General features: G+C 70.6%; 52 protein-coding genes and 1 tRNA gene (2 of these 53 running past the window's edge). 40 read left to right on the forward strand and 13 right to left on the reverse strand.

Translation table 11 applies throughout. From position 1 onward, the window contains the following. Positions 1–80: the 5' portion of a DNA polymerase III subunit gamma and tau gene (locus AAD496_RS02865; protein WP_349827124.1), read on the reverse strand. Its footprint begins 3019 nt before the window's first position; 80 of the gene's 3099 nt are visible here — the first part of the coding sequence; its start codon is at positions 78–80; its stop codon lies beyond the left edge, outside the window. 104 nt (positions 81–184) lie between these two features. On the opposite strand from AAD496_RS02865, the gene AAD496_RS02870 reads away from it, so the two are divergent. From AAD496_RS02870 to AAD496_RS02935, 14 genes are all read left to right on the forward strand, one after another. Beyond that, complete coding sequence (locus AAD496_RS02870) at positions 185–961, forward strand: DUF1707 SHOCT-like domain-containing protein (RefSeq protein WP_349827125.1); 777 nt, start codon at positions 185–187, stop codon at positions 959–961. A gap of 7 nt (positions 962–968) precedes the next feature. Next, positions 969–1772, forward strand: a complete 804-nt coding sequence (locus AAD496_RS02875) for a DedA family protein (protein WP_349827126.1) — start codon at positions 969–971, stop codon at positions 1770–1772. Between the two features lie 33 nt (positions 1773–1805). Continuing rightward, entirely contained in the window at positions 1806–2423 is a 618-nt protein-coding gene (locus AAD496_RS02880; RefSeq protein ID WP_349827127.1) for a hypothetical protein, read from the forward strand. Positions 2424–2681: 258 nt separating this feature from the next. Beyond that, a complete protein-coding gene (locus AAD496_RS02885) occupies positions 2682–3998 on the forward strand; it encodes an aspartate kinase (protein WP_349827128.1) in 1317 nt (438 codons plus the stop codon). Beyond that, positions 3995–5053, forward strand: coding sequence for an aspartate-semialdehyde dehydrogenase (locus AAD496_RS02890; RefSeq protein ID WP_349827129.1), 1059 nt, complete (start codon positions 3995–3997; stop codon positions 5051–5053). The genes AAD496_RS02885 and AAD496_RS02890 overlap by 4 nt, the downstream gene beginning before the upstream one ends. 162 nt (positions 5054–5215) lie before the next feature. Further along, complete coding sequence (locus AAD496_RS02895) at positions 5216–6310, forward strand: metal ABC transporter solute-binding protein, Zn/Mn family (RefSeq protein WP_349827130.1); 1095 nt, start codon at positions 5216–5218, stop codon at positions 6308–6310. 31 nt (positions 6311–6341) lie between these two features. Next, on the forward strand, positions 6342–7160 hold the full coding sequence (locus tag AAD496_RS02900; protein ID WP_349827131.1) for a metal ABC transporter ATP-binding protein: 819 nt from the start codon (positions 6342–6344) through the stop codon (positions 7158–7160). Continuing rightward, positions 7160–8062, forward strand: coding sequence for a metal ABC transporter permease (locus AAD496_RS02905; RefSeq protein WP_349827132.1), 903 nt, complete (start codon positions 7160–7162; stop codon positions 8060–8062). The genes AAD496_RS02900 and AAD496_RS02905 overlap by 1 nt, the downstream gene beginning before the upstream one ends. Continuing rightward, positions 8059–8964: a metallophosphoesterase gene (locus AAD496_RS02910; protein ID WP_349827133.1), complete on the forward strand. Its 906-nt coding sequence runs from the start codon at positions 8059–8061 to the stop codon at positions 8962–8964. Before AAD496_RS02905 ends, AAD496_RS02910 begins: the two co-directional genes overlap by 4 nt. A gap of 162 nt (positions 8965–9126) precedes the next feature. Continuing rightward, the gene (locus tag AAD496_RS02915; RefSeq protein WP_349827134.1) at positions 9127–11397 is read left to right on the forward strand and encodes a transglycosylase domain-containing protein; all 2271 of its coding nucleotides are present in this window, start codon (positions 9127–9129) and stop codon (positions 11395–11397) included. Positions 11398–11522: 125 nt separating this feature from the next. Further along, entirely contained in the window at positions 11523–11678 is a 156-nt protein-coding gene (gene sp36 / locus AAD496_RS02920) for a Sp36 family protein (protein WP_349827135.1), read from the forward strand. Between the two features lie 5 nt (positions 11679–11683). Further along, complete coding sequence (locus AAD496_RS02925) at positions 11684–12151, forward strand: RidA family protein (protein ID WP_349827136.1); 468 nt, start codon at positions 11684–11686, stop codon at positions 12149–12151. Positions 12152–12158: 7 nt separating this feature from the next. Beyond that, a complete protein-coding gene (locus AAD496_RS02930; protein WP_349827137.1) occupies positions 12159–13142 on the forward strand; it encodes an NUDIX hydrolase in 984 nt (327 codons plus the stop codon). Further along, a complete protein-coding gene (locus AAD496_RS02935; protein ID WP_349827138.1) occupies positions 13139–13912 on the forward strand; it encodes an MBL fold metallo-hydrolase in 774 nt (257 codons plus the stop codon). The genes AAD496_RS02930 and AAD496_RS02935 overlap by 4 nt, the downstream gene beginning before the upstream one ends. A gap of 7 nt (positions 13913–13919) precedes the next feature. Here the strand turns inward: AAD496_RS02935 and AAD496_RS02940 are convergent, their stop codons facing one another. Further along, positions 13920–14621, reverse strand: coding sequence for an NUDIX hydrolase (locus tag AAD496_RS02940; RefSeq protein WP_349827139.1), 702 nt, complete (start codon positions 14619–14621; stop codon positions 13920–13922). Continuing rightward, the gene (gene nth, locus AAD496_RS02945) at positions 14618–15433 is read right to left on the reverse strand and encodes an endonuclease III (protein ID WP_349827140.1); all 816 of its coding nucleotides are present in this window, start codon (positions 15431–15433) and stop codon (positions 14618–14620) included. Before nth ends, AAD496_RS02940 begins: the two co-directional genes overlap by 4 nt. Before the next feature lie 236 nt (positions 15434–15669). Here nth and AAD496_RS02950 point away from each other — a divergent pair, with 236 nt between their 5' ends. Beyond that, on the forward strand, positions 15670–16347 hold the full coding sequence (locus AAD496_RS02950) for a Crp/Fnr family transcriptional regulator (protein WP_349827141.1): 678 nt from the start codon (positions 15670–15672) through the stop codon (positions 16345–16347). Positions 16348–16562: 215 nt separating this feature from the next. Here AAD496_RS02950 and AAD496_RS02955 read toward each other — a convergent pair whose 3' ends face one another. Next, entirely contained in the window at positions 16563–16961 is a 399-nt protein-coding gene (locus AAD496_RS02955) for a phage holin family protein (protein ID WP_349827142.1), read from the reverse strand. A gap of 133 nt (positions 16962–17094) precedes the next feature. After that, complete coding sequence (gene acs, locus AAD496_RS02960; RefSeq protein ID WP_349827143.1) at positions 17095–19047, reverse strand: acetate--CoA ligase; 1953 nt, start codon at positions 19045–19047, stop codon at positions 17095–17097. Between the two features lie 363 nt (positions 19048–19410). Here acs and AAD496_RS02965 point away from each other — a divergent pair, with 363 nt between their 5' ends. The 10 genes from AAD496_RS02965 (at position 19411) to AAD496_RS03010 (ending at position 28515) form a co-directional block, all read left to right on the forward strand. After that, entirely contained in the window at positions 19411–21873 is a 2463-nt protein-coding gene (locus tag AAD496_RS02965) for a hypothetical protein (RefSeq protein ID WP_349827144.1), read from the forward strand. Next, positions 21866–22711 carry a Fic family protein gene (locus tag AAD496_RS02970; protein ID WP_349827145.1) on the forward strand — a complete coding sequence of 282 codons (846 nt, stop codon included), beginning with the start codon at positions 21866–21868 and terminating at the stop codon, positions 22709–22711. The genes AAD496_RS02965 and AAD496_RS02970 overlap by 8 nt, the downstream gene beginning before the upstream one ends. Positions 22712–22959: 248 nt before the next feature. Next, positions 22960–24045: a septum site-determining protein Ssd gene (gene ssd / locus AAD496_RS02975; RefSeq protein ID WP_349827146.1), complete on the forward strand. Its 1086-nt coding sequence runs from the start codon at positions 22960–22962 to the stop codon at positions 24043–24045. Beyond that, the gene (locus AAD496_RS02980) at positions 24042–25193 is read left to right on the forward strand and encodes a TadA family conjugal transfer-associated ATPase (RefSeq protein WP_349827147.1); all 1152 of its coding nucleotides are present in this window, start codon (positions 24042–24044) and stop codon (positions 25191–25193) included. The genes ssd and AAD496_RS02980 overlap by 4 nt, the downstream gene beginning before the upstream one ends. Continuing rightward, positions 25190–25939 (forward strand): type II secretion system F family protein, encoded by a 750-nt coding sequence (locus AAD496_RS02985; protein ID WP_349827148.1) that lies wholly within the window; start codon positions 25190–25192, stop codon positions 25937–25939. The genes AAD496_RS02980 and AAD496_RS02985 overlap by 4 nt, the downstream gene beginning before the upstream one ends. Further along, entirely contained in the window at positions 25936–26595 is a 660-nt protein-coding gene (locus AAD496_RS02990; RefSeq protein ID WP_349827149.1) for a type II secretion system F family protein, read from the forward strand. The genes AAD496_RS02985 and AAD496_RS02990 overlap by 4 nt, the downstream gene beginning before the upstream one ends. A gap of 141 nt (positions 26596–26736) precedes the next feature. Then, positions 26737–27012, forward strand: a complete 276-nt coding sequence (locus AAD496_RS02995; RefSeq protein ID WP_349827150.1) for a DUF4244 domain-containing protein — start codon at positions 26737–26739, stop codon at positions 27010–27012. Between the two features lie 163 nt (positions 27013–27175). Beyond that, positions 27176–27556 carry a TadE family type IV pilus minor pilin gene (locus AAD496_RS03000; protein ID WP_349827151.1) on the forward strand — a complete coding sequence of 127 codons (381 nt, stop codon included), beginning with the start codon at positions 27176–27178 and terminating at the stop codon, positions 27554–27556. A gap of 47 nt (positions 27557–27603) precedes the next feature. Next, positions 27604–28014 carry an Rv3654c family TadE-like protein gene (locus tag AAD496_RS03005; protein WP_349827250.1) on the forward strand — a complete coding sequence of 137 codons (411 nt, stop codon included), beginning with the start codon at positions 27604–27606 and terminating at the stop codon, positions 28012–28014. A 195-nt stretch (positions 28015–28209) separates the two neighbouring features. Next, a complete protein-coding gene (locus AAD496_RS03010) occupies positions 28210–28515 on the forward strand; it encodes a hypothetical protein (RefSeq protein ID WP_349827152.1) in 306 nt (101 codons plus the stop codon). Positions 28516–28674: 159 nt separating this feature from the next. Here AAD496_RS03010 and AAD496_RS03015 read toward each other — a convergent pair whose 3' ends face one another. Then, positions 28675–31119 carry a DEAD/DEAH box helicase gene (locus AAD496_RS03015; RefSeq protein WP_349827153.1) on the reverse strand — a complete coding sequence of 815 codons (2445 nt, stop codon included), beginning with the start codon at positions 31117–31119 and terminating at the stop codon, positions 28675–28677. Positions 31120–31167: 48 nt separating this feature from the next. On the opposite strand from AAD496_RS03015, the gene AAD496_RS03020 reads away from it, so the two are divergent. Together AAD496_RS03020 and topA are read left to right on the forward strand one after the other, a co-directional pair. Then, positions 31168–32874, forward strand: coding sequence for a DUF7059 domain-containing protein (locus tag AAD496_RS03020; RefSeq protein ID WP_349827154.1), 1707 nt, complete (start codon positions 31168–31170; stop codon positions 32872–32874). A gap of 285 nt (positions 32875–33159) precedes the next feature. Continuing rightward, positions 33160–35985 carry a type I DNA topoisomerase gene (gene topA, locus AAD496_RS03025; RefSeq protein ID WP_349827155.1) on the forward strand — a complete coding sequence of 942 codons (2826 nt, stop codon included), beginning with the start codon at positions 33160–33162 and terminating at the stop codon, positions 35983–35985. Positions 35986–36001: 16 nt separating this feature from the next. Here the strand turns inward: topA and AAD496_RS03030 are convergent, their stop codons facing one another. Continuing rightward, complete coding sequence (locus tag AAD496_RS03030) at positions 36002–36748, reverse strand: lipoyl protein ligase domain-containing protein (RefSeq protein WP_349827156.1); 747 nt, start codon at positions 36746–36748, stop codon at positions 36002–36004. A 71-nt stretch (positions 36749–36819) separates the two neighbouring features. On the opposite strand from AAD496_RS03030, the gene tmk reads away from it, so the two are divergent. The 3 genes from tmk (at position 36820) to AAD496_RS03045 (ending at position 40764) form a co-directional block, all read left to right on the forward strand. Beyond that, positions 36820–39408, forward strand: a complete 2589-nt coding sequence (gene tmk, locus AAD496_RS03035) for a dTMP kinase (RefSeq protein WP_349827157.1) — start codon at positions 36820–36822, stop codon at positions 39406–39408. After that, positions 39405–40577, forward strand: coding sequence for a DNA polymerase III subunit delta' (locus AAD496_RS03040; RefSeq protein WP_349827158.1), 1173 nt, complete (start codon positions 39405–39407; stop codon positions 40575–40577). The genes tmk and AAD496_RS03040 overlap by 4 nt, the downstream gene beginning before the upstream one ends. 114 nt (positions 40578–40691) lie before the next feature. Further along, positions 40692–40764: transfer RNA gene (locus tag AAD496_RS03045), tRNA-Thr, on the forward strand. Between the two features lie 160 nt (positions 40765–40924). Here the strand turns inward: AAD496_RS03045 and AAD496_RS03050 are convergent. Then, positions 40925–41818, reverse strand: coding sequence for a 3-hydroxyacyl-CoA dehydrogenase family protein (locus AAD496_RS03050; RefSeq protein WP_349827159.1), 894 nt, complete (start codon positions 41816–41818; stop codon positions 40925–40927). Between the two features lie 135 nt (positions 41819–41953). On the opposite strand from AAD496_RS03050, the gene AAD496_RS03055 reads away from it, so the two are divergent. Next, positions 41954–42814 carry a universal stress protein gene (locus AAD496_RS03055; protein WP_349827160.1) on the forward strand — a complete coding sequence of 287 codons (861 nt, stop codon included), beginning with the start codon at positions 41954–41956 and terminating at the stop codon, positions 42812–42814. A gap of 49 nt (positions 42815–42863) precedes the next feature. Then, on the forward strand, positions 42864–43562 hold the full coding sequence (locus AAD496_RS03060; protein WP_349827161.1) for an NUDIX hydrolase: 699 nt from the start codon (positions 42864–42866) through the stop codon (positions 43560–43562). 147 nt (positions 43563–43709) lie between these two features. Here AAD496_RS03060 and AAD496_RS03065 read toward each other — a convergent pair whose 3' ends face one another. Next, positions 43710–45170 (reverse strand): LVIVD repeat-containing protein, encoded by a 1461-nt coding sequence (locus AAD496_RS03065; protein ID WP_349827162.1) that lies wholly within the window; start codon positions 45168–45170, stop codon positions 43710–43712. Between the two features lie 137 nt (positions 45171–45307). Between AAD496_RS03065 and AAD496_RS03070 the strand changes: the two genes are divergently transcribed. Next, entirely contained in the window at positions 45308–46084 is a 777-nt protein-coding gene (locus AAD496_RS03070) for a DUF305 domain-containing protein (RefSeq protein ID WP_349827163.1), read from the forward strand. Positions 46085–46181: 97 nt separating this feature from the next. On the opposite strand, the gene AAD496_RS03075 is transcribed toward AAD496_RS03070, so the two are convergent. After that, the gene (locus AAD496_RS03075; RefSeq protein WP_349827164.1) at positions 46182–47024 is read right to left on the reverse strand and encodes an HAD-IIA family hydrolase; all 843 of its coding nucleotides are present in this window, start codon (positions 47022–47024) and stop codon (positions 46182–46184) included. Positions 47025–47366: 342 nt separating this feature from the next. Here AAD496_RS03075 and AAD496_RS03080 point away from each other — a divergent pair, with 342 nt between their 5' ends. The 4 genes from AAD496_RS03080 to AAD496_RS03095 all read left to right on the forward strand — a co-directional run bounded on the left by AAD496_RS03080 (position 47367) and on the right by AAD496_RS03095 (position 53270). Further along, a complete protein-coding gene (locus AAD496_RS03080; protein ID WP_349827165.1) occupies positions 47367–49214 on the forward strand; it encodes a hypothetical protein in 1848 nt (615 codons plus the stop codon). A gap of 218 nt (positions 49215–49432) precedes the next feature. Beyond that, positions 49433–51712 (forward strand): hypothetical protein, encoded by a 2280-nt coding sequence (locus AAD496_RS03085; RefSeq protein WP_349827166.1) that lies wholly within the window; start codon positions 49433–49435, stop codon positions 51710–51712. Between the two features lie 119 nt (positions 51713–51831). Then, positions 51832–53004, forward strand: coding sequence for a hypothetical protein (locus tag AAD496_RS03090; RefSeq protein WP_349827167.1), 1173 nt, complete (start codon positions 51832–51834; stop codon positions 53002–53004). Further along, positions 53001–53270 (forward strand): hypothetical protein, encoded by a 270-nt coding sequence (locus AAD496_RS03095; RefSeq protein ID WP_349827168.1) that lies wholly within the window; start codon positions 53001–53003, stop codon positions 53268–53270. Before AAD496_RS03090 ends, AAD496_RS03095 begins: the two co-directional genes overlap by 4 nt. A 113-nt stretch (positions 53271–53383) precedes the next feature. On the opposite strand, the gene AAD496_RS03100 is transcribed toward AAD496_RS03095, so the two are convergent. Genes AAD496_RS03100 through AAD496_RS03110 form a run of 3 tightly spaced genes read right to left on the reverse strand, consistent with a single transcriptional unit; the run spans position 53384 to position 56115 of the window. Beyond that, complete coding sequence (locus AAD496_RS03100) at positions 53384–54487, reverse strand: acyl-CoA dehydrogenase family protein (RefSeq protein WP_349827169.1); 1104 nt, start codon at positions 54485–54487, stop codon at positions 53384–53386. 58 nt (positions 54488–54545) lie between these two features. Then, a complete protein-coding gene (locus tag AAD496_RS03105; protein WP_349827170.1) occupies positions 54546–55745 on the reverse strand; it encodes an acyl-CoA dehydrogenase family protein in 1200 nt (399 codons plus the stop codon). Positions 55746–55749: 4 nt separating this feature from the next. After that, positions 55750–56115, reverse strand: coding sequence for an enoyl-CoA hydratase/isomerase family protein (locus AAD496_RS03110; RefSeq protein ID WP_349827171.1), 366 nt, complete (start codon positions 56113–56115; stop codon positions 55750–55752). A gap of 136 nt (positions 56116–56251) precedes the next feature. Here AAD496_RS03110 and AAD496_RS03115 point away from each other — a divergent pair, with 136 nt between their 5' ends. The 3 genes in view from AAD496_RS03115 to AAD496_RS03125 are tightly spaced (at most 44 nt apart) and all read left to right on the forward strand, a layout consistent with a single transcriptional unit that may run on beyond the window. After that, the gene (locus tag AAD496_RS03115; RefSeq protein ID WP_349827172.1) at positions 56252–56917 is read left to right on the forward strand and encodes a peptide deformylase; all 666 of its coding nucleotides are present in this window, start codon (positions 56252–56254) and stop codon (positions 56915–56917) included. A gap of 44 nt (positions 56918–56961) precedes the next feature. Beyond that, complete coding sequence (gene msrA / locus AAD496_RS03120) at positions 56962–57489, forward strand: peptide-methionine (S)-S-oxide reductase MsrA (protein WP_349827173.1); 528 nt, start codon at positions 56962–56964, stop codon at positions 57487–57489. Positions 57490–57515: 26 nt separating this feature from the next. After that, positions 57516–57671, forward strand: partial view of an MFS transporter gene (locus AAD496_RS03125; RefSeq protein ID WP_349827174.1) — the beginning only. It continues 1218 nt past the right edge of the window; the window shows 156 of its 1374 coding nt (coding positions 1–156); it begins with the start codon at positions 57516–57518; the stop codon falls past the right edge of the window.

Here is a 57671-nt window from a genome sequence, read left to right on the forward strand (position 1 = left end):
AGCGGGCCGGTCACGTGGTCCTGCCCGATGACCTCGTCGAAGGTCTCCGGGCGGTAGCGGCGGTACAGAGCTGTCGACACGGCCCCTACCCTACGTGGCGCCACGGACACCCTTCCCTCGGCGGGCACCGCACGGACACGTCCGGGGGAGGCGCACCTCACGCGCGTGCACCACAATGGGAGGTATGACCTCCGCGAGTGGCACCCCCGACGACCCCCGTGACGGGACCCCTGCGCCCGGCGACCCCGCGTCCACCGATCCCGCCCGGACACTGCGCATCGGCCACGCCGAACGCGACGAGGTGATCGAGACCCTGCGGGAGGCGGCCGCCGAGGGGCGCCTCGACACCGAGGAGCTCACGGAACGGATCGAGGGCGCGGTGTCCGCGAAGTTCTACGTCGACCTCGACCCGCTCGTCGCGGACCTGCCCGTGCCGCCGCCCTCCGACGCGGTCCGCCGCCGGGCCGAGCTGCGCCGGACCCACGACTCGGCGACCTCCGATCCCACCGGCCTCGTCGCCGGCGGTCTTCCGCGGCCGCCGGCGCACCTCGCCCGGCCCGAACCCCGGGCCGACGAACCCGGCTGGTCGGTCGACGACCCCCTGGTCCTCCGCGCCACCTGGGAGAACGAGCGGCGCCGGGGTCGCTGGTCCGTGCCGCCCTTCATCCGGCTGGAACCGGTGGCGGCGAGCACGGAGATCAACTTCCTCGAGGTGTCGACCGATCTGCAGGTCATCGAGGTCGAGATCCTCGCGGGCATGGGCTCCTCGACCGTCGTCGTCCCCGAGGACTGGGGCGTGAACGTCGACCGGTTGTCGTCGAGCTGGGGGACGGTGAAATCCCGGGTCTCCGCTCTGCCCGCCGAGGGGCGCCCGCTCGTCCGGGTGAGCGGCTCCGTCGGGATGGCGACCTTCACCGCCCGCCATGCCGGGTACTTCGAACGCAAGCGACTGGAGAAGTGAGGCACTGATGGCGGACACGAACGAGGAGAAGACCGATCCCCAGTCCGCGGACACGAACGAGGAGAAGACCGATCCCCAGTCCTGGGGAGAGGTCTGGGCGCAACTGAAACCCTGGGACGACAAGCCGACACGTTTCGACATCACCCTGCTCGTCCTCATGGTCGCGATCCCGGCCTTCTACCTCGTGATGTTGCCGCTGCGGCCCTTCCTCATCGCGAACATCCCGCTCGTCCTCACCTTCGTCACCGGCGGCCGGACCGTGATCGGCGGGGCCGGCGCCTTCGCCGCGGTCGGGGAGTTCCCCCTGTGGGCCGTGATCGTGCTCGGTACCCTCGGCTTCCTCAAGTTCTCGTGGATCTTCTGGCTCGTCGGCTATCGCTGGGGCGAGGGGGTGTTCCGCACCTTCGCCGCCCAACCGCCCATGAGTACCTGGGTCAGGCGCCTGCGGAACGTGCCCACCTGGATCATGTGGGTGTTCGTCCTCATCGGCCGCCTGCCCTTCAACCCCATCCCCTCGAACATCGTCGGCATGATCATGGGCTGGAAGCGCAACAGCTTCTGGCTCTATCTCCTCGCCGACGTCCTCGGAGCCCTCGGGGTGGCCGCAGGGATGGCGTGGATCGGTTATGCGATCGGCCAGCCGGCCGTCGACCTCATCTCGCAGATCGACTCCTACGCGATCTGGGTGACGCTCGCGATCATCTTCGGAATGGCGTTCTGGGGTGCCCGCCGCGCGCAGAAGGCACAGCAGGCCACGGAGGAACGGAAGGCGACGGGCGCGGAACGTCCCACCCCGGAGAACGAGGAGTAGCACCCGGCCGTGGAACAGGGTTGAATGCGGGCCATGACGACGGACACCGGCACACCCGGAACCTCCTGGGTCCGGCCCACGTGGATGGGCACGTGGGTCTACATCTTCACGTTCCTCATCGCGCTCGCCGCCGCCGGTGACCTCGCGGACATCGTCATCCACCAGCGGGTCCCCATGCAGATCGGGTTCACGCCCGACGCCAACGCCTCCCTCCAGGCCTCCGGGGTCGCACTGCCCACCCGCGGATGGACGACGGTCCTCGTCCCACTGGCGGACCTCTCCGGGTGGACCACCACCGTCTTCGTCGTCGCCGACCTCTCCCGCACCGTCGTCATCATCACCGTCGCCTCGCTGTGGGCCCGCTGCCTGCAGCACATGCGCGCCGGACGCGCCTACGCGCCCGTGGCCCTCCGGACACTCCGCACGACCGTGTGGACGACGACGATCGGCTACGCCTTCTTCTGTGTCACCGAGATGCTCGGCGAGAACCTGGCCGTCGTCGAACTCGGCCTGCGCGAATTCACCCTCCACGGCGAGGCGGTCCCCACGCTCATGAAGCTCCTCATCGTCTCCGCCGGTGGCCTCACCCTCCACCACGCGCTCACCCTCGGCTCCCGCGCCCTCGACCGCCGCGCCGCCGAGGCGCCCTGAATCGGACGCAGCGCGAACCCCTGCACCCCACCCGGGGCCTGGCGCCGCCCGCGCCCCGGCACCCCACCGCTGAACCCGAGGTCCCGGTCCTGCTGTCCATCGGACACCGTCCGGTGGGCGGGTCCTCAGTGATGTCTCAGAATGTCGACCCGGCCACCCCGGCGGATCGGGCCACCCCTAGAATGGCGACCGCCCGTCGTGCCCGGCTCCGCTCCGGCGGTCCCGGCGCACCCGTAGACCCGTGAGAAAGGCACCGCAGTGAGCCTTGTCGTCCAGAAGTTCGGTGGATCCTCCGTCGCAGACGCCGCCTCGATCAAGCGTGTGGCCAAGCGGATCGTGGAGTACCGGAAGGCGGGTCACGAGGTGGTCGTCGTGGTGTCCGCGATGGGTGACTCGACGGACGACCTCATCGACCTGGCGCAGGCGGTCAGCCCCGTGCCCCCGGCCCGTGAGCTCGACATGCTGCTCACCGCCGGGGAACGGATCAGCATGGCCGTCCTCGCGATGGCGATCGCCAACCTGGGCTTCGAGGCCCAGTCCTTCACGGGCTCGCAGGCCGGTGTCATCACCGACGAACAGTACGGCCGCGCCCGCATCATCGACGTGACCCCCGGACGGATCCGCTCGGCCCTCGACGACGGCAACATCGCGATCGTCGCCGGGTTCCAGGGGGTCAGCCAGGACACCAAGAACATCACGACACTCGGTCGGGGTGGGTCGGACACGACGGCCGTGGCGCTCGCCGCCTCGCTCGACGCGGACGTGTGCGAGATCTACACGGACGTCGACGGCGTGTTCACCGCCGATCCCCGGATCGTGCCGGCCGCCCGAAAGATCGACCGCATCAGTTTCGAGGAGATGCTGGAGATGGCGGCCTCCGGCGCGAAGGTGCTCATGCTCCGCTGCGTCGAGTACGCCCGCCGCTACAACGTGCCGGTGCACGTGCGCTCCTCGTTCTCCCCGCACCAGGGCACCTGGGTGTCCGACGCCCCGATCCCCGCAGAGTTCCGCACCGGCGCCCCCGACGCCCCGGCAGAAGAAACGGACGAATCCATGGAACAGGCAATCATCTCCGGTGTCGCCCACGACCGTTCGGAGGCCAAGCTCACGATCGTCGGCGTGCCCGACACCCCCGGCAAGGCCGCGGAGATCTTCCGCATCGTCGCCGCGCAGGAGATCGACATCGACATGATCGTGCAGAACATCTCCACCCGTGACCCGGGGCGGACCGACATCTCCTTCACGCTGCCGGCGGACTCCGGCGCGACCGCGATGAAGGCGCTGGAGGCAGGCAAGGAGAGCATCGGTTTCGACTCGATGCAGTACGACGACCAGATCGGCAAGCTCTCGGTCGTCGGTGCCGGCATGCGCAGCCACCCGGGTGTCACGGCCACCCTGTTCGAGGCGCTCTCGACCAACGGCATCAACATCGACATGATCTCGACCTCGGAGATCCGGATCTCGGTCGTCACCCGCGCCGACATGCTCGACACCGCGGTGAAGGCCGCCCACTCCGCCTACGGCCTCGATGTCGAGGACGTCGAGGCGATCGTGTACGGAGGGACCGGACGATGAGCACCGCACTCCACATCGGCATCGTCGGGGCCACCGGCCAGGTCGGCGCCGTCATGCGCCGCCTGCTGGAGGAGGATCCCGGGTTCGACATCGCCTCGATCCGGTTCTTCGCCTCCGCCCGCTCGGCCGGCACCACCCTGCCCTTCCGCGGGGAGGAGATCACCGTCGAGGACGCCGCGACCGCCGACCCCACCGGGCTCGACGTCGCCCTGTTCTCCGCCGGTGGGTCCACCTCGAAGGCACAGGCCCCGCGCTTCGCGGCCGCCGGGGTCCGCGTCGTCGACAACTCCTCGTCCTTCCGCCTGGACCCGGAGGTCCCCCTCGTCGTCTCCGAGGTGAACCCCGACGCCCTGGACTCCGTGCCCAAGGGGATTGTGGCGAACCCCAACTGCACGACGATGGCCGCCATGCCGGTCCTCAAGGCCCTCCACGACGAGGCGGGCCTTACACGTCTGCAGGTCTCGACCTACCAGGCGGTCTCCGGGTCCGGGCTGGCCGGCGTCGAGGAACTCGCCTCGCAGGCCGAGGCGGTTCTCGGAAGCGGCGACGCCCGGGGGCTGACCCACGACGGGAAGGCCGTGGCGTTCCCCGCTCCGCAGGCCTACACCGAACCGATCGCCTTCAACGTCCTCGCGATGGCGGGCTCGATCGTGGACGACGGCGAGAACGAGACGGACGAGGAGAAGAAGCTGCGCAACGAGTCGCGCAAGATCCTCGGGCTGCCGGACCTGCGGGTCGCCGGTACCTGCGTCCGCGTGCCGGTCTTCACCGGCCACTCCCTGTCCGTCCACGCCGAGTTCGCCGGCGACATCACCCCGGACCGCGCGCGCGAGGTGCTCGCCTCGGCTCCCGGCGTCGCCCTCGACGAGGTGCCCACCCCGCTCAAGGCCGCCGGTCAGGACCCGAGCTTCGTCGGCCGGATCCGGGCCGACCAGTCCGCCCCGGAGGGCAAGGGCCTGGTGCTGTTCATCTCGAACGACAACCTGCGCAAGGGTGCGGCTCTCAACACGGTGCAGATCGCGAGGTTGATCGCCGAGAGGAAAGCGGGTGCGTGACCGCGCTCCCATAAACGCATAGGCATTAGTACGTACACGATTCCGCGGCGTACTTTTCTTCAGGTCGGCCCGACCCCATGGCCACACGGACTCCGTGTGAACAGATGGGGAGTGCCGACCTGAAGAGCATTCACACCCCGAAACGGAATCGCAGGTCCCCTGATGCCCGGCACGCGTGCTGCACGTCCCACCCGTCTTCTCCCCGCCCTCGCCCTCGGCACCGCGGGAGCACTTGTCCTCGCGGGCTGCGGAGGCGGTACGGAGTCAGGAACGGGGGAGGGCGCCTCGGGAGCGGAGGACGGCTCGCTCACCGTCGTCACCTCGACGGACGTGTACGCGGACCTCGTGGAGAACGTGGTCGGTGACGTCGAAGGGGTCGAGGTCACCCCGATCATCAGCGGCAACACCCAGGACCCGCACTCCTACGAGGCGACCGCCCAGGACCAGCTCACGCTGTCCCGGGCCGACGTCGTCGTGATGAACGGCGGCGGCTACGACGCGTACATGGCGACGATGCTCGAAGCCGTCGACACCGATCCCGAGGTGCTCTCCGCCGTCGCCCTCTCCGGTCTCCCGGGTTCCGCGGAGGTCTCCGACGCCGCCCACGTGCACGATCACGCCGACCACGACCACGGGGACGAGGAGGCCCACGCAGACGAGGACTCCCACGGCGAGGAGGACTCCCACACAGAGGAAGACGACCAGGCGGGCCACGACCACGGCACGTTCAACGAGCACGTCTGGTATTCGATCCCGACGGCGGAGGTCGTCGTCGACGAGGTGGCGTACCACCTGGGCGAACTGCTGCCCGGGTCCGCCTCGGCGCTCTCGGAGAACGCCGAGGCGTACGGTGCCGAGCTGGAGTCGCTGCACACGGAACTCGACGCGCTGGCCGAGGTCCACGCCGGTGAACAGGTCGCCGCGACCGAGCCGGTCCCCGGGTGGATGTTCGAGGACATCGGTCTCGAGGTGGCCACCTCGACGGACTTCCTCTCGGCCGTCGAGCACGGGGACGACGTCTCCCCGATCGTCCTGCAGGAGGAGATCGACCGGATCTCGGCCGGCGACGTGGTCCTGCTCGCCTACAACACGCAGACCGCCGGACCCCAGGCCGACGAACTCCGGGCCGCCGCCGAGTCCGCGGACGTCCCCGTGGTCGACCTCGCCGAGACCCTGCCGGACGACACCGACTACCTCACGTGGATGGCCGACAACATCGCCGCGATCGAGGACGCTCTCGGCTCGCACGACCACTGAGTCCGGCCCACGCTCCTAGACTGAAGGTCTGATGACGACGCCTCCCATCCCTGCTCCCGTTCTCGAACTCCGCTCCGCCTCCCTGCGCTTCGGCGACCGTCTGTTGTGGCACGGCCTCGACATCGACGTGCGCCCCGGTGAGTTCATCGCGGTCCTCGGGCCCAACGGCACCGGCAAGACGAGCCTGCTCAAGGTCCTCCTGGGCCAGTACCAGCTGTCCGCCGGCTCCGTGCGCGTCGACGGCCACGCGGTGCACCGGGGCGATCCCGCGATCGGGTACGTCCCGCAGCAGCGGGGCGTACCGGCACACACCCCCATGCGCGCCCGCGACCTCGTGGGCACGGGGATCGACGGCCACCGGTGGGGTCCGGGTTGGTTCGACCCGGTGCAGAAGAGGAAGAAGGCCAAGGTCGACGAGCTGCTGGCCGCCGTCGGTGCGACCGAGTACGCGAACGCGCCGGTGGGCACCCTGTCCGGCGGCGAACTGCAGCGCCTGCGCCTGGCCCAGGCACTCGGCAGCGACCCCCACCTGCTCCTGTGCGATGAGCCCCTGTTGAGCCTCGACATCGACAAACAGCGGGTGGTCGCCGCACTCCTCGACGAGAAGCGCCGGGAACGCGACACCGCGATCCTCTTCGTCACCCACGAGATCAACCCCGTCCTGCCCTATGTCGACCGGGTGCTCTACATCGCCGGGGGCCACTTCCTCGTCGGCAACCCGGAGGAGGTCCTCACGACCCAGGCCCTCACCGATCTCTACGGGTCCCCGGTCGAGGTCGTCGAGGTCGGCGGCCGCCTGGTCGTCGTCGGCGGCGAGGAACTCCAGCCCGCGGGGGAGGTGCACCCCTGATGGACCTCGGGAGCTTCTTCACGTTCGAGAACTACGGCGCGCTCGTGTCGCTGCTGTCGAACTCGATCCTCGCCGCCGCACTCCTCGGGGTCGTCGGCGGTCTGGTGAGCGTCTTCGTCGTCACCCGGGACATCGCCTTCGCCGTCCACGGGATCTCCGAGCTCTCCTTCGCCGGGGCCGCCTTCGCGCTGCTCGTCGGTTGGGACGTCGTCAACGGATCGATCGCCGGGTCCCTGCTCGCCGCCCTCGTCATCGGCCTGGGCGGTTCCAAGGAGTCGGAGAAGAACGCCATCACCGGCGTCCTCATGCCCTTCGGTCTGGGCCTGGCGATCCTGTTCCTCGCCCTCTACGACGGGCGCTCGGCCAGCAAGTTCGGGCTGCTCTCCGGGCAGATCGTGGCGATCGACCCCGACCAGATCCGACTCCTCGTCATCTGCGGGATCCTGGTGATCGCCACGCTCCTGGTGCTCTGGCGTCCGCTCATGTTCGCGGGTCTCGACGCCGAGGTGGCCCGCGCCAAGGGTGTCCCCACCCACACCCTCATGATCGTCTTCATGTTGGCGCTCGGCCTGGCCGTCGCCCTGAGCGTCCAGGTGGTCGGCGTGCTCCTGGTCCTCGCGCTCCTCGTCACCCCGGCGGCAGCGGCCACCCAGGTGAGCGCCAATCCCGTGACCGTCCCGCTCCTGGCGGTGCTGTTCGCCGTCGTGAGCTCCGTCGGTGGCATCCTCATCGCCCTCGGGTCCCCCGTCGTGCCGATCAGCCCCTTCGTCACGACGATCAGTTTCCTCATCTACCTCGTGTGCCGCCTCATCGGCCGGCGCCGCCTGCGCCGCCACGAACAGTCCCGACGACGACGCGAGATCCCCGTCCACGTCCCCAGAAGTGGGACGATGTCGGCATGACCCGCTCTTCTCTCCTCCCCGCCCTCGGCGTGACCGCGCTCGCGGGCCTGGGCTGCCTCACCTGGGCCGCCGCGGTCGAACCCCACCTGTTCACTGTGCGGCGCCGGGAACACGCCGTGCTGCCTGCCGGGGCCACACCACTGCGGGTCCTCCACCTCTCGGACCTGCACCTCACCTCCTGGCAGCACCACAAGATGAACTGGGTGCACGCGCTGGCGGATCTCGAACCGGACCTCGTCGTCAACACCGGCGACAACCTGGGCGGCGACGTGCTCGGTCACGTCGTCGAGACCTACGGTCGGCTGCTCGATGTGCCCGGCGTCTTCGTGCTCGGGTCGAACGACCTGCACGCCCCGGTGTTCAAGAACCCGGCGCGATACCTGCGGGGTCCCTCCGAGGTGGAGGACGACCACGCGGGCACCGGTCCGGACCTCCCGACGGCGGAGATGGTCGAGGCCTTCGAACGCCGGGCCTGGCACTTCCTCGACAACCGCGACGCCCGGATCACCCTGGGCGGGACCACCCTCGACTTCAGCGGTCTGGGAGACCACCACATGGACGCCGCCCACGTGGCGGAGACCCACCCGTCCTTCCCGGACGATGCCACGGTGCGGATCGGTGTGACCCACTCGCCGTACACGGCCGTGCTCGACGCCTTCGCAGAGGCCGGGGCGGACCTCGTCTTCGCCGGGCACACCCACGGCGGTCAGCTGCGGATCCCCTTCTGGGGTGCCCCGGTGACCAACTGCGACCTGCCGCACGACCGGGCACGTGGGACCTTCGACCACCGCGGGACCGCGGTCGAGGTGTCCGCCGGTCTCGGCTTCTCTCCCTTCGCCCCGGTCCGGTTCGCCTGCCGCCCGGAGGTCACGCTCGTGACCCTCGTGCCCCGCGAGGAATGACGGGAGCGGTGACGGCGTAGGAACAGGGAACGTTACCGTTCCGATACCTGCACTCCGCAGTAAGAGGGGTTCGGCGCAGGCTGCTCCGTTACCATGGCGGGCATGGTGTCACCCTCTCCGTCACGTCCGTCCTCCGTCAGCGCGTTCTTCCAATTCATCGCCGTGAGCGTGGTGGCGGGGATCGTCGCGGCCGGTTTCGCCATTCCCGCCGTCGGTGCGGGGTCCGCGGCCGCCCAGACCGGCGTGGACATCTTCAACAGTCTGCCGGCGGAGCTCGAGGAGCGCCCGCTCGCCGAGAAGTCGACGATGCTCGCCGCCGACGACTCCGTCATCGCGGAGTTCTACTGGCAGAACCGGCGTGAGGTCCCGCTCGAGGACATCTCCGAGCACATGCGCAACGCGACGGTGGCCATCGAGGACGCCCGGTTCTACGAACACGGTGGTGTGGACATCCAGGGCATCGCGCGTGCCGCCGTGCACAATGCGCTCGCGGACACCACCCAGGGTGGGTCGACGCTGACCCAGCAGTACGTGAAGAACGTGCTCGCGGAGAACGCTCACGCCGTCGGTGACGAGGAGGGCGTCGAGGCGGCCAAGGAGGCCGAGGGGACCGAGGGTTACGCCCGGAAGCTGCGCGAGCTCAAGCTCGCGGTGGCGGTGGAGAACAAGTACTCCAAGGACGAGATCCTCAACCGCTACATGAACATCAACAACTACTCGGGTTCGCCGAACGTGTACGGCGTCGAGGCGGCCGCCTACCGGTACTGGGGCAAGAGCGCCTCGGAGCTCGGGATCGCCGAGTCCGCCACGCTCGCCGGGATCGTGAAGAACCCGTCCCTGTACAACCCGCAGGACAACGAGCAAGGCGTCATCAACCGCCGGAACGTCGTCCTCGACCTCATGCTCGAGCAGGAGTACATCACCGCCGAGGAACACGAGGAGGCGACGTCCAAGGGCCTGGAACTCGACCTCCAGTCGACCCCGAACGGGTGCCTGGCCTCGGGGAACATGGCCTACTTCTGCGACTACGTACAGCGCACCATCGAGAACGACCCGATCTTCGGTGAGACCGAGGACGAACGTTTCAACTTCCTGCAGCGTGGTGGCCTCACGATCAAGACGACGCTCGATCCGACGATCCAGAACATCGCCGACAAGGAGATCAAGGACCGGATCCCGGTCGGTGACGCCGGTGGGGCCGGCCACGCCCTCACGACGATCGAACCGGGCACCGGCAAGGTCATCGCGATGGCGCAGAACCGGAACTACACGGTGAGCACGGTCGAAGAGGGGCGGAAGTACTACGAGACCCAGATCAACTACAACGTCGACAAGGCCCACAACGGTGCCAACGGGTTCCAGGTCGGCTCGACGTGGAAGGCCTTCGTCCTCACCCAGTGGCTGAAGGAAGGCCACAACATCAATGAGACGGTGAATGCGTCCTATAGAGAGTTTTCGGCGGGCAGTTGGCGGTACGACGGGTGCACTGACCACGGCGACGATTGGAAGCCGAGGAACGCCGGTGACTCGAGTACGAGCAGCTACATGACCGCCGAGAACGCGACGAAGCAATCGGTGAACACGGCCTATGCGGCCATGGCGAACAAGCTCAACATGTGCGGGATCCTGGAGACCGCCATGGACATCGGCGTCGTCGGGGGCACTGGAATGCCACTCGACACGCCGGACGCTGACGGCATCACGGCTGCGCTGTCGCCGGCCGCGACACTCGGTACGACCGACGTCGCCCCGATCCACATGGCAAGTGCGTACGCGACCTTCGCCTCCGGGGGGACCTACTGCAAGCCCACGCCCATCGAGTCGATCACGACGAACGACGGCACCGACGTCGAGGTCCCGAGCGCCGACTGCCACGAGGCGCTCGACCCGGACGTGGCGAACGCCGTGGCGTACACGCTCGGTGCGGGATTCAACGGGGGTACGACGAACGGCCTGTACCCCGGCCGCCCCGCGGGTGCGAAGACGGGGACCACGGACTTTGACGTGGGCCACTCCTGGCTCGTCGGCTTCACCAAGAGCCTGTCCACCGCCGTCTGGACCGGCAGCGCCGACGGGAACAAGGACTGGCAGACGGTCACCGAGGGAACGGTCCGGGGGCGGGTCTACGGGGCGACCTTCTCCGGCAAGACGTGGTCGGCCTACATGAGCCAGGCGGTCGAGCACACGACCGGCAACCTGTCCTTCGACCGGCCCGGGCCTGAGTTCTGGGGCGGAGGCGGTGACAAGCCGCCACCACCCCCGCGGCCGACCTCGGATTCCTCGTCGAGCAGCAGCTCCGACTCGTCCTCCTCGTCCAACACGTCCAACGGTGGCGGCGGCAACGGTGGCGGCGGCAACGGTGGCGGCGGAGGCGGTAACGGTGGCGGAGGCAACGACCTCGGCGGCGGGAACGCCGGCTTCGGCGGCGACTGAGTCCGACGCCGCCCCGACCCCGGCACCCCACCGGCGACTGAATCCGACCTCAGGCCCTAGACTCGGGAGCCGGGCATCCGACACGGGTGCCCGGCTTTCGCACACCTCGACACGGGAGAACGTTCATGCAGAAGTGGGAGTACGCCACCGTCCCCCTCATCATCCACGCCACCAAGCAGATCCTCGACCAGTGGGGCGAGGACGGCTGGGAGCTCGTCACGGTCGTGCCGGGCCCCGAGGGCACCAACCCCGTCGCCTACATGAAGCGTCCGAAGGGCTGAGCGCCATGACCGCGGTGGAGCAGAAGCTCGAATCACTCGGCCTGCCTGTCCCGGCCGTGGTGCCGCCCAAGGGTGCCTACTCGCCGGCCGTGCGGTCGGGGGAGTACGTGTACACCTCCGGCCAGCTTCCTGTCGTCGACGGGGAGCTCCTCGCCACCGGCAAACTCGGCGGCGAGGTCTCCCTCGAGCAGGGCTACGAGGCGGCGAAGATCGCCGCGCTCAACGCGCTGGCCGCCGTCAAGGACGTCGTGGGCGACCTCGACCGCATCGCGCAGGTCGTCAAGGTCGTCGGCTACGTCGCCTCGACGCCGGACTTCACGAAGCAGCCGCTCGTGATCAACGGCGCCTCCGAGTTCCTGGGCGAGGTCCTGGGCGAGAAGGGGCAGCACGCGCGCAGCGCCGTCGGCATGTCCGTGCTCCCGCTCGACACACCGGTGGAGGTCGAGATGATCGTGCGGATCACCGAGGACTGAGACCCCGGTGAGCACGACCGCGCGCGGAGACGACCGGCACCGGGAGATCCCGGTGACCCAGGAGCTGGCGGAGACCCTGCGGATCTTCCGGCGCTCGGGCACCGCCCCGGTGCCGGACGTCCCCGAGCCCCAGGCGGCCGTCGTCCTCGTGAGGGACTCCTCCCGCGGACTCCAGGTGTTCGTCACCCGGACCGTGGACGCGCTGGGGCACGCGGAGCGCGGACGCTACGGGTTCCCCACGGGGACGGTCGATCCCTCCGAGATCCGTCGGCTGCCGATCGCCGGCTGGGACGCGGCCCGGTGCGCCCGCCAACTGCGTATCGACAGCCCCGGACGGGGTCTGTCCTGGTTCTCCGCCGCAGCCCGCACCGTCCTGCGCAAGCTCGGCGTGTTCCTCGCCCAGGACGCCGAGGGCCGGGTGGTCGGCGAGGACACGGTGGCCGAACGCGCGCGCGACGGTCTCGACGAGGGCCGCCGCCTGGCCGAGGTGGTCGCCTCCCGGGACCACGCGCTGCGCCCCGATCTGTTGCGCCCCTGGCTGCGGTGGGTGAACACACCCCTCCAACTGCGTCGGTTCGACACCGTCTACTTCCTCGCCGCCGTACCCCAGGGACAGTCCGTCCGGCTGGAGTCGACGAACGAGGTGTGGGGCGGCTGGATGCGGCCGGAGGACGTGCTCGAACTCGGCGGTGACAACGACTCCGATCTCATCAGCCCACCCACCCGGATCCTCCTGGAGTCCTTCGCCGGGGTCCCGACCGTCGGCAGCACGATGACCCGGATCCGTGACATCCTGCCGGTGACCCCGGAGATCGTCCGCAAGGGCGGGGACTGGTGGGTGTCCTTCGACCGGCCCACCGACCCCTCCGAGCGCGGACAGGCCCGCGCCTTCGACGTGCTCGAGAGCACGCCGGAGGAGGAGAACACCGCGCTCGTGGACGACGAGGAGGTCGCCGCGCGCCCGGACGACGAACAAGGGAGCACCCCGTGAACCGACCCACCTATCAGCACATCCGCGAGGACAACCCCGGCGGGATGACCCTCGACGGCACCCGGACCTACGTCCTCCACAGCCGGGACGGGCAGGGTGCCCTGCTCATCGACCCGGGCAACGAGATGCCCGAGCACCGGGCGGCGTTCCTCGCGGCCGTGGGTGAGGCCGAGCTGCGGGCGATCGTCCTCACCCATCAGCACGCCGACCACTCGGAGATGCTGGCGACCGCCGACGACTGGGCGCCCGGGGTGCCCGTGTACGCGGTGCTCGACGAGTTCGCCCGGCACGTCCCGACCGTCCAGGACGGGGACGTCATCACCTTCGGACCGGATCCGGCCGACGCGCTCACGGTCCTCCGGACACCGGGCCACACCTCGGACAGCATCAGCCTGCTGGGCGGGGACGTGCTGTTCTCCGGTGACACCGTGCTCGGGAAGGGCACGACCGTCGTCACCCACCCGGAAGGATCGCTCGCCGACTACCTGGCGAGCATCGACCGGTTGCGGGCGCTCGTGGACGATGGCACGGTGTCCGTGATCGAACCGGCCCACGGCCCGACCGTCGAGGACCCGGCGACCGTACTGGACCACTACGCGAGCCACCGCCGCGAGCGGGTCGAACAGGTGCGGGCGGCACTGGACCAGGGTGCGGCGACCGCGGAGGAGGTCCGCGACGTCGTCTACGCGGACGTCCCGGAGAACGTCCGGGCGGCGGCCCTCATGATCGTCAAGGCCCAGCTGGAATACCTCGGCCACCCGGTCGACTGACCAACCCTCACAGTTCTATGTGCACATAGGCGTCGCGGTTCCACTCGCGCGCCCAGCCCATGTGGTCGAGGGCGTACTCGAGGAGTCCGGCGGTGAAGCCCCAGACCCGGAGGACCCCGGTGTCGAAGGCCGGGGTGGAGTAGGCGCGATCGGGCGGGAAGAAGGTCCCCCGGTTGGCCGGGGCGACGAGGTCGGCGACCGGGATGCGGTGGACGGAGGCGGTCTCCCCGGGGTCGACGACCCGGACCGGGGACGGTGACCGCCACCAGGCGATCACGGGGGTGACCTCGAAGCGGCTCACCGGGATGAAGAGCGGTTCCATGGTGCCGAGCATCTCGACGCCGGTGGTGTCGAGGCCGGTCTCCTCGACCGCCTCGCGCAGCGCCGCGTCCACAGGACCGGTGTCCTCGGGATCGACCCGACCGCCCGGGAAGGCCACCTGCCCGGGGTGGTGGCGTAGTTTCGAGGACCGCTGGAGGAGCAGGACGTCCACGTCCGCGACCCCCAGTCCGTCCAGGCGGTCCAGTTCTTCCCGGCCCGCCGGGGTGCGCGGCGCCGTGCCGCGGCCGAACAGCATGAGGACCGAGGCGTCGCGGACTACCTGGCCGGGCGAGGCGTGCCGCAGGCGCAGCCACTGGTCGTCGCCGAGGGCCCCCGGCAGGGTCGCGACGGCGGCCCGGGCGGCGTCGGTCGTGTCCGTCCGGCTCATGCCCCTCTCCCTCCGGTCACCGGGGTGCCTCCCACCGGCAGGCTCGGGGTGTCCTTGCCGGCGAAGGCGTCGCCCACCTTCGGCGCCATCTCGAAGCGGAGCATCTTCCGTGCCTTGTCGGGGTCGAGTTCGCCGGACCCGAAGGAGGGGCAGAGCGAGGCGAGTGGGCAGGCGCCGCAGGCCGGGCGGCGGGAATGGCAGATCCGGCGCCCGTGGAAGATCATGCGGTGCGAGAGCATGGTGAGGTCCTTGCGGGGGAACAGGGCGACGACGTCCTCCTCCACCTTGAGGGGGTCCTCCTCGTGCGTGAACCCGAACCGGCGGGCCAGCCGGCCCAGGTGGGTGTCGACCGTGAGGCCGGGGACGTCGAAGGCGTTGCCGAGCACGACGTTCGCGGTCTTGCGCCCGGTGCCCGGCAGGGTGACCAGATCCTTCATGCGCGGCGGCACCTCGCCGTCGAACCGTTCGACGAGCTCCTGGGCGAGCCGGACGATGTTCCGGGCCTTCGCCCGGTAGAAGCCGGTCGAATGGACGAGCTCCTCGACGTGGGGCAGTTCCGCCTGGGCGAGGGCGAAGGAGTCGGGGTAGGCGGCGAACAGACCGGGTGTCACCTGGTTGACCCGGATGTCGGTCGTCTGTGCCGAGAGCACGGTGGCGACGAGCAGCTGGAACGGGGTCTCGAAGTCGAGTTCGCACTTCGCGTTCGGGTAGGTCTCCGCGAGCATCCGGTGGATCCTCCGCGCCCTCCGGGTCCGCCCCAAGGGGGTCTCCTTCGCGAACTTGCGCCTGCTCTTCTCCTCGACCGACAGCATCCTCCCAGTCTATGCGGGCGTGCTCCCGGCCCGTGCGGGCGTCCGCGCGGATCCCGGTCGCGGTGAACTGGGGCACAGGAGGTGGGAGGACTCACCACTCAGTCGAAGAACGGTTCCGATTAGGATGGATCGAGTTCGTGTTGTCTCCCGGGACCCACCCGTCTGAAGTGGTGTTTTTCTCGGGCCGGGGCAGTACATTGGAGAACGAGATCACAGTCACGAGGGAGGATCCACCGGTGGACATCGAAGTGGTACGGAACGCTAGTCTCTTCGCAGGGCTCGACGACGAGGCGACGAGCGCGCTCCTGCAGTACATGAAGCCGCGCAGCCTGCGCCGGGGCACCGTGCTGTTCCGCGAGGGTGACGAGGGCGACGAGCTCTACCTCGTCTCCAGCGGCAAGCTCAAGCTCGGCCGCGAGTCGTCCGACGGCCGGCAGAACCTGCTCTCCGTTGCCGGTCCCGGCGAGATCATCGGTGAACTCGCACTCTTCGATCCGGGCCCACGTTCGACCACGGTCACCGCGGTGTCCCAGACCGAGCTGCTGAGCCTCAAGCACCAGGACTTCATGGTCTGGCTGGCGGAGCGCCCGCAGGCCGCGATGAACCTCCTGCGGGCACTCGCCCAGCGTCTGCGCCGCACCAACGACACCGTCGGTGACCTCGTCTTCCAGGACGTGCCCGGCCGTGTCGCCAAGGCCCTCCTCGACCTGTCGACCCGCTTCGGCAAGCCGGCCCCGGACGGCGTGCTCGTGGCCCACGACCTCACGCAGGAGGAGCTGGCCCAGCTCGTCGGCGCCTCGCGGGAGACCGTCAACAAGGCACTGGCCGACTTCGCCGGTCGCGGCTGGCTGCGTCTCGAGGCCCGTGCGGTCGTCATCCTCGACATGAACCGCCTCAAGGCCCGCGCCCACTGAGCTCGACGCCGCCCCAACCCCGGCACCCCACCGCTTCTGAAGGCCGACGCCGCCCCAACCCCGGCACCCCACCGCTTCGGAAGGCCGAAGCCGCTCCAACCCCGGCACCCCACCGGGCGCACGGCGCACTGATCCTTTCTCTTTCCTTCACCACACGACGAAGGCCCGTCCTCCATCCGGAGGGCGGGCCTTCGTCGTGTGCGGTGACCGGGAGGTCACATCTTCGGGTTCTGCACCGCCCGCTTGATGAGGTCGATACCGGTCTTCGCGCCGTCGATGGCGCTCGTGGGCGTCGGGTTGCCCTTCTTGAAGAAGGGCAGTGCGATGAGCACGAGGAGCACGGCGACGATCACGAGGATGCCGAAGACCGCGAGGAAGCTGCCCCACCAGGGCCAGCCCGCGCCCTCGTGGAAGCCGGCCGCCCCCGCGAAGATCCCCATGAAGGTCGACAGGAACAGCAGGAACAGGGCGACGACCGCCAGGCCGCCGCCGATCCCGAGGTTGATCGACCCCTTCTTGATCTCGGACACCGCGAGGGCCTTCTCCTCCTGGGCGAGGGCCTGGGCGTCGGACCGGAGGTCCTTGACCAGTTCGGCGATGGAGCGCTCGGACATTCGATCTCCTCGTGAGGGGTGGTGCGGGCCGGGCGGAACCGTCCCGAAATGTACGTCTGGTGTCAGCCTATCGCAGCCCCGGAGTGCCGGGAGGGGTGAGTGTCCCCGGCTCCCCGCGGGTCCGCGTAGAACCTCACTTCTTGACGGAGGCCGAGATGAGGTCCATGACGGAGGAGTCGGCGAGCGTCGTCGCGTCGCCCACGTCCTTGCCGTCGGCGGCGTCCTTGAGCAGACGGCGCATGATCTTGCCCGACCGGGTCTTCGGCAGGTCCGCGACGACGTGCACCGCCTTGGGCTTGGCGATCGGCCCGATCTCGGCACCGACGTGGGCCCGCAGCGCCTCGACGGTGTTCTCGTCCTCGGTGACGCCACCCCGGAGGATGACGAACGCGACGACCGCCTGTCCGGAGGTCTCGTCGGTGGCGCCGACGACCGCGGCCTCGGCCACGGCGTCGTGGGACACGAGGGCGGACTCGATCTCCGCGGTCGAGAGTCGGTGACCGGACACGTTCATCACGTCGTCCACGCGGCCCAGGAACCAGACGTCGCCGTCCTCGTCCAGGCGGGCACCGTCACCGGCGAAGTACTTGCCGGGGAACCGCGACCAGTAGGTCTCCTTGTAGCGCTCCGGGTCGCCGAAGATGCCGCGGAGCATCGCGGGCCAGGGCTCGTCGATGACGAGGTAGCCGGCCTGGCCGTTCTCGACCGGGTTGCCCTCGTCGTCGACGACCTTGACGCTGATGCCGGGGATGGCCCGCTGGGAGGAACCGGGCTTGAGGGAGACGACTCCGGGGACCGGGGCGATCATGTTGGCGCCGGTCTCCGTCTGCCACCAGGTGTCGACGATCGGGCAGCGGTCGCCACCGATGACGCGGCGGTACCAGGTCCAGGCCTCCGGGTTGATCGGTTCGCCGACGGAGCCCAGTAGGCGCAGGGAGGACAGGTCGAACTCCGCCGGGATCTCCTCGCCCCACTTCATGCAGGTGCGGATCGCGGTGGGGGCGGTGTAGAGGATGCTCACGCCGTACTTCTGGACGATCTCCCACCAGCGGCCCTGGTGCGGGGTGTCGGGTGTGCCCTCGTACATCACCTGGGTGGCACCGGCGGCGAGCGGACCGTAGGTGATGTACGTGTGCCCGGTGACCCAGCCGACGTCGGCGGTGCACCAGTAGACGTCGGTCTCCGGTTTGAGGTCGAAGACGGCCTTCATCGAGTAGGCGGCCTGGGTGAGGTACCCGCCGGAGGTGTGGAGGATGCCCTTGGGCTTGCCCGTCGTACCGGAGGTGTAGAGGACGAACAGCGGGTTCTCCGACTCGAAGAACTCGCAGTCGTGCTCCGCCGAGGCGCCCTCCAGGGCCTCGGCCCACCGGATGTCCCGGCCCTCGACCCAGTCGACGTCCTGGCCGGTGCGCTCGACGACGAGCACGTGCTCGACGGGGGTGTCGCCACCGGACAGGGCGGTGTCGACGGCGGGCTTGAGGCCCGAGGGCTTGCCCCGGCGGTACCCGCCGTCGGCGGTGACGACCACGCGCGCCTCGGCGTCGAGGATCCGCGACCTCAGCGCGTCGGAGGAGAACCCGCCGAACACGACCGAGTGGGCGGCGCCCAGACGGGCGCAGGCGAGCATGGTGATGACGGCCTCGGGGACCATGGGCAGGTAGACGGCGACCCGGTCGCCCTGCTTCACTCCCAGTCCGGCCAGCACGTTCGCGGCCTTCTTCACCTCCGCCGTGAGTTCGGCATAAGTGTAGGACTTCGAGTCCCCGGGCTCACCCTCGAAGTGGAGGGCCACGCGGTCGCCGTTGCCGGCCTCGACGTGGCGGTCCAGGCAGTTGTACGCGACGTTGAGACGACCCTCGACGAACCACTTGGCGAAAGGTGCCTCGGACCAGTCGAGAACGGTCTCGAAGTCCGTGTCCCAGGAGATGAGGTCCCGCGCGGTCCGGGCCCAGAAGTCCAGGCGATCGGCCTTCGCCTCGTCGTAGTCGGCCTGTCCGACATTGGCCTGGGCGACGAACGAGTCCGCGGGCGGGTAGGTGCGCTCCTCGTGGAGCAGGGTGTCCATGGACGGGTTCTCCGTGGTCATGCGATTCCTCCGGCGTCATTGGTGGAGTGGGGAAGGGCCCGCGGAGCGGTGGCTCCGTGACCCCCGTCGTGTCTACGACATCAGTATGAAAATAGCAATGATCGACGTCGTGCGGGGTCATGATCGCACGGGAAGTTCATCGTGGAACCGGTTTCCGGGATCCACCTGTGCAGGTCCGTGCACCACCCTGCGGGACCGACACAGGTCACCTTGTGGTGTGGATCCGGGTGTCGTCGGAGGTGCCGACGTGAATAGGTGGGGCGACTCTGTGATGATGTACCCGAACGACTCGGCACCCGTGGGTCGTGGACCGCACGGCACGGTCGACGGGTGGACCCGGTATCCCGCAAGGAGAGTGGACGGATGAGTACACCCCAGCAGCCCCCGTACGGCTCGGGTGGGCCGCAGTACGGCAGCCCGGCGCCGCAGTACGGTTCCGGCCCGCAGTACGGACAGGCTCCCCAGCCCGGACCGCAGGCGCCGCAGGGCCCCCCGGGTCCTCAGGGTCCCCAGGGGCAGCCCGGTCCCGGTGCCCCGCAGTACGGCGGCCCGGCGCCGCAGTACGGTTCCGGCCCCCAGTACGGTTCGGGGCCGCAGTACGGCTCCGCTCCGCAGTACGGGAGTGGCCCGGCCGCTGGGCAGTACGGCTCCGGTGGACCGCAGTACGGCGCCCCGGCCCCGCAGGGTGCTCCCGGTCCGCAGGGCCCCGGCGCCCCGTACGGCTCCGGCGGGCCCCAGGCCGCGCCCTACGGTTCGGGTGCTCCCCAGCAGGGTGCCTACGGCTCCGGCGCACCGATGGCCGCACCCGGCGGTCCGGCTCCGGCCCCGAAGCCGCCGAAGCCCAAGCGGACCGGCCCCGGACTCCTCGGCCCGCTCACGCTCCGTGACCTGCTGCTGCTCGTCGGCTCCCTGTTCTCGCTCATCGCGCTCGTGACCCCGGTGTTCCGGGTGTTAGGCGAGGGTGTGTGGATCTGGGGGTACTCCTACGGCGCCTTCGCCTGGCTGTTCCTCGGTGTCCTGCCGGTGTTCGCCGCCGGCATCCTCACCCTGCTCAACAAGCTCCTGGCGGGCTTCCCGCAGCGGGTGGGCACCCTCGGGACCGACCAGTTCATCACCGTGCTCGCCTCGGTCGGCTTCGCCATGAACGCGATCGTGCTCGTCACCTCCGCGTCCTTCCTGCACGTCGGCGGTGTGCTCGCCTTCCTCGGTGCCCTCGTGTCCTTCTTCGCGGCCTTCTTCACCATGCTGCCGTTCCTGGGCGCCGAGTTCGCCGTCCGCGACGAGGTCACCGCACACCCGAAGGCGCGCCCCGTCAAGCGTGGCGCCGCCACGCCCCCGCCGCTGGCCCCGCAGGACACCGCGGGCCCCGGTGCCGGGCAGCCTGCGCTCGGTGCCGGTCCCGGCGCTCCCGCCCCGTTCGGTTCGGGTGCCCCCGCCGGGCAGCAGGGCGCTCCTGCCGCAGGTGCTCCCTTCGGTCCCCCCGCGCAGGGTGCCCCGGCCGCTCCCTCACAGGATGGTCCGGCACAGGGCGGCCCGAACCCCGGTGGTCCGTCGCAGGGTGCCCCGGTACCGGGTGCCTTCGCCCCGGGTGGTCCCAGCCAGAACGCTTCTTCCCAGGGTGCCCCCGGCACGAACGCCGCGCCCTCGGCCCCGGGTGCGCCCGGCCCGGACGCTCCGCGCCAGGACGCGCCCGCGGGCGGGTCCCCCTTCGCCCCGAACCCGGGCCCGACGCCCCAGCAGGGTCAGGGTCCGACGCCGGGTGGGGCTCCCGCGCAGGGCGCGAGCCCGGCCACCGGTGAGGAACAGTCCGTGGCCGGCAGCGGCCAGGCCTACCTGGGTGCCAGCAGCGCCGAGGCCCCGCGCAACGCGCAGAACGTCCCGACGCAGGCCTTCATCGCCGGCTCCGGTGCCGGCGAGAACGTCCCCACCTTCACGGGGAACCCGCACGCACCCGCCGCCGAGGCGCCCTCCACGCCGGCCGACCCCACGCCGGCCGACCCCACCCCGGGTGCCACCTCCTCCGCAGGCGCCGCGCCGGCGACCGACGCCACGCCGTCGGCCCCGGACGATGCCGAGGACCGGAAGGCGGACGGGCCGGAGCCGGAGACCGCGACCCCGGCCGAAGAGGAGAAGTCCGGGAACGCCGCCCCCGAGAGTGCGGCGGCCACGGGCTTCACCCCCTTCGGTGCAGGCTCGCAGGCGTCCTCCACATCGACCCCCGCGGACGACACCAGTGCTTCCGACGACGATGCCTCCGAGAAGAACGTTGCTTCTGAGAAGGACGCTCCGGAGAGCAGCGTGTCCGTCGACGGTCCTCCGGACGACCGCGCGGCCGCCGACGACTCACCTGCGGATGACGACGCGGCGGAGAAGGACGCGGCGGTGTCCGGAGAGCAGGGCGCCTCGGCGGCGGATTCCGATGCCGGCGAGGAGACCCAGGTGATGGCCCCGCTCGGCGCGCGGGACGAGGAGCCGGCGACGCCGGCCTCGGCCGGTGACCGGTTCCGCGGTGAGCGGACCGAACCGGAGGCCAACGCCCCGACCCAGTGGTTCAAGGTCGGTGGCACCCCCACCGCGGAAGCGGCACAGGACGCGGCGCCCGCGGGTCCGCGGATCGGCGCGCCGGTGAACACGAACCCGTTCTGGTTCGCCGTGCCCGAACAGCGCCCGGCGATCGACGAGGCCACCGGTGGCACCGTGTTCACGGTCGTCCCCGGCGACTGGTACCTGGCGCTCGAGGACCGCGGTGGCGCGTACAAGGTGCGCAACAACGGTGACGGCCGTGAGGGCTTCCTCATGGACGTCGAGGGAGTCCAGATTGGCTGACGGCATGGGCGCGGCACTGCGGGCGCTGTCCGCGGTGCCGCAGATCGCCGAGCCGGTGGAGTCCGCGCGAAACGCGTGCACCGAGCTGCGGTGGCACAACGCCCTGCGCAAGCGGATGGCGGAGTGCCGGATCGAGGCGACGGTGCGTGCGGCACGTGCCTCGGCCGCCCTGGAGGGGGCCCGGTTCCCGGTCGCGATGGTCCGCGAGGTCATCGGTGCCGGGCGGGAGGTCCCCGACGACCCCTCGGGTGCGCAGTTGGCCGCCGCCGTGCGGGTGGCCGCCGTGGCGGAGGACCTGCAGACCCGCCCGGACGCCCTGCGGACCGGTTTCCTGCACACGCTCTCCAAGCTCGCGCTCGCCGCGGGCGCGGGGCTTGCGCCGGAGGAGCAGATCGGCCGTCCGCGGATCGCCGGGGAGGAGCCCGGTGACCTGGGCGGTCTGCCGCCCGCACCGGACCCGACCGAGGTGACCGAACGGCTCTCCGCGCTGGAGGACCTGCTGGCGGACCCGACGCTGCCGGGACTCGTCGTCGCGTCGATCCTCCACGGGGAGATCCTCGCGCTGCGTCCCTTCGTCGTCGGCAACGGACTCGTGGCCCGCGCCCTGTTCCGGATCCACCTGGTGAGCACCGGGGTGGACCCGACCGGGGTGTGCGTGCCGGAGGCCGCCTTCCTCTCCGACGCGACCGGTTACGGGCAGGGTGGGGCCGCCTACACCAGCGGCAACGACGTGCCCGGGTGGATCGTCGCGTGTGCCGACGCTGTGGAAAAGGGCGCCGGTGAGGGCCGGACGGTGTGCCAGGCCGTCCAGTCCGGGAGAGTGCCGCAGAGTACCTGACCTGCCTCTTCGTCCTGTGACCTCGGGTCGTGCGGTCTCCGCGCGACCCGAGGTCACATTTTTGTCCGCCGGCCCTCGTCGTCCACAGGCCCAGATCGCACCTCACGAAACGCCGGTGGGTCTCCCAGCCTGGGCGCATGGACGCACACGGAGACCGGAATCACCGGACAGATCAGGACCCACGCCGAGGACTCGAACCACGCGGAGAACCGGACCCACGCCGAGGACCGGAACCACCACGTGACCGTGTGCCCCGGGCGGCACCCGGGGCGGGCGCCTCGGGAGCGGAGGACCCACGCGGTGCCGAGGGCGCGGGCCCGACGGCCCGGATCGCGCTGCTCACCTCCCTGCCCAGCCTCGTCGACCACTGCACGGCGCTCGCCGACGGGATCGGGGTGACCCTCGACGTGCTCGCCCCGGACTCCGGCGGATGGCAGGCGGCGGTGCTCGTGCTGCTCGGGGAGGACGTGGGCGAGCACCCGGCGGCCCTCGGGGCGCCGAGCGTGCTCGTGGGCACCGAGGAGACCCGGGTGTGGGAGCACGCGGCCCGGCTGGGCACGCAGACCGTGGCGGTCCTGCCGGACGCCTCCGAATGGCTCACCCAGCGGATGATCGCGGCCGTGGAACCACCGGGGGACCCGGCCACGACGGTCGGGGTCGTGGCCGGGTGCGGGGGCGCCGGCGCCTCCGTCCTCGCCTGTGCCACGGCCCGGCAGGCGGCGGCCGACGGGTTGGACGTCGTGCTGCTCGACGCGGACGCACTCGGCGGGGGACTGGACGTCGTGCTCGGCTGTGAGGACGAGGAAGGACTGCGGTGGCCGGCGCTCGCCGAGTCCCGCGGACGGTTGCGCCCCTCCCTCCTCACCGACGCGCTGCCCCGGCACGAGGGACTCGCCGTGCTGTCCTGGGACCGGGAGGGCACGGTCGACCTGGACGGGCACGTGTTCGACGCGGTGCTCGCCGCCGCCCAGCAGGCCTTCGACCTCGTCGTCGTCGACCTGCCCCGGCACGCCCCGGTCGCCTGGGCCCGGGCCTGCCACCACCTGCTGCTCGTCACCCCGGCCCGGGTGCGCTCGGCCGTCGCGGCGGCCCGGGTGGCCACGCGCCTGCACGCCGTCCACCCCGGGGTGCGCCTGGTGGTCCGGGAGAGCGGGCGGGGCGGGAGCGATCTCGACCCGGCGCTCGTGGCCGACACGATCGGTCTGGAGCTGGCCGGGACCCTGCGGGACGACCCGCGGTTGGCCGCGGCCGTCGACCGGGGTGAGGGGATCCCGGGCGGGCGGACGCGGATCGGGCGGTTCGCCGCGCGCGTGCTCGACGAGGTGTACCCATGAGCGAGTGGATCGACGCGCGCGTGATCGCCGACGTGCGGGAGGAACTGCTGGAGAACCCCGGCCCGGTGACCCCGGCGGCGGTCGCTGCCGCGGTGCGGCGGACCGGGCGGGTGCTCGGGTCCGCGGCCCTGCTCGACCTCGTCGGACGGCTGTCGGCCCAGTTGGCCGGCGCGGGACCGCTCCAGGGGCTGCTCGACGCCCCGGGGACGACCGACGTGTTCGTCAACGGCCCGCACGACGTGTGGCGCGACCGGGGCGACGGGCTGGAACCGGTGTCGATGTCGCTGGGGACCGAGTCGGACGTCCGGGCGCTCGCCGTGCGGCTGGCGGGGCTGGGTGGACGCCGACTGGACGACTCGCAGCCCCTGTGCGACGTGCGGCTGCCCGACGGAGTGCGCCTCAACGCCGTCGTCCCACCCCTGTCGGGCGAGACGACGGTCCTGTCGTTCCGGATTCCCAACTCCCGCGGGTTCCGGCTGGCCGACCTGCGTGCCGACGGGTTCCTGCCGCCCGAGGTGGACGAACTCCTGAGCGTCGTGCTCGCGGTCCGGGCCAACTTCCTCGTCTCCGGCGGGACCGGCAGCGGCAAGACGGCCCTGCTCGGGGCGCTCCTGTCCGCGGTGGACGTGGACCAGCGGGTGCTGATCGTCGAGGACAACCGGGAACTCGTCGTCGACCACCCGCACGTCGTCCAGCTGGCCGCCCGACAGTCGAACGTCGAGGGCGTGGGCGAGGTGTCGATGGCAGACCTGGTCCGCAACGCCCTGCGCATGCGGCCCGACCGCCTGGTCGTCGGAGAGGTCCGCGGCGCCGAGGTGCGCGACATGCTCACCGCCCTCAACACCGGCCACGAGGGCGGGTGCGCGACGATCCACGCGAACACGGCGGACGCCGTTCCCGCCCGGCTGGAGGCCCTCGGGGCGCTGGCCGGGATGAGTCCGGCGGCCGTCCGCGCGCAGGTGGCCACGGCGATCGACCTCGTCGTCCACGTCCACCGGACGGAGGGACGCCGTGGAGTCCGGCAGATCGCCGTGCCCGATCCGGGGACGGACGGCCTGCGGATGGAGACGGTCTGGGAACGCGGGACGGGGTTCGCCGACCGCGGTCTCGGGTTCCTCCGCGAACTGTTGGAGGGGAAGACGCCATGAATACGGAGATTCTGGGCGCCGATGCCGTGGGGCCGGTGCTCGTCGCGGGGATCCTCGTGGGTCTGTCCGTGTACCTGGCCACGTGGTCGGGATCGGCCGGGCGGTTGCGCGGTCTGCTGGGGCCCGGTCGCGCGACGGTGCGTCGGTCGGGGGTCCAGGGCGCCTCGGCTGCGCGGGGACCGGGTCGGACGTGGAGCGAGGAGGCGGTGCAGGCGGCGGCCGTCGGGGTCGTCGACCGGGCCGTCGAACTGTTGCGGGTCGGGATGCCCCCGGCCACGGTCATGAGGCGCCTGGCGGAGCTCACCGGGGAACCCCGGATCGCCGAGGTGCTGCGGCGGACCGCACGCTCCCTCGACCTGGGCGAACCGCCGCACCGGGCGGTCCGGCGGCACCTCGACCGGTTGCCCGCGGCGGCCGCCGGGGTGTTCGACGGGATGGCCGCCGTGTGGTCCGTAGCGGAGACCGCGGGCGCACCGGCGGCGGACATGCTCCAGCGCTATGCCCGGACCTGCCGGACGCGGGCGGACGCCGACCGGGAGCGGGCCGCGCAGATCGCCGGACCCCGGTCGACGGTCACCGTTCTCACGTGGCTGCCCTTCATCTCCCTGGGACTCGCGATGCTCATCGGGGCCAATCCCTTTGCCGTGTTCGGCACGGTGCCCGGTGCGCTCGCCCTCGTGTCCGGACTCGCGCTGCTGGTGAGCGGGCGGTTGTGGATGGGTCGACTGCTGCGGAGCGCGCGATGAGCACCGGGCTGACGTTGCTGGTCATCGGGGTGTGCGTGGGACTCGCGGTGTGGCTGTCGCGGGCGGGGACCGACGAGCGGCTCCGGGCCCTCGTGCCCCGCCTGCGGTCCGGACCCGTCGACGGGCTCCCGGGGCCGGAGGACGGCGGGGAGAGTGTCGGGGGTGTCGAGGGTGCGAACGGTCCTGTGGGCGCGCCGGGTGGCGTGGGATCCGCCGACAAGGACGCGCTCGCCTTCGACCTCGACCTCACGGCGATCTGCCTGCGGACCGGGCTGCCGACCGAGCGGGCGATGGCCCTGGCGGCGTCGACGACGGGGGACCGGTGCGGGTTGGGCCGTCTGGGGCGGTCCGTGGCGCTCGGCGGTCGCGAGACCCCGACGGGTCCGTTGGCGAACGCGCTCGCGGAGATCGAACAACTGGTGCTGTTCTCCCGGAGCACGGGGGTGGCACTCGCGCCCCTTCTCGAGGGGATGGCCGACGACCTGCGGCGCTCCGAACACCGCAGGCGGCAGGTCGCGGCGGCCCGTCTGGGCGTGCGACTGGTGCTGCCTCTGGGTGTGAACATCCTCCCCGCCTTCGTGCTCATGGGGGTGCTGCCGGTGGTCATCACCCTCGTGACGGACATGTCCTCCCTGTTCACCGGGGGTGCGGGATGACTGTGGACAGCCGGTTCACCGGTGGCGTCCGGACCTGTGGACGAAGGGGCCTCCGTCCACAGGTGGAATCCGGGGGTGCCGGGGAGAGGGCCCGGCGGGATTCGATGGTCTCGCCATCACACACCGAGGAAAGGACGAACGATGGTCACCACACAGCACACCGCACAGGACGTCACCACCGACCAGGACAACCCGGAGAAGAGCACCGCACTCGCCCCGGTCGGCACGAAGGGACCGGGCCGGTTCGCACTGGCCCGGAAGTGGCGCAAGGACACCGGGGCCTCGACGGCGGAGTACGCGATCGTCGTGCTCGCCGCCTGCGGCTTCGGCGCCCTGCTCATCACCCTGCTCAAGAGCAACCCGGTCCAGGACCTCGTGTTCGGGGTCATCGGCAAGGCACTGGGGCTCGGCGGCTGAGGCCGTCCGGGACCGGTCGGGGTGATCGTGGCGACGTGCGATCACCCCGGCCGGACACCCCGGGGCGGGGACCGGCATGGACGGGACTGACGAGGACGGGACGGACGAAGGCCGGACAGGCGTGGACCAGACCGGCGAGGACGGGACGGACGGAGGAAGCATCATGACGGAGGACCGGAGTCGGGCGACACGGGACGGACGGGGAGCCCGCGACCGCGGTGCAGCGACGGCGGAGTTCGCCATGGTGCTCCCTGCGTTCGTGCTCGTCCTCGTCCTGGTCTGCGGCGCGGCGAGCATCGGGCTCGCCCAGTTGCAGGCCTATGACGGGGCGCGCGGCGGAGCCCGGGAGGCGGCCCGCGGCGAGACCGAGCGGCAGGTCGTCCACGAGGCACGGGAGCGGGCCGGGGAGGAGGCCGAGGTGACGGTGTCCCGCAGCGGCGGGTACACGACGGTCGAGGTCGAACTCCCGGTTCCGGAGACCCTGCACTTCATCACCGAGACGGTGAGTGCCGAGGCGACCGCACGGACGGAGGACGGACGATGAGGAAGACCGATGAGGAAGGTCGGACGATGACGAGAGACGCAGGGTTCATGCGGAGGCCGACACGGACGGGAACGGGCGGGGAGCGACCACGGGGACGCGGGCGTGCCGGACGCCGCGGGTGTGACCAGGGTGCCGCGACACCGGTGGCACTCTTCCTCGCGGTCGGATCGCTGTCGCTCGTCGCGGGGCTCGGGCTGGCGGGACAGTCGTTCCTCGCCCACGCGCGGGCCGACGGGACGGCCGACCTGGCCGCACTCGCCGCCGCGGACGCCGGGCGCGGCCTGTTGCCGGGCAGCCCGTGCGAGACCGCCCGGGACCTCGTCGAACGGGAGGGCGGCACGATGGTCGAGTGCATCGCCGACGCCGTGGTCGGCACCGCGGTCGTCACCGTCGAGATCGACCTGCCGCCACCGCTGACCGTGGTCCGCGCCCGGGCCGTGGCCGGCCCCGATTCCTGAGCACCCCTCCTCCCGCCGGACCCGGCAGGACCCCGTCGGATCCGGCAGGCCGGCGAGTGCGAGGTGAGCGGCATTTCCGCTCCGGAATTCCGCCACTCGCCTCGCACTCGACCAGGATCTGAGGACACTGGAGGTACACGTGAGGACCGAGGACGGTCGTTTTCGGGTAGAAGGGGGCGGCGTGGAGTGATTGTCATGGACACGGATCTCGAATTCCCGTTCTGGGAAACGGGAGACAAGCTCGTCGACTTCGCCGAGAGCCGGACAGGTATGGATCTCTCCGGTCTCCGGGACGTGCTCGCGCGTGTCCCCGGCGATACCTTCCACGGAGTCCTCGCCGTTCTCGTCGAGCACCGACTCGTTCTGCCGCCCTCTCTCTTCCGTGAGTTGATGGAAGCGAAAGCCTCCGTGATGGATTCGACGGATGCGGACTTCTTCGAGACGAATCTTGAATGGTTCCGGTCGGTCGAGGACCAACAGGCCCGTCTCGCACCGGCCTGACGTGTCCGGCTCGTGCGATCACGAGGTCGATGTCGTTCGACGGGACTCTTGTCTCGTACTCACACACGACTACGAGACATGAGCCCTGCGGAATGACAACAAGCTCGTATTCGTGTCGGGGAACCCCGGACAGCAGGGAACCTGGGCGGGCGCAACCCCTCAGTCGCCCAGGAGGCCCGTGAGGATCCGGTGGGCAGCGTCCTTGTCGAGGGGTTCGTTGCCGTTGCCGCACTTGGGTGACTGCACACAGGAGGGGCAGCCGGAGACGCACTCGCAGGCCGCGATCGCGTCGCGGGTGGCCGCCTGCCACTCGTCGAACCGGTCGAAACCGCGTTCGGCGAACCCGGCCCCGCCCGCCTGCCCGTCGTAGACGAAGACCGTGGTCCGGTCGGTGTCCGGGTGCCGGGCGGTCGACACCCCGCCGATGTCCCACCGGTCGCACCCGGCGAACAGGGGCAGCAGCCCGATCGCCGCGTGCTCGGCGGCGTGGACGGCACCGGGCAGTTCCGCGTTCGTGATGACCGCATCCGTCACCAGCGACGGCGGAGCGGTCCACCACAGGGCGGTCGTCCGCAGCGTCATCGCGGGCAGGTCGAGGGGGTGCTCGGCGAGCACCAGGCCGCTCCCGGACTGCCGCATCTGGTAGGCGACCACCTGGTCGGTCACCTCGACGGTGCCGAGGAACACCTGTCCGCCCGAGGGCAGGGTACGCGTGCGCTCGACGGACTCCACGGAGATCTCCGTGACCGACCGCGGCGAGGTCGTGTAGTCGACCCGGGTGCGTTCGACGATCGCCACCCGGTTCTCCAGGTCGAGGTCCTGGACGGTGAACTGTTCACCCTGGTGCACGTACACCGCACCCGGGTGGCTCTGTGTGTGGGCGCCGGCGTCGTCGACGTAGCCGAGCAGCGCCCCGGTCGATCCTTCGACGATCCGCACCTGTCCACCGCCGGACCCCCGGATGTCGGTGAGCGAGGCCGCGTCCTCCTGCTTCGCCCAGTACCAGCCGGTGGGCCTGGCGCGCAGCATCCGTGCGGCGACGAGGCGGTCGAGCACCTGCCGGGCGTGGGGCCCGAAGGCGGGGAGGTCGTCCGCGGCCAGGGGCACCTCGGCCGCGGCGGCACACAGGTGCCCACCGAGCACATAGGGGTTCCCCGGATCGATGACACCGCCGTCGACCGGGGCACCGAACACGGACTCCGGGTGGTGGACCACATAGGTGTCGAGCGGGTCGTCCCGTGCGATGAGGACGGCCACCCATTCGGACCCGGCACGGCCCGCGCGTCCGGCCTGCTGCCACAGACTCGCGAGCGTGCCCGGCCAGCCGGCCATGACGACGACGTCGAGTCCGGAGATGTCGATGCCCACCTCCAGGGCGTTCGTCGAGGCGACCGTCCGGAGTGTCCCGTTGCGCAGACCTGTCTCCAACAGGCGACGTTCCTCCGGCAGGTAGCCGCCGCGGTAGGCCGCGACGTGTCGGGACATGGCGGGATCCGTGCGGGCCACCTCGTTCCGCACGGCCTCCGCGAGTGCCTCGGCACCCCGGCGGGAGGCGATGAACGCGATCGACCGGCAGTCGGCGAGCGTGAGCTCGGAGAGCACGTGGGCGGTCTCGGACAGGGAACTCACCCGCTTGGGGTCGGTGAGCCCGACGGGTGCCGGGACCTCCGGGACCGGATGCACGCCGGCCGGCGTTCCACCCGGGACGGAATCCGCCCAGGGGTCGGACTCCCGCGCCGCACCCCGCACCTCCTCCAGGTGCGCGGCCACTTCCGCCTCCGTCACCTCGCCGTCGCGGTCGGGCACGAGCGGTGGCTCCCACAGCACGAAGTCCCCGGCGGCCCGCGGCGACCCGTCCACCGTCACCGCGGTGCACTCCCGTCCCGTGAGCCGGGCGAAGGACTCCTGCGGGTCCGCCATCGTCGCCGAGGCGCCGAGCACCACCGGATCCGCGCCGTAGTGCCGGGCGATCCTCAACAACCGCCGCAGGATCAGGGCGACGTGCGACCCGAACACACCGCGGTACCGGTGCGCCTCGTCGACGACCACGTACTCCAGGGCGGAGAACCACCGGAGGAACCGCGTGTGACCGGGCAGGATCGCCCGGTGGAGCATGTCCGGGTTGGTGAACACGACGTTCGCGTGGGCCCGCGCCCAGTCCCGGTCGGCCTGCCCGGTGTCGCCGTCGTAGGTGGCCGGGCGCAGCCCCTGCAGCGGCAGGGACCGCAGGGTCTCGTACTGGTCGTACCCGAGCGCCTTCGTCGGGGAGAGGTAGAGGGTCGTCGCCTGCTGCCGGGGGATCTCGTCGCGGGTCCGCACGGCCGCGTCGAGCACCGGCAACAGGTAGCCCTGGCTCTTGCCGGAGGCCGTTCCCGTCGCGATGACGGTGTCCCGCCCGGCGTGCGCGTGGTCCGCCGCCTCCACCTGGTGCGTCCACGGCGCGGTGACCCCGCGAGCCTCCCACACGGCGCGGACCTCCGGGTGCAACCAGTCCGGCCAGTCGGCGTGGTGGGCGCTCCGGGCGGGGAAGTGTTCCACGTGCGTGACCCGGTCACGGCGGGCACCGTGTCCGGTGACGATGTCGACGAGGAGCGGGGTGGCCATGGAGGCCATTGTCCCACCGGCCCCCACCGCCCTGCGTACCCTGACGGGGTGCATGCCGTACCCGTGATCCCGCCCGCCACCCTGTCCGCCCTGCGTGCGGTGCTCGTCGCCGCCCCCTTCACCCCCGCCGCCCTGCGCGACATGTGGGGCGTGGACGTCGACGACGCGCTCACCCGCAACAACGCCGCTCCCGCCCGCTGGTTCCTCCGTCGCCGCGCGTCCCAGCACAGTGCTTCCCTCCACGGCGCTTCCCTCCACGGCGCCGCCGAGGTGCCCTCCCCTCCCGGCACGCCGCTCGCGGTCCTCGCCTCCCTCTTCGTCCTCGCCGAGCCCGTGGACCGGCAGCGGCTGTCCACCCTCCTCGGGGAGGACCTCCTGGCCGCGCTCGTCGACGCGGGTCTGCTCGTCCCGGCGGACACCGCCGACCTGCAGGGCGCCTCGGGAGCGGGGGACCACACCGCACTCCGGAGCGTCCTCGCGCTCGGGGCGTACCCCGTCCCCGTCGGGGTCCCACGCGGGGAGGCCGCCGGGGACGACCACCTGTACCTGTTCTCCGACTTCGGCACGCTCGTGACCGACGGCCCGCTCGACGGCGGGTTCGTGCTCGGGATCGGCGGGGCCGGGAGGACGCTCGCGGACATCACCCCGCGCCACCGGGTGGACCGGGCCCTCGACCTGGGGACCGGCTGCGGGATCCAGGCACTGCTGCTCGCCCGGCACGCCGGGCACGTCGTCGCCACCGACGTCTCCGCCCGGGCCCTGGACATCACCCGGCTCAACGCCGGCCTGGAGGGAGTGGCCCTGGGCCCCGCCGGGGAGGGACACCTGGAGCTGCGCCCCGGGTCGATGTTCGAGCCCGTCCCGGAGACCTTCGACCTCGTGGTGGCCAACCCGCCCTTCGTCATCACCCCGCAGGGACACACCGAGACGCTCGAGTACCGCGACGGGGGCGCGGCCGGTGACGGGATCGTGCGCACCCTGCTGGAGGGGACCCGCGCCCACCTGTCACCCGACGGCGAGGCGGTCTACCTGGGCAACTGGGAGGTCGGCGGCGACCGGACCGGGCCGGAGACCTGGCCGGCCGGTGACGACCTCACCGTCATGGTCGTCGAGCGGGAGTCGATGTCGCCGGTGCAGTACGCGGAGACGTGGATCCGGGACGGCGGGGTCGTGCGGGCGGGCCGGCGCTGGGAGACCGACCACACGGCGTGGCTCGACGACTTCACCGCCCGCGACGTGGAGGAGATCACCTTCGGGTGGATCCGCCTGCACCGCATGCCGGAACCCGGTGCCGTGTCGGAGTCGGGGGAGGGGACGACCGGGGCCGTCGCACGCGCCCCGCGCCACCGGGAGGTGATCACCGGCGCGCTCGGGGCCAACCCGGCCGGGACCGCCGCGTACCTCGACATGCGACTGGGGCTCCTCGAATGGGTCGAGCGGGCGGACGACGCGGAGCTGCTCGGCACGGCCTTCCTCCGCTCGCCGGACGTCGTCGAACACCGTCACCTGGTGCCCGGGGACGAGAACCCGACCGTCATCACACTCGACCAGGGGGCCGGGTTCGCCCGGTCCTTCGAGGCCGACCCGGCGCTCGCCGGACTCGTCGGGGTGGCCGACGGATCGCTCACACTCGGCGCCGTCGTCGTGGCGCTCGCCCACCTGCTGGAGGTCGAGGAGTCCGCGCTCACCGCACAGCTGCTCGACCAGGTCCGCCGGCTCGTCCCGGCCGGTGTCCTCCTGCCCGCCGGGGAGTGACTCCGAACCGTCGACCGGGCGCCCGCTACCCGTCGACAGGGCGCTTCCGGACGCCGACGGGGCGCCTCGGCGGCGGGATGTCCCGGGAGGTGATCCGGAGAACCGGGTGGGAGACCGTCGTGTAGTCTGCGGGTTCCGCCGCCGACCGGTGGGCCGTCACGGTCCGGTGTCGGTGACCGGGGTGCAGCCGCCCCGGGCACCGGGGCCCGACGGCGCGGTGTTAGATTCGTAGGCATTGCCGACGGCGGTGTACCGCCGTCGACGTACACGGCCGAAAGGACAGCAGTGGCATCCTCCGCAACGCAGCCAAGGCGACTCGTCATCGTCGAGTCCCCGACCAAGGCCCGGACGATCGTGGGGTATTTGGACGACGGCTACGATGTCGAGGCCTCGGTCGGGCACATCCGTGACCTGCCGACCCCGTCCGAGCTGCCCGAGAAGATGAAGAAGGGGCCCTACGGCCGCTTCGCGGTCGACGTCGACAACGGGTTCGAGCCCTACTACCGCGTGGACCCCGGCAAGACGAAGAAGGTCTCCGAGCTCAAGAAGCTTCTCAAGACCGCCGACGAGCTCTACCTCGCGACGGATGAGGACCGGGAGGGCGAGGCGATCGCCTGGCACCTCCTGGAGGTCCTCAAGCCCACGATCCCGGTCAAGCGCATGGTCTTCCACGAGATCACGCCCGAGGCGATCAGCCGCGCGCTGGAGAACACCCGCGAACTCGACGACCACCTGGTCGACGCCCAGGAGACCCGCCGGATCCTCGACCGCCTCTACGGCTACGAGGTCTCGCCGGTCCTGTGGCGCAAGGTCCGTGGCGGCCTGTCCGCCGGTCGTGTGCAGTCCGTGGCGACCCGCCTGGTCGTCGAGCGGGAGCGCGAGCGCATGGCCTTCGTGCCCGCCGAGTACTGGGACCTCGACATCGACCTCGCGGTGCCCGGACAGCCGGCCACCGCCTTCGCCGCCAAGCTCTCCCAGTACGACGGGAAGAAGGTGGCCGGTGGCCGCGACTTCGACGACCGAGGTGCCCTGAAGAAGTCCTCCGACGTCGTCGTCCTCGACGAAGACACCGCCCGCTCGCTGGCTTCGACCTTGTCGACGACGGCACAGGACTCCCTGGCCGTCTCCGCCCTGGAGACCAAGCCCTACACCCGGCGTCCCGCCGCGCCCTTCACGACCTCGACGCTGCAGCAGGAGGCCGGGCGCAAGCTGCGGATGTCCTCGCGGCAGACCATGCGCACCGCCCAGTCGCTGTACGAGAACGGCTACATCACGTACATGCGTACCGACTCCCCGGCGCTGTCGGGGCAGGCCGTGTCCGCGGCCCGCCGTCAGGTGACGGAGCTCTACGGGCCGGAGTACGTGCCGAACTCGCCGCGCATGTACGCGAACAAGCAGAAGAACGCGCAGGAGGCGCACGAGGCGATCCGTCCCGCCGGCGACCACTTCCGGACCCCCGCCCAGGTGTCCGGCAAGCTGCGCGCCGACGAGTTCCGCCTCTACGAACTCATCTGGCAGCGGACCGTCGCCTCCCAGATGGCCGATGCGAAGGGCAACACCGCCACGCTCAAGGTCCACGCGGACCTCGGTGGCGACCACAGCGCCGACTTCACCGCGTCCGGCACTGTCATCACCTTCAAGGGCTTCCTCGCCGTCTACGAGGAGGGCAAGGACCGCGGCCGGTACGACGACGAGAAGTCCTCGCGTCTGCCGCGGGTGGGCGAGGGCGATCCACTCACCGTCGCCTCCGCCGAGGCCGACGGTCACACGACCGCACCGCCGCCGCGCTTCACCGAGGCCTCCCTCGTCAAGCGCATGGAGGAACTGGGTATCGGCCGTCCCTCCACGTACTCGGCGATCATCTCGACGATCCAGGACCGGGGCTACGTCACGCAACGGGGCAATGCCCTGGTGCCGAGCTGGTTGGCCTTCTCGGTCGTGCGTCTGCTCGAGGAACACTTCGGCAATCTCGTCGACTACAGCTTCACCGCGGCCCTGGAGAACGACCTCGACCGGATCGCCGCCGGTCAGGAGGAGGGCAAGCACTGGCTGAGCTCCTTCTACTTCGGTGACGGACAGGGCACCGGTGAGCAGCAGGCCTCCGGTGGTCCCGCCGGCCTCAAACCGACGGTCGACGACCTGGGGGAGATCGACGCCCGGGAGATCAACACCGTCCACATCGACGAGGGCGTGGAACTCAGGGTGGGTCGGTACGGCCCGTACCTGGAGGTCACCGTCGAGGGGGCCGAGGAGCCCAAGCGGGTCAACGTGCCCGAGGAGCTCGCGCCCGACGAGCTCACCCGGGAGAAGGCCCGTGAGCTCATCGAGACCCAGGGCGACGGGGACCGCGAACTCGGCACCGACCCGGAGACCGGGCGGACGATCGTGGCGAAGAACGGCCGGTTCGGGCCCTACGTCACCGAGGTGATCCCGGAGCCGGAGGTCGACCCCGAGGCGCCCAAGCCGAAGAAGAAGCCCGCCAAGCCCAAGCCGCGGACGGCCTCGCTGTTCAAGTCGATGGACGTGCGGACCGTGGGGCTCGACGAGGCACTGCGCCTGCTCACCCTGCCCCGGACCGTCGGGGAGGACGCCGAGGGCACCCCGATCACCGCGCAGAACGGACGCTACGGCCCGTACCTCAAGAAGGGCACGGACTCGCGCTCGCTGGAGACCGAGGACCAGATCTTCGACATCACGCTCGAGCAGGCCCTGGAGATCTACTCCCGGCCCAAGCAGCGGCGTGGACGGACGGCCGCTCCGCCGCTCAAGGAGCTCGGCCAGGACCCGGCGACCGAGAAGCCTGTGGTCGTGAAGGACGGACGGTTCGGCCCCTACGTCACTGACGGGGAGACGAACGCGACCCTGCGCAAGGACGACACCGTCGAGGACATCACGGCCGAACGGGCCTTCGAACTGCTCGCCGAGAAGCGCGCCAAGGGACCGGCGAAGAAGAAGACGACGCGGAAGGCCCCGGCCAAGAAGACGACCGCCAAGAAGTCGACGACGACCAAGAAGTCGACCACGACGGCGAAGAAGTCGACGACGACGCGGACGACCGCGGCGAAGAAGACGACCGCGAAGAGGAGCACCGCGGCGAAGAAGGACGACTGACCCCTCCACCGCCCCGTCAGATGCGGTGACGGCCGTCGTACTCGCCCATCGCGGCGAGTTCGGCGGCCGTCGCCGTGTCCGGACGCAGGTCGTGGGCCACGTCGTAGGCCTCGGTCAGGCGCGCCTCGACGGCGTCGACGGTGACCGCGGGATGCACCTCGGCGATCGAGCCGGCGGTCACGGGATCCCAGTCGACGCCGAGCGCGGCCTGGATGTCGGTGAGCGCCCGCCGGATCGATCCGTCGTCCTCGACGACGACCGAGGACGAGAACAACCACCCCTCCCGGGTGACCCGCTGGGCAGTGCCGATCGCCTTGATGCGGCCGGCGACGTTGACGCTGTGCTCACCCGGGCAGTACTCACCGGGGATCTCGCCGAGGTGGGCGTCCGCCCCGGCGGCGCGGAGTGCCGCGGTGTACATGTGGCCGAATTGCGTGAACCGGGTCCGCGTGCCCCCGATGAGCTCGTCCGAGGGCTCGGCGTGCTCGATGACCAGGCAGCCGTCGTGGTAGAGGGCGATTCGCCCGCCGAGTGAGCGGATCACCGGGGTGAAACCGTGGTCCCGGGCCGCCTCGACGGCCGCGCCGAACCCCGGGAGGAACCGGTCCCGGGCACCGAACGCGGCGGTCGGCACGGGTCGGTGGATCCGCAGGGCACCCGGGCGTCTGCCCTGCCGCACGGAGTCGAGGAGGACACGGGCGAAGGACAGGGCGTCGACGGCACCGGGGGTGTGCGCCGTGACGAGATCGAGGGACTTTCTCACCCGTCGAGGATAATCCTCTCGGGCAGGCCTGAGGATGTACGTCCGTGGGCACGACTAAGGTGGTCGGGGTGATGACACGACACGCCACGACCCCGTCGGCGTCCACCGGACCGGGGTCCTTCGGATTCGGCCCGCTGGCCCTGGAATTCAGCGCCTGGCTGGTCGCGCTCGCCGCGGCCGCCAGTGCCTTCGGCATCGCCGGGTACACCGGTGTCGCCCAAGTGCTCTCCCCGGGTGAACTGCGGGACATCGCCGCGGCGAACGAGGCGGGGGAGTTCTCCCTGCGCCACGCCTCCCTGTCCCTCCTCGTGTGCTTCGTCCTCGCCGGGATCGGGATGTTCGTCCCGGTCGCCGTCTTCGCCGACAGCTCCGCCGCCCTCAAGCGCAAGGTGCTCGCCGGCAGCGGTCTGGCCGGTGCGATGGCGGCCGGGGTCCTCTTCTTCGTCCCGCTCGTCTGGGTGGCGTGGGTCGTCTTCCTGTGTCTGGGCATGCTCGTCATGGTCCTGCTCGTCCTCGTCCCCGGAGCCCTGCGCAAACCTTGGCGCGCGGGCGGGGCCGCGGCGGGCGTCCTCCTGTTCTTCACCTATGCCTTCCAGATCGGCACGGGAGTGGGCGGCGGGGCCGTCGGCGTCCGGTGGACGCTGCTCGTCGGTGCGGCCCTGTTGCTCGTCTCCGGGGTGCTCGTCCTCCTCGGGCGTGACGTGGAGGACGCCGAGGACGTGATGACCGCGTCCTTCCCGAAGGCCCGGACCAAGGTCCTGCGTGATCCTTCCCCCATCGACCGACCCTGGGCGTGCTACGTGCTCTTCGGGCTTCTCGGCGCGGTCATCGCCCTCGCCCAGCCGACCGTCGCGGACCTGGGATTCGGCCAGGCCGGTTTCGCCGTGCTCCTGTGCACCGCACTCGGGGGCTGGGCGCTCGGACACGTGCTCGGCCCCACCTTCGCCCCGGGCATGAGCCGTCCGCGCGTCACCGCCTTCGCCCTCCTCGTCGCCGGTGGAATCACAGTGGCCCTCGGGGTCATCGACGAACTGTCCGGCAAGGCGGTCCTCACCGGCGGGGTCGCCTGCCTGGTGGGCCTGGGTGTCCGGGCCCAGCCCTATGTCCTCTCCCGTCGGGTCGGGATCGTCTCCGGTGGAGTGCTGGCGCTCCTCTTCACCCTCGTCGACCGGGGGTTCGTCGTCCCGCTGAGCGCCTACACCTCCTGGCTGCTCACTCCCACCGGGTTGGCCTACCTGGTGATCGGACTCGGGGCGCTGGCCGCGGGTGTCGCTGCCCACCTGTGGTTCGTCCCGCAGGGACTGCAGGGCGTCACGGTCGACGTCGTCCACGGCTTCCGCGGGCCGCGGCGCCACGGCGAGGAGGCCGGTGGTGCCTCCGGCAGTGCGTCAGGGAGTGCCGCGCGGTCCGGGGATGCGACCTCCGGGACGGCGGGTACGGGCACCCCGTCCTCCGGGGCTCTCGCCTCCCGGGTCGGACCGCGCCGGACCACGACGGGCCTGTTCATCGCCGTCGAGGGCGGGGACGGATCCGGCAAGTCGACCCAGATCCGTGCACTCGTCGACCACCTCAAGGCCGTGGGACTCGACACACCCGTCGTCACGCGTGAGCCCGGTGGGACCCCGGCGGGGAACCAGATCCGGCGGGTCCTGCTCGACGGGGACGGCGTGGGTCCCCGGAGCGAGGCCCTGCTGTTCGCCGCGGACCGTGCGCAGCACGTCTCGGAACTCGTCGACCCCGAACTCGAACGCGGTTCCGTGGTCGTCACCGACCGGTACATCGACTCCTCGCTGGCCTACCAGGCGGCGGGACGGGAACTGTCCGAGGCCGAAGTGGCCGAACTCTCCCAGTGGGCGACCTCCGGTCTCGTCCCGCACCTCACCCTCGTCCTCGACATCGACCCGGATCTCGCGACCACCCGCCGGGCCGGGCGCGCCGAGCAGAACCACCTCGACGCCGAGGGCCTGGAGTTCCACCGGGCCGTGCGGAAGGCCTACCTCGATCTGGCCGACCGGGACCCGGAACGCTACGTCGTCATCGACGCCGGACGCACGGTCGAGGAGGTCGCCGCGGACGTCCGGGACGCCGTCGATGCGGCACTCGCCGGGGCACTCGTCCGGCGCGCCGGGGACACGGCTTCCGTCCGCCTGCCGCGGACCCCGGGTCCGCGGGGCGATGCACAGGGCACCGGCGACGGTCCGACGGACGCCGTGGCCCGGGAGATCCCGCTCGTGCCCCGGGCCGACCTGAGCCCGGAGGACGTCGACCGCGCCTCGGCCACGGACACCGTCCGGGTCTCCGAGGACGCCGCGACGACCGTGTTGCCACCGGTCCGCGAACGTGGACCACGGGGAGACACGGGGGACGGTGCGGCGGACGTCACGACGGACGACGACCCGGCGGGATCCGCGCAGACGGACCCCGGGCCGAAGAAGGCCGGGCCGGAGGACACAGGGACCCCGGTCGACGAGGACGCACCCACCCGCGTCCTGCCGGCCACGCCGCCACGGGACGGCTCCGGGGAGCCCCGGGGCGCCTCGGGCGCGGGGGGCCGGGAGCGTCTGGCGCGGCAGGCGGAGATCGAACGCCAGGCGCGGGAGCGACTGCGTCAGTCGCGTCTGCGTCGCTCGGGCCGTGAGCGCCCGGAGGACGGACTGTGACGGCGGACTCCGTGTGGGCCGACCTCGTCGGGCAGGACGCGGCGGTCGCCCAGCTCGCGGCCGCCGCCCGGGACTCCGTGACCGGGGGACCGGCGATGACCCACGCCTGGCTCATCACCGGACCGCCCGGGTCCGGACGTTCGAACGCTGCCCGTGCCCTGGCTGCCGCACTCCTGAGCCCCGACCAGGGTGCGAGTCGGGGGCCGGAAGCGAACCGGGCGCTCGCGGGCGCGCACGAGTCGATGACCGTGATGCGGACCCAGAAGTCGGTCATCACGATCGACGAGGTCCGGGATCTCGTGACCTCCGCCCAGAACTCCCCGGTCAACGCACGGTACCGGGTCGTCGTCATCGAGGACGCCGACCGGATGGCCGAGCGGACCTCGAACGTGCTGCTCAAGGCGATCGAGGAACCTCCGCCGGCCACCGTGTGGATCCTGTGTGCCCCGAGCCCGCAGGACGTGCTCACGACCATCCGGTCGCGGTGCCGGAACGTGAACCTCCGGATCCCGCCCACCGATGCGATCGCCGAGCTGTTGGTCCGCCGGGACGGGGTGGAGCCGGAGCGGGCCCGGTGGGCGGCGGCCGCGGCCCAGAACCACATCGGGCGGGCGCGGTACCTGGCGACGAGCGAGACCGCCCCCGAGGCGCGCCGCCGCACCCTCGACATCCCCCGCCACCTGGGGTCCCTCGGGTCGACCGTGCGGTTGGCCGCGCGGATCGTCGAAGAGGCCGAGGAGCGCGCGGAGGCCCGGACGAAGGAGAAGGCCGAGGCCGCACGCGCCAAGCTGTTGGAGACCCTGGGCGTCGAGCCCGGCAAGAACCCGCCACCCTCGGTCCGGGCGCAGGTCCGGCGGTTCGAGGAGGACCAGAAACGCAAGGACGCCCGGGCCCGGAGTGACGAGATCGACTCGATCCTGCTCGAACTCCTCTCGCTCTACCGGGACGTGCTGTCCTACCAGCTCGGCCGTCACGAGGGGTTCGTCAACCTCGGCGAGGAGGAGCGGATCCGGGACATGGCGGAGGCCTCCGACCCGACGAGCACCCTGCGGCGGATCGACGTGATCGGCGCGGCCAGGGAGCGACTGCAGACGAACATGCCGCCGCTGCTCGTCGTCGAATCCGCCTTCGTCGGTCTGTCGAACCCCTGGTTGGTGGAGCCCGCCTGACGTCGGTCCGGATGTCCGCCGTCAGGTCCGTCGTCAGGTCCGCCGTGAGGTCCGTCACGAAGGGCCGGAACCGGTTTGACCGGCAGGAATCGCCTGTTCTACTCTTTTCGAGTTGCCGCTTTAGCTCAGTCGGCAGAGCGTTTCACTCGTAATGAAAAGGTCGTGGGTTCGATTCCCACAAGCGGCTCGCAGTGTAGAAGGCTCCTCACCAGCAGGTGAGGGGCCTTCGTCGTGTCAAGTTTCTTGAGCGTGGAGACGGGGGTGCCACCAAGGCGGAGGAGCGAAGACGTACGTGGGTTCGGTACTTCGAGCTTACGACTTCGCCGGTGGCGCCCCCGTATCCGCGCTCAGGCCTCGCCGAGGAGGGTGCCGTCCTCTGCATAGCGGTACCAGCCCTGTCCGGTCTTGCGGCCCAGGTGTCCGGCCTCGACCTTCTCCACGAGCGAGTCCCAGGGCTTCTCGGCGGGGTCCCCGGTCTCCTCGTAGCGGCCCTGCTTGGTCGCGTACCCGATGTCCAGGCCGGTCATGTCCTGCAGTTCGAAGGGGCCCATCGGGTGGCCGAGGGCCGTCCGGCAGGCCAGGTCGATGTCCGTGACGGAGGCGTAGCCGCCCTCGAGGAGGAACACGGCCTCGTTCCGGATCCGGTCGAGGATCCGGTTGGCGATGAATCCGTTGATCTCCTTCTGCATGACGACCGGCGTCTTGCCGAGCGTCCGGACGAGGTCGAGCGCCGTCTCGACGGTGGCGTCAGAGGTCTCCGGGGCCCGGACGACCTCGACGCACTTCATGACGAGCGCCGGGTTGAAGAAGTGGATGTTGCACACCCGGTCCTTCCGCTCCGTGCGCGCCCCGACCTTCGAGGGCACGAAGCTCGAGGAGTTCGAGGCGAGGATCGTGTGGACCGGGGTGAGGCGGTCGAGGCGGGCGAAGAGATCCTGCTTGATCTCCAGGTCCTCGACGGCGGCCTCGATGACGAGGTCGGCGCGGGCGGCAGCGGTCTCGAGGTCGGTGGTGAAGGTGAGGCGGGCGAAGGCGTCGTCGCGTTCGGCGGCGGTGATGCGCTCCCGTTCGACCCGGGAGTCGAGGAGTGTGCGCAGGGAGGTCTCCGCGCGTTCCAGGCTCTCGGCGGAGATGTCCTGACAGTGCACGGTGAGGCCGGCCATGGCGCAGGCCATGGCGATCTGGGAGCCCATGGCCCCGGAGCCGACGACGAGTACGGTGGAGATCGGTATGGTGTCCATGGGTTCACGGTAGTCCTGCCCGGTTAGGATCGTCCCACGGGTCCACGCCGAGGTCGGTCCAGACCGCGACGGCGCGGGCCGAGGTGAGTGGGTACCGACGCGCGGGTGCCGGAGCGATCCAGGAGGCGGACGAGTATGACGCACAGACAGGACATCGTCGTGGGGTTCGACGGTTCCGCGGCCTCACGCGACGCGGTGGCGTGGGCGATCAAGGGGGCCCGGACCCACGACCTCCCTCTCACCCTCGTCACGGTCGTCCCCGAGGGTGCACCCCAGGACGACGTGGACGCGGCCCGGGCCGCGCTCGACACGCTGGCCACCGAGGCCCGCGAGTTCGTCCCCGGGACGGACGTCTCCACCCTCGTCGAACGCGGTGACGGCGCCGAGGTGCTCTCCCGTATGTCCCAGAAGGCGCGTCTGGTCGTCATCGGCCGCCATGTCGAGGACCACCGGGTCGGTGGCCGTCTGGGCGCGGTGAGCGACGGTCTGCCGGGCCACGCCCTGTGCAGCGTGCTGGTCCACAAGCCCCGTTCGGACTCCTGGTCGGACCCGTCGCAGCAGGTCACCCCGCGGTCGCGGGTGCTCGTCGGTCTCGACACCTCCGAGTACGCCGGGATCGCCGCGCTCGACGCGGCGGTCGTGGCCAACGGCCTCGACCTCCCGGTCCACGTGATGGTCGGCATCTCCGCCTTCGACGGGCAGGAGGAACGCGCACGGGAGCAGACCGATCTCGACATGGCCTGGCTGCGTTCGCTGTTCCCCGGCCTGCGGATCGACGCGGAATTCGTCGAGGGCGACCCGGCGGACCTGCTCGTGGAACGCTCGGCGGACTCCGACCTGCTCGTCATCGGCAAACGCGGTGTGGGCCGGTTCGCGAGCATGATGTCCCAGTTGGGACGTGTCGCACAGTCCGTGTTGCCGCGCGCCGCCTGCTCGGTGCTCCTGGTACCGTTCCGCGACGACCCCCGTCTGTCCGACCGCCGCACCCTCGCCTGAGACCGGCGCCGATCAGGAGCTCCCGCCCACCGTGTCATCCGATCCGTCCGTGCCCGGACCCGCCGTGCCCGCGCTCACGGACTTCCCCCGCCCCTCCCTGGCCGTCGACACGACAGTGTTCACGGTCGTCGACGGGGAGCTCATGTTGTTGCTGGTCACGGACCCCGACGGTGCCACCGGCGCCGCGGGCACCGACTCCGCGGGCGCCACGGGAGCGGGGGAGACCCGGTTGTTGCCGGGCACCTTCGTCCACGAGCGGGAGCGCTTGCGCGACGCGGTCCTGCGGTCCCAGCGGGACAAGGCCGGGATCGGCGGCCGCGAGCCGCGGCAACTGCACGTCTACGACGACCCGGACCGCGACGACCGCGGGTGGGTGGTGACCGTGGCACACCTCGACGTCGTGGCCCCCCGCGTCGTCGAGGAGGGGCTGGCCGCCGGCCAGGTGGTGCTCGTCCCCGCCGCCGAGGCGGTCCCCGGCGGGTCCATCGCGCTGCCCTGGGACCACCCCCGCATGGTCGCCGCCGCGATCGAGCGGATCCGCCGCGAGTACGCCGAGGCGCCCGACCCCTGGCGCGTCCTCGACGTGCCCTTCACCCTCGGAGATCTCCGGGCTCTGCACGAGGCGGTGCTCGGCGAGGAACTGCAGAGGGATTCCTTCCGTCGACACATGGAACCGCGGTTGGCCTCCACCGGGGAGATGTCCGACGGCCGCCGCGGTCGTCCCTCCCGCCTCTTCACGCACGTCTGAGGGCCCCTCTGAGGACCCATCACGAGGACCCGCCACCGTGAACATGAGCTTCTGAACACACGAGGGCGGCCTTCACCGAAAGTGGGGGCCGCCCTGGTGCATTCACGCGTCACTGCAGGACACGCGTCACTTCACGAGAGTCCGCGGTCAGAACTTCTCCTGCATCTGCGGATTGAGGCTCTTGAGCTTCTTCGCCTTGCCGTCGATCGACGGATCGAGCTTGAAGACGTCGAGACCCAGGTCCAGGTCGTTCGAGTAGACGTACCCGTTGTAGTAGTACGACGACCAGGTGCCGCCGTCGGAGAGGCCCTCGCCGCGGTCGAACCAGGCGATCTCCTCCGGGTTGTAGGGACCGGTGAAGTCGAAGACCGAGGTGCCGCCCTGGTACCAGGACTGGACCATGATGTCCCTGCCCTTGACCGGGATCAGCGAGCCGTTGTGCGCGACGCAGTTCTCGTTCTCCGTGTTGATGCGCGGAATCTTGTAGTAGGACGCGAACTCCATCTCGTCGTCCTCGATGGTGTAGATGCCGTTCGCACCCAGTTCCGGACCGAACTCCTCGGTGCAGGTGCCCCAGCCACCGCCGCCGAGCTCATCGGTGAAGATGACCTTGGTGGCGTCGTTGTTGAAGGTGGCCGAGTGCCAGAACGCGAAGTTCTCGGTGTCCCGCACGGTGTCGATGGCGACGGGGTTCGCACGGTCGGAGATGTCCATGAGGACGCCGTCGCCCATGCAGGCGCCGGCGGCCAGGTCCTTCTTGGCGTAGGTGGTGATGTCGTGGCAACCGGAGGTCACACCGCTGTGTCCGGTGCCGTCGTGGCCGCCCTCCGGGAACAGGACGGGCTCGGAGACGACGGCGGCGGAGGCCGGGTCGTCGACCGGCACCTTGACCACGGAGATCAGGTCGTGCGGCGTCTTGCAGTTCGCCAGCGCGTCGTTCGGCGAGTACGAGGACACGTACACGTACAGGTCCTTGCCGTTCTTCGTCGGTGCCAGCGAGTGGGTGTGGGAACCGCACTTGGTCTCCACGGCCTGCAGGTACTGCGGGTTCGTCGGGGCGCTCACGTCGAAGACGCGAATTCCCTCCCAATAGTTCTCCGGGTCGTTCGTGCGTTCGGCATTGCAGGAATTGTCCGTCATCCGGGCGTCGACGGAGGCGATGAGGATATCGCCGTACACGGAGACGTCGTTCTGCGCGCCGGGGCAGACGACTTCGGTGATCTTGTTCGGCACTCCGTCGTCCGACAATTCGTAGATCGTGAAGCCGTCGTAGTTACCGGCATAGGCGTAATCGCCTTCGAATGCCAGGTCGGATCCGGTGCCCTGGAGTTCACCGTCCATGGGGATGTTGGTGACGAGCTCCATGTTCTCGCTCGCGACCTCACCGGGCAGGACGTCGGGGCCGGCAGAGGTCTCGTCGGCGTCGAGTTCGTCGGCGAACTCCGCCTCGGAGAACTGTTCGTTGAGCTCGAAGGCCTCAGGCGCCTCGGCCTCGGACGGGGCGGCGACTGCGGCGCCCGCCGCAGTGAGAGCGGTGCCGGTCAGGACCAGGGCAGCGGCCGCGGAGAGCGTGCGCCGACCTGTGAATGGGGATCGTTTGGGACGCATGGTGCGTCTTCACCTCCTGTATCGGATGTCTGTGGTCTTACCTCCAGAAAAAGTTTCGTCCAAATCTTTTCGAGGATTCGTTCAGGCATTTTCAAGGGTTCAACACAGCCGTTACACGCGGTGGAAAGGATGACGTCATGGGAGATTCCACTCATGATCACAACGAAATCGCCGAGCACGCGACGATGTCGACGACGACCCGTTCCCGGCGCTCGGGAGCCGTATTCCTGGCGGGAATTCTGACCTTGTCCCTGGCATTCGTCCTCGGCGCGGGATCCGCTGCCGTCGCCGCTCCGAAGGACGGGAAGGGGCCCAAGAAGCCCAAGGACGACCCGACGACCGAGGAGCCGGTCGTGGTGAACCCGGGCGGTCCGGGTGACGACAACGGGACGGACGATCCGGACGACGGCTCCGAGACCCCGGATCCCGATCCGGCGGACACCTGGAACGACGCGGACGCCGACTTCATGACGATGATGGTCCCGCACCACGCCCAGGCGTTGACCATGACCGACTGGGCCGCCGAGCAGGCCGAGTCGGGTGAGCTCAAGCGACTGGCCTACCGCATGAACCTGGAACAGGGTGCGGAGATCTCACTCATGGCCGGCTGGCTGGAGGACCGCGGCCTCGACGTCCCGGCCGAGGCGGAGAACGGCTGGCAGCCCGGCGGCATGGCCATGCACGGCATGCTCACCGACGAGCAGATGGCCGAACTGGAGGCCGCCGAGGGCGCCGAGTTCGACCGCCTCTTCCTCACCGGCATGATCCAGCACCACCAGGGCGCGATCATGATGTGCGACGAGGTCGTCATCAGCGGCATCGACGCGACGGTGGAGCAGATGGCCACGCACATGACCTCGAGCCAGGGCGCGGAGATCGCGCGCATGCAGGACATGCTCGACGCGATGGGGTGAGCCGGTCCGGCGAATCAGATGCTGGAAGATCTGCGCTCCGCCACCGGAAAATCGCAGATCTTCCAGCATCTGATATGGGGCAGTGGCTGAGTGGATCTCAGGCGCCGCCCAGGGTCTCCGGTTCCGCGGCGTACTCCTCCAAGGGAGCGTCGAGGAGTTCGTGGACCCCGGCGACGATCTCGTCCGGGCGGAACGGGAAGCGGGCGACCGCCTCGTGGTCGGAGATCCCGGACAGGACGAGGACGGTGTGCATGCCCGCCTCCATCCCGGCGACGATGTCCGTGTCCATCCGGTCGCCGATCATCGCCGTGTGCTTGGAATGCGCGCCGATCCGGTTGAGCGCCGACCGGAACATCATGGGGTTCGGCTTGCCGACGACGTAGGGCTCCCGCCCCGTCGCCTTCGTGATGAGCGCGGCGATCGACCCGGTGGCCGGCAGCACCCCTTCCGGGCTGGGCCCCGTCGCATCGGGGTTCGTCACGATGAACCGGGCCCCACCGTTGATGAGGCGGATCGCCTTCGTGATCGACTCGAACGAGTAGGTGTGCGTCTCCCCGACTACCACGAACTCCGGGTCGACCTCCGTCATGACGAAGCCCGCCTCGTGGATCGCGGTCGTGAGTCCCACCTCGCCGACGACGAAGGCCGTCCCGTGCCCACTGCCGCCGTTCGCCGCGGCGGTCTGATTGCGCAGGAAGTCCGCGGTCGCCATCGCCGAGGTCCAGATCCGGTCCTCGGGGACCTCCAGCCCGGAGGTCCGCAGGCGTGCGCTGAGGTCACGCGCCGTGTAGATCGAGTTGTTCGTGAGGACCAGGTACGGCGTGTCGGTGCGCCGCCACTGGTCGAGCAGTTCCGCCGCACCCGGCAGCGGATGGTTCTCCTGGACGAGCACGCCGTCCATGTCGGTCAGCCAGCACTCGATCGAACTGCGGTCGGACACGATGACCTCCGGGGGTTCTTCGGACGCGACCGTCCCCACGGGACGGCACACACGGACGCCGCCGAGGCGCCCGTCACTCCCAGCCTACGTTCCCCACCCGTGGCCCGGGAGGGGCGGAACGGGCCCCGTGCCTCGGAAGGCGGTGGGCGCCTCGGGAGCGGGGGCCGGTGAGTGAGCACAGACCAATGGAAGAACGCGGTGTGTCACCGATCCGGAACATCCGTGGACGGAGGGTGGCCGAGAGGTGTACCAGAGTGGACCAGTGTGTCGGTCCAGTGGTCCGCGACGGACCGCGACAAGGGATCTGACCAGGGCTGATGATGTCGAGGAGCAGGAGGACGGATGAGCGTGACGGCGCCGGTGTGCATGGAGGCACCCGCCGACGACCACGGGATCCTGCAGGAGAGGTCCCGGACCCTCTCGACGCAGGCGGAGACCGTCGGGACCACGCTCACGACCTTCGAGCAGCAGTCGGCCGGGGCGATGGATGCGATGAGTTCCACGCGGGCGCAGCAGTTGTTCTACTACGTCGGTAAGGCGACCTCGATGTTGTCGGCGTCGCAGGAGACGGCGGCGGGCGCCTCGACGGCCTTGTCGGATTTCGCGTCGGACGTCTCGGACGTGAAGGAGGTGCTGGAGACGACCCGGGAGAAGTGGGTCGATCTGGAGTACGACCGGCGGGCGATCGACCAGGCGTACCAGACCTGGGAGGGCATGCGGAGCCTCACCCCTCCGAGCCCTGACGGCGAGTCACCGGCCCCCGGCTCGTCCACGGGTTCGGGAACCGGCACGCCCACGCTCGCACCCCCGGATCCCTGGGTCTCGCCACTGAACCCCTTGCCCGTCGCGGTGTCGTTGACCCGGACGGGGAGCCTGCTGGGCCTGCCGACGGCGATCGATTCGACGAACCACTGGAGCGCGATCAACCAGATCGACACGGCCCAGGCGGGGCTGGTGGGCGACGCCGAGGGCGAGCAGGAGCGGTACCGGACCGCGGTGGCACGGGCGACCGAACGGTTCGACGGTCTCTACGTCGAGCTCGATCCGGCCGAAGTGCTCTTCGAGGCCCGAATGCACGAACTCGACCTGTTCACCGTCCGGACGGGGCTCACCCTCCCGGAACTCGGGTACGAGAGCCCGGAGGAGCAGTGGCAGTGGCTCCTGGGCGAGGGCCTCGCGCTGCGCGAGCACGAACGGCGCTACGGCGAGCACGCGGGTGACGGGACGACCGGGCCCGGGGGAACCACCGTGGGCGGCGGCCGCGAGGAGAACTGGGAGGAGACCCTCCGGGCGCACGGGCTCGACGGGATCATCGGGGACCTGCGGGCGCAGTATCCCGGCGTCCTCGGTCCCACGGGGAGGTCGGACACCGCCGCCGAGGCGCCCCCACGGATCGAGGACCTGCCCGGGACCAGACCGGAGCCGGTCCACCACCTGACCCGCCCGACAGGGCCGTGGGTGGACCACGGCCCGGAGCCGCTGACGGTGCCGCAGTTCCTGTCGTATGCGAATTACCTCGGGCGGGAACTCCCCGAAGCGATCGCCGATCCGCCGACTTTTCGACCCGATCCCCATGCTCTCGGGCCGACCACGCCGCAATACACCCATGTCCACCGGCCGTCCGCGGTCTATCGGGACCCCATGTACGACGCACTGATGACGGGAGAACGCACGGCTCTGACCGGCGGGGTCCCGCAGCCCCAGACCTGGCGGACGGTGGCGTCGGCAGTCGATCTGAATCTGTTCCGAGCGGTGGGGTTCGTCGGGATGGTCGGCGATGCGCAGACGCTGCTGGAGGGCTCGCAGTACACGGGTATGCGGGGCGCCGTCGACTACGGGATGGCGGGCGTCGGGCTCGTCTCCGGTGCCGCCGGTCTGGCCTCGGCCGCCGGGCTCGTCACGCTCGGAACCGTCGCCGCCCCCGTCACGGCGATCGCCGGCCTCGCCGCCGGTGGGTGGGCCCTCGGCAACTACCTGTACGACAACGCCGAACAATGGGACGACGACATCGATGTCGCACAGTCCACGGTCGACGACTGGATGGCCGAGCACGAGGGCAACGGACTGGTGCAGGCGCTCGGGTATGCCGCGAACGGTGGGATGGGCCTGGCCGAAGTGGGTCTCAAAGCCGTCGACATGGTCGGCGACGGGCTGGGTGACCTGGGCGACGCGCTCACCTTCTGGGACTGAGGCGGTCGGGAGGGAGAACACGGTCCGGCGGGAGAACCCGCACTGGCAGGAGAACACGGTCCGTCGGGAGAGCAGCGTGTGTCACCGAACCGGCACATCCGTGTCGGGTCCACGGGAACTCGGTGAACCGGCGGTGAACAGTTCCTCGTTCCGGGTGATCGCACGGGTGCATGGGCGGATGATCGGTCCGGTGGTGCAGCCGAGCGACAGGGGGACCCATGAACGTGACGGCACCGGCGTGCATGGATGCGCCCAGGGACGACGATGCGGCACTGCTCGGACGGTCGCGGACCCTCTCGACGCAGGCGGAGACCGTCGGGACCACGCTCACGACCTTCGAGCAGCAGTCGGCCGGGGCGATGGATGCGATGAGTTCCACGCGGGCGCAGCAGTTGTTCTACTACGTCGGCAAGGCGACGTCGATGCTCTCGGCGTCGCAGGAGACGGCGGCGGGCGCCTCGACGGCCTTGTCGGATTTCGCCTCGGACGTCTCGGACGTGAAGGAGGTGCTGGAGACGACCCGGGAGAAGTGGGTCGATCTGGAGTACGACCGGCGGGCGATCGACCAGGCGTACCAGACCTGGGAGGGCATGCGGAGCCTCACCCCTCCGAGCCCCGACGGCGAGTCACCGGCCCCCGGCTCGTCCACGGGTTCGGGAACCGGCACGCCCACGCTCGCACCCCCGGATCCCTGGGTCTCGCCACTGAACCCCTTGCCAGTCGCGGTGTCGTTGACCCGGACGGGGAGCCTGCTGGGACTGCCGACCGTCATCGACTCGACGAACCACTGGAGCGCGATCAACCAGATCGACCTGGCCCAGGAAGGGCTGGTCACGCAGGCCGAAGAGGAACAGGAGCGGTACCGGACGGCGGTGTCCGGGGCCACGGAGGCCTTCGACGGGCTGTACGTCGAACTCGACCCGGTCGAGGTCCTGTTCGACGCCCGGCAGCACGAACTGGAGCTCTACTCGGTGAGGACGGGGCTCACACTCCCGGAGATGGGTTACGACACCCCGGAGGAGCAGTGGCAGTGGCTCCTGGGCGAGGGCCTCGCGCTGCGCGAGCACGAACGGCGGTACGGCGAGTTCGCGGCCGCCGGGTACGCCACCGCGACGGAGCAGGACCTCGTCGACGCCGGTGAGCTCGACCCCTCGGCGCTCGACGACGGGAGACACACACCGGGTACCGTGTCCGGCTCGTCCCCACAGGAGGACGGCTGGGAGGATCTCGCCCGGCAGCACGGTCTCGAGGAGGTCATCGGGGACATCGCGGAGCAGTACCCGCATCTCATGGGGCACGACGGACTGCCGCACACCGATCCCTACGCTCCCGTCGACCCCACGACCGGTGACCCGGTGCCCGCCGACGCCCAGGTGTTGCCGCACACGCCGGAGGAGATCTTCGCCATGACCCCGGCGGAACAGTGGGCACACGGGTACTGGCCCGGGCCGCCGTGGTCGATCCCGGAGAACCACCGGGCCGACGTGGCCGATCTGGAGGCCGCGGTGCCGGATCCGATTGTGCCGGGCACGGACCCCGTTGACGGGACCACTGCGACGGTCTCGGCGCCGGTGGACGAGCCCTTCAACTGGCAGCAGGCGGTGTCCTCCGGGCGGTACCTGCACCGCTTCTGGTTCGACAAGGACGCCCGGGTGTGGCGGGTGGGCCGCCACCTCCAGGATCTGCAGGCCGTCCGTGGGGGCACCCCCGTCGACCCGGCCCACCTGCGGCCGCTCAACGGGACGACATGGACGACCTTCCACTCACCCACCGACGCCTTCGCCCGTCCCCTGTACGACGGGCTGGTGACCGGCAAACGACCGGTGCCCTCGGTGAATCCGGGGACCTGGACGGTCACCTACGACCCGAACACCCGGATCACGGCACACATTCCCAACCCGGCGGTGAGGGCCCACCTGCCTCACCTCCAGGAAGGGGTCGGGACGACCTCGGCGGTGAGTGCGTCCCCGGACGGGCCGCGGTGGCGGAACGTCGCCTCGGCCGTGGACGTCAACGCCTTCCGCACGCTGGGCGTGCTCGGGGTGGTGAACGATGCGCAGACGGTGTGGAACGGGTCGAACTACGAGGGATTCCGTGGGGACGTCGACCGGGCGATGGCCGGAGTGGGGCTCGCCTCGGGTGTCGCAGGTCTCGCGTCCTCGGCCGGGCTCGTGACCCTCGGGACGGTGGCCGCACCCGTCACCGTGGTCGCCGCGACCGCCGCCGGCGCATGGGCTCTGGGCAACTACCTGTATGACAACGCCGAGCAGTGGGACGACGACATCGACGACGCCCAGGCGGCCGTGGACGACTGGATGGACGACCACCGGGGCAACGAGTTCGTCCAGTTCGCGGGGAACACCGCGAACGGCGCGATGGCGGTGGCCGAGGGCGGACTCAAGGCCGTCGACTGGACCGGTGACCGCCTGGGCGAGGCCACCGACTGGGCCGGGGACAGACTCAGCGACGTCGGCGACGCCCTTACCTTCTGGGACTGATCACCCGGGACCGATCACCCGGGACCGAGCCGTTCTGATGCCGGGGTGTTCCGGGATCGATACACCGATCCCGTCCCGGGTCACCCGGCATTCACACTCATCGACCACCATGGGGTGACGTGACGACTTCCACAGACAGCACCCCCGCCGCCGAGGCGCCCGCCGGGCCCGGAGACCCCTTCGTCTCCCCGGCGACCGCGCTGCCCCTCCATCCCTCCCACCTGGTCCCCGTCGATCCCACGGAGGCACTGTTCCGCGTACTCGACTCCGGGCGGGAGGACTTCGTCCCACTCGTGACCCTCGTCGACGAGGAGTTGTCCGTGCTCCTCGACTCCGAACGGCACCGTGGCGGATTCCCCTACCTCCACGGGCTCGCGCCCGAACTCCGTGACCAGGCGAAGGAGACCGCCGCGCGCCTGCTCGTGGCCCGGCGCCTGGTCCACCCGGTGGACATGGGTGGGGACACCGCTGAGAGCCGGATCCGCCTCCAGGCGACCTCCGAACTCCAGGGCACCGTCATGGCGATCCGCTCGTCGCCCCAGACGGTGCGGGCCCATCGGGAGACCGCGGAGACCGCGACGACCCTGGTCCACCACCAGTTCACCGATCTCGACCGCGTCGTCGAGGAGATCGTCACCGCCGACGGCACCCATGTGTTCTCCGTCGGGCCGCTGACCGGGGCCGCGGCGCGTCTGGCCGCCTTCGTCGACCCGCACGGCACGGCCCGGCGCACGGGCGACACCCGCCGGGTCGACATGGCCGACGTGATCCGCGGCGACGCGACGATGGGAGGGATCGAGACCGACGCCCGGATCGTCACGACGATCCACGGACGCAACATCTCCCGGTGGTTCCCCGGCCGTGGGGTCCGGGAGGGGTACGTGCCCGGGTCCATGCACGCCTTCGTCCAGGAGGTGTTCCTCGACGGGAACCGCACGGTCCCGGGGTTCACCGAGCGTCGCGTGACCGTGTACGTGGGTGCCGAGGACGTCACCGTCGCCGAGGCGACCCATGACGGTCCGGTCCTGCAGCTGCGCGAGGTGGACGGTCCCACACTCGGTCGGCTCGCCGCTCAGTTCGGGTTGCCGGACCATGCGCTGCCCACGGAGATCGTCGAACGACAATTGGCGGAGAACTCCCGTGAGCCCGAGGCCTTCCTCGCCGAGGCGTCCCTCCGCAGTCCGCGACCGTCGGGGAGGTCGGCGGGCGACGACCGCGGGCGGTCGGGACGTGGCGACGACACTCGGTCCGACAGCACTCAGTCCGACAAAACAGGGAAGGCACAGTCATGAGCGGTGGCGACATCGATGCCCTGCGGGAACACGCGAGCACCATCAAGGGCCTGCGCGTCGACTACGAGGGGGCGAACTCGGAGATCCGCTCGGCCCTGCAGTCCTCGTCCGGGGCCGCCGCGGACGAGGGTCTGGCGACCGCGATCTCCGCGGTGGACGAGCGGGTGTTCTTCTCGCTCGCGCACCTGCCGGAGGTCATCAGCGTGACCGGCGGGATCGTCTCCGAGAACGCGGAGAACCTGGCGGCCGCCTTCGGCGAGGAATGACCTTGCTGGTCTGAGGGTGGAGACGGGTGTGCCACCAAGGCGGACGAGCGAAGGAGTACGTGGGGTTGGTACTTCGAGCGAGGACAACGCCGGTGGCGCACCCGTATCCGCCCTCAGACCCCCAACAGTCGGGTGTGGTGGTCGTGTCCACCGAACATCGCGTCGATGGTGAGGATCCGCTTGTGCAGGTGGCCGATCGACAGTTCGTCGGTCATGCCCACGCCGCCGTGCGCCTGGATCGCGGACTCGCCCACCTGCTTGCCCAGCCGTCCCACCTGGGCCTTGAGCACCGAGACGTCACGGCCGGTGAGACGTCCGGCCTCGGCGAGGGCCGTCGTGTACAGCAGGGTGGCGCGGGCCCGCGTGTACGCGATCTTCATGTCGGCCAGTCGGTGGGCGATCGCCTGGAAGGTGCCGATCGGTTTGCCGAACTGTTCGCGGGTGGAGACGTATTCGGCGGTGCGGGCGAGTGATTCTCCCATGGCCCCGACCGCCTCGGCGGCGAGGACGACGAGGGCACGGTCGAGGGTCGGTGCCAGGAACCGGTCCGCCTCGGCGGAGACGAGGAGCGCCGGAGTGGCGTCGAGGTGCAGGTCCGCAGCGCGTCGACCGTCGACCGTCGTGTAGCCGCGGGCGCCCGCGATCGGGCCCTCGACGGCGAACAATGCCAGGCTCTCGTCGAGACGGGCGGTCACGAGGACGAGATCCGCCTGGTCGCCGTGCAGCACCAGGCGCTTGGACCCGCTGAGCGTGTGCCCGCCGTCCGCGCGTTCGGCGACGGTCGTGACGAGCTCCGGGTCCGGGGTGCCCCGGCCCTCCTCGTGGCCGAGGGTGGCACGGAGCGACCCTGCGGCGACCCCTTCGGTCCACGCGGCCAGGGGCACGTCCGGGGAGGTCCTGGAGGGCTCTTGCGCGGCGGCTGTGAGCAGGCCCCCGGCGAGGACGACGGAGGCGGTCCAGGGTTCGACGACGAGGTGGGCGCCCAGGCGCTCGGCGACGGCGACGAGGTCGACGACCGAGCCGTCCAGGCCGCCGGCCGACTCCGGGAAGGGGATGGCGGTGAGTCCGAGGTCGACGAGGCGGTCCCAGACCGCGGACGACCAGCCGGCCTCCGAGGCGGAGATCTCCCGGCGGGTGTCGAGGTCGTAGTGGCGTCCCAGCGCCTTGTCGACGGTGGCGCGGAGCTCGTCCTGCTCCGAGCTGAAGGTGAAGTCCATGGTGGTCTCTTTTCTCAGGCTCGCAGAGAGCGGCGGGGTGCCGGGGTCGGGGCGGCGTTCAACGCAGCGAGCGGGCGAGGAGGTCCCGCTGCACCTCGTTGGTCCCGGCGTAGATGCTCGTGGCCCGGCTGTTGAGGTAGTAGGGCATGCCGATGAGGGCGAGCGGGTCGGTCACATGCGCGTCGTCGGCGCCGACCTGCAGGGCCGCGCGGCGGTCGGGCAGGGCGTCGAGCCCGAGCACGCGGATCATGAGTTCCGAGATCCGCTGCGTGAGTTCGGAACTCATGAGCTTGGCGAGCGAGGAGATGGCGGGGTCCTGCGAGAGCGGGTGGCCGCTGATGGCGAGCTTCTCGAAGTGCTCCTGGGAGGCGACCTCCGCCTCCAGTTCCCCGAGTTCCCGCTGGAAGTCGGCCTGGTCGGCCAGTGTGCCGCCGAAGGGTGAGGGGGTGGCCGTGGCCGACTCGCGGATCCGTTCGAGCTGGCGGCGCATGGCGGGGCTCGCCGCGGCGACGCCGCGTTCGTGCTTGAGCAGGGCCTTCGCGACGGTCCAGCCGTCGTTCTCGGCACCCACCCGGCCGGACTGCGGGACCCGGACGTCGGTGAAGAAGACCTCGCACTGTTCGGGTTCCCCGTCGAGGCCGATGATCGGCCGGATCTCCATGCCGGGGTAATCCGTGCGGTCGAGGAGGAGGAAGGTGATGCCCTCCTGCTTCTTCCCGGAGTTGTCGGTGCGCACGAGCATGAACATGCGGTTGGCGCGGTGGGCCAGCGTCGTCCAGATCTTGCTGCCGTTGATGACGTAGTCGTCGCCGTCGGCCACCGCGGTGCAGCCGAGCGAGGCGAGGTCGGAACCCGCACCCGGTTCCGAGTACCCCTGCGTCCAGTAGTCCTCACCCGCGAGAATCCCCGGCAGGTGCTTCTGCTGTTGTTCGGGGGTCCCGAGCTCCATGAGGAGCGGGCCGACCATGCGCAGGCCGTTGGGCAGCAGGGGCGGCAGGCCGCGCTTCTGGTACTCGTCGGCGAAGACGTAGCGTTGTTCGACGCTCCAGCCGGTGCCGCCGTGCTCGACCGGCCAGTCCGGGGCCGCCCACCCGCGGGTGTGGAGGATCTTCTGCCAGGCCATGGCCTGGTCGAAGGGGGCGAAGGCGCTCGTCGTCTTCCGGCCGGCCTCCCGGATCGCGTCGGTGGGTGCGGAGTCGAGGAAGGAGGCGACCTCCGCGCGGAAGTCCTCGAAATCGGTGCTCGGTGTGAGGTCCATGGTCTCAGCCCTTCGTGTCCGTCTGGTCCGTGAAGGCGGCGATGCGGTCGCGGGCGTCGGGGCCCATGCCCCTGCTGTCCATGACCTCGCGGACGAGCCCCGCGTCGAGGTGCACGGCATCGGTGGAGTCGAGCAGTTCCTTGTTCGCGGCGTGCGAGAAGGGCGACTGCGCGGCGATGCGACCGGCGGAGAAGCACTTCCCGGCACCCCGGAGGACGACGCAGCGGACGGACGTGTCCGTGGCGAGGTCGGTCACGTGGGCGCGGAGTTCGGAGAACATCGCCACGGTGAGGGCGTTGAGCTTCTCCGGGCGGTTGAGCCTGAGCTCCGTCCAGCCGTCGTGGTCGGTGCGCAGTACGAGTTCACCCACGTGAGGGCCTCCCTGGGGTCTCGGTCGGGACCTGTACGGCACATCGTCGTGTCGCACGTCACGGTCCCGGTCATCTTCACGTTGAACGAACGATCTGTCAACGATTTGAAGACTCCCGCACCTAGACTGGGGGACCATGACTGCGACTCCCCTCAGCGTCCGCGACCAGATCGACTCCGTCCTCACCCAGGCGGAGATGAACAACGGGATCGTGCCCGTCGTCGAGGCCGGTGACCCGGTCCTGCGCACCGTCACCGAGGACTTCGACGGCCAGGTCGACGACGCCACCCTGCAGAAACTCGCCGAGGTCATGCTCGCCACCATGAAATGGGCACCGGGCGTGGGCCTGGCGGCCCCACAGGTGGGCATCTCCCTGCGCATGTTCGTCGCGGAGGACCCCGCCCGTGTCACCCCCGAGGTCGCCGAGGCGCGCGACCGACACGGCATCGACACGACCGTCGTCCTCAACTCCCGCTACACCGCCGCGACCGATCAGCAGGTGTCCTTCTTCGAGGGGTGCCTGTCGATCCCCGGTTACCAGGCGGTCGTCGCCCGGCCGCGGACGATCGAACTCACGGGCACCGCGCTCGACGGGACGTCCGCCGACCGGGAGGTCTCCGGGTGGGAAGCCCGGATCGTCGCACACGAGACGGACCACCTGGACGGCGTCCTCTACACCGACAAGGCCGAACTGCGCTCGCTGGCGACGACCAAGCAGGTGATGCGGTGGTGGAACCAGCCGACCGCGCAGGAGGCGGCCCGGGCCCTCGGCTTCGACCTACCCGAGTCCCCGATCCTCTGAACCCGCCCCACGGCCCGCCCCGCCCCACCGAAAGGACCCACGTCATGACCACGCGGACCCTCACGCTCGCCGCCGGGTGCTTCTGGTGCCTCGACGCGGTCTACCGCCGCACCCGGGGTGTGACGGCCGTCGAATCGGGGTACACGGGCGGTGAGGTCCCGGACCCGACCTACCGCCAGGTGTGCACCGGGACGACGGGGCACGCCGAGGCCGTCCGGGTCACCTTCGACCCGGAGGTCGTCCCGGAGGCCGTGATCCTCGGGATGTTCTTCACCGGCCACGACCCGACCTCGCTCAACCGGCAGGGGCACGACGTCGGCACCCAGTACCGTTCGGCGATGTTCTACGCGGACGAGGATCAGAAGGAGCACTTCGCCCGGGCGATCCGGGATGCGCAGCAGCACTTCGACGCGCCCCTCGTCACGACCCTCGAACCGATGTCCACCTGGTACCCGGCCGAGCCCGAGCACCAGGACTTCTACACCCGCAACCCGCTGAGCGGGTACTGCCACGTCATCATCGATCCCAAGGTGGCCGCCGCGCGGACGGCCTATGCGGACTGGATGCAGTGAGACGGGGTGGAGTGGGATGGGGTGAGGTGAAGGAGAAACTCCCGGCGGACATCTGGGTCCTCGTCTCCGCGGCCTTCATCGTCGCGCTCGGGTACGGCATCATCGCGCCCGTGCTGCCGCAGTTCGCCGACTCCTTCGGTCTCGGCATCACCGCCGCGACCGTGGTGGTGAGCTCCTTCGCG

Origin of the sequence: Brevibacterium litoralis (assembly GCF_040212315.1) — a bacterium.
Classification (GTDB): domain Bacteria; phylum Actinomycetota; class Actinomycetes; order Actinomycetales; family Brevibacteriaceae; genus Brevibacterium; species Brevibacterium litoralis.

Coding starts and splice junctions, on each gene's coding strand:
- AAD496_RS02985 (WP_349827148.1), top strand. CDS start 25,190: ATGAATACGGAGATTCTGGGCGCCGATGCCGTGGGGCCGGTGCTCGTC.
- tmk (WP_349827157.1), top strand. CDS start 36,820: ATGACACGACACGCCACGACCCCGTCGGCGTCCACCGGACCGGGGTCC.
- AAD496_RS03015 (WP_349827153.1), bottom strand. CDS start 31,119: ATGGCCACCCCGCTCCTCGTCGACATCGTCACCGGACACGGTGCCCGC.
- AAD496_RS02940 (WP_349827139.1), bottom strand. CDS start 14,621: ATGAGCCGGACGGACACGACCGACGCCGCCCGGGCCGCCGTCGCGACC.
- AAD496_RS02890 (WP_349827129.1), top strand. CDS start 3,995: ATGAGCACCGCACTCCACATCGGCATCGTCGGGGCCACCGGCCAGGTC.
- AAD496_RS02870 (WP_349827125.1), top strand. CDS start 185: ATGACCTCCGCGAGTGGCACCCCCGACGACCCCCGTGACGGGACCCCT.
- AAD496_RS03115 (WP_349827172.1), top strand. CDS start 56,252: ATGACTGCGACTCCCCTCAGCGTCCGCGACCAGATCGACTCCGTCCTC.
- AAD496_RS03000 (WP_349827151.1), top strand. CDS start 27,176: ATGACGGAGGACCGGAGTCGGGCGACACGGGACGGACGGGGAGCCCGC.
- AAD496_RS02895 (WP_349827130.1), top strand. CDS start 5,216: ATGCCCGGCACGCGTGCTGCACGTCCCACCCGTCTTCTCCCCGCCCTC.
- AAD496_RS02900 (WP_349827131.1), top strand. CDS start 6,342: ATGACGACGCCTCCCATCCCTGCTCCCGTTCTCGAACTCCGCTCCGCC.
- AAD496_RS02905 (WP_349827132.1), top strand. CDS start 7,160: ATGGACCTCGGGAGCTTCTTCACGTTCGAGAACTACGGCGCGCTCGTG.
- msrA (WP_349827173.1), top strand. CDS start 56,962: ATGACCACGCGGACCCTCACGCTCGCCGCCGGGTGCTTCTGGTGCCTC.
- AAD496_RS03080 (WP_349827165.1), top strand. CDS start 47,367: ATGAGCGTGACGGCGCCGGTGTGCATGGAGGCACCCGCCGACGACCAC.
- AAD496_RS03085 (WP_349827166.1), top strand. CDS start 49,433: ATGAACGTGACGGCACCGGCGTGCATGGATGCGCCCAGGGACGACGAT.
- AAD496_RS03050 (WP_349827159.1), bottom strand. CDS start 41,818: ATGGACACCATACCGATCTCCACCGTACTCGTCGTCGGCTCCGGGGCC.
- sp36 (WP_349827135.1), top strand. CDS start 11,523: ATGCAGAAGTGGGAGTACGCCACCGTCCCCCTCATCATCCACGCCACC.
- AAD496_RS03065 (WP_349827162.1), bottom strand. CDS start 45,170: ATGCGTCCCAAACGATCCCCATTCACAGGTCGGCGCACGCTCTCCGCG.
- AAD496_RS02875 (WP_349827126.1), top strand. CDS start 969: ATGGCGGACACGAACGAGGAGAAGACCGATCCCCAGTCCGCGGACACG.
- acs (WP_349827143.1), bottom strand. CDS start 19,047: ATGACCACGGAGAACCCGTCCATGGACACCCTGCTCCACGAGGAGCGC.
- AAD496_RS03055 (WP_349827160.1), top strand. CDS start 41,954: ATGACGCACAGACAGGACATCGTCGTGGGGTTCGACGGTTCCGCGGCC.
- AAD496_RS02955 (WP_349827142.1), bottom strand. CDS start 16,961: ATGTCCGAGCGCTCCATCGCCGAACTGGTCAAGGACCTCCGGTCCGAC.
- AAD496_RS03010 (WP_349827152.1), top strand. CDS start 28,210: ATGGACACGGATCTCGAATTCCCGTTCTGGGAAACGGGAGACAAGCTC.
- AAD496_RS02880 (WP_349827127.1), top strand. CDS start 1,806: ATGACGACGGACACCGGCACACCCGGAACCTCCTGGGTCCGGCCCACG.
- AAD496_RS03095 (WP_349827168.1), top strand. CDS start 53,001: ATGAGCGGTGGCGACATCGATGCCCTGCGGGAACACGCGAGCACCATC.
- AAD496_RS03070 (WP_349827163.1), top strand. CDS start 45,308: ATGGGAGATTCCACTCATGATCACAACGAAATCGCCGAGCACGCGACG.
- AAD496_RS02925 (WP_349827136.1), top strand. CDS start 11,684: ATGACCGCGGTGGAGCAGAAGCTCGAATCACTCGGCCTGCCTGTCCCG.
- AAD496_RS02965 (WP_349827144.1), top strand. CDS start 19,411: ATGAGTACACCCCAGCAGCCCCCGTACGGCTCGGGTGGGCCGCAGTAC.
- AAD496_RS02995 (WP_349827150.1), top strand. CDS start 26,737: ATGGTCACCACACAGCACACCGCACAGGACGTCACCACCGACCAGGAC.
- nth (WP_349827140.1), bottom strand. CDS start 15,433: ATGCTGTCGGTCGAGGAGAAGAGCAGGCGCAAGTTCGCGAAGGAGACC.
- AAD496_RS02980 (WP_349827147.1), top strand. CDS start 24,042: ATGAGCGAGTGGATCGACGCGCGCGTGATCGCCGACGTGCGGGAGGAA.
- AAD496_RS03005 (WP_349827250.1), top strand. CDS start 27,604: ATGCGGAGGCCGACACGGACGGGAACGGGCGGGGAGCGACCACGGGGA.
- AAD496_RS03100 (WP_349827169.1), bottom strand. CDS start 54,487: ATGGACTTCACCTTCAGCTCGGAGCAGGACGAGCTCCGCGCCACCGTC.
- AAD496_RS03105 (WP_349827170.1), bottom strand. CDS start 55,745: ATGGACCTCACACCGAGCACCGATTTCGAGGACTTCCGCGCGGAGGTC.
- AAD496_RS02990 (WP_349827149.1), top strand. CDS start 25,936: ATGAGCACCGGGCTGACGTTGCTGGTCATCGGGGTGTGCGTGGGACTC.
- AAD496_RS02910 (WP_349827133.1), top strand. CDS start 8,059: ATGACCCGCTCTTCTCTCCTCCCCGCCCTCGGCGTGACCGCGCTCGCG.